This is a genomic window from Streptomyces sp. NPDC048295 (assembly GCF_040652135.1).
Lineage (GTDB): Bacteria > Actinomycetota > Actinomycetes > Streptomycetales > Streptomycetaceae > Streptomyces.
In genome coordinates, this window is sequence record NZ_JBEZLL010000005.1 from 1 (window position 1) to 57,105 (window position 57,105).

51 protein-coding genes and 1 pseudogene (1 of these 52 only partly in view) are annotated in these 57,105 nt (G+C 71.1%); 7 read left to right on the top strand and 45 right to left on the bottom strand.

Translation table 11 applies throughout. From position 1 onward, the window contains the following. Positions 1-124: 124 nt before the first annotated feature. The 4 genes from AB0D53_RS08550 to fmt all read right to left on the bottom strand — a co-directional run bounded on the left by AB0D53_RS08550 (position 125) and on the right by fmt (position 4,621). Positions 125-1,141, bottom strand: coding sequence for a sugar-binding domain-containing protein (locus AB0D53_RS08550; RefSeq protein WP_362442946.1), 1,017 nt, complete (start codon positions 1,139-1,141; stop codon positions 125-127). A gap of 152 nt (positions 1,142-1,293) precedes the next feature. Continuing rightward, on the bottom strand, positions 1,294-1,977 hold the full coding sequence (gene rpe / locus AB0D53_RS08555; protein WP_362442055.1) for a ribulose-phosphate 3-epimerase: 684 nt from the start codon (positions 1,975-1,977) through the stop codon (positions 1,294-1,296). Between the two features lie 204 nt (positions 1,978-2,181). Further along, on the bottom strand, positions 2,182-3,615 hold the full coding sequence (locus AB0D53_RS08560) for a transcription antitermination factor NusB (RefSeq protein ID WP_362442058.1): 1,434 nt from the start codon (positions 3,613-3,615) through the stop codon (positions 2,182-2,184). A gap of 73 nt (positions 3,616-3,688) precedes the next feature. Continuing rightward, positions 3,689-4,621 (bottom strand): methionyl-tRNA formyltransferase, encoded by a 933-nt coding sequence (fmt, locus tag AB0D53_RS08565; protein ID WP_362442061.1) that lies wholly within the window; start codon positions 4,619-4,621, stop codon positions 3,689-3,691. Positions 4,622-4,850: 229 nt separating this feature from the next. On the opposite strand from fmt, the gene AB0D53_RS08570 reads away from it, so the two are divergent. Next, positions 4,851-5,399, top strand: a complete 549-nt coding sequence (locus tag AB0D53_RS08570; RefSeq protein WP_362442064.1) for a hypothetical protein — start codon at positions 4,851-4,853, stop codon at positions 5,397-5,399. A gap of 64 nt (positions 5,400-5,463) precedes the next feature. Here the strand turns inward: AB0D53_RS08570 and AB0D53_RS08575 are convergent, their stop codons facing one another. From AB0D53_RS08575 to pyrR, 14 genes are all read right to left on the bottom strand, one after another. After that, on the bottom strand, positions 5,464-7,608 hold the full coding sequence (locus AB0D53_RS08575) for a primosomal protein N' (RefSeq protein ID WP_362442066.1): 2,145 nt from the start codon (positions 7,606-7,608) through the stop codon (positions 5,464-5,466). A 124-nt stretch (positions 7,609-7,732) separates the two neighbouring features. Then, positions 7,733-8,941 (bottom strand): methionine adenosyltransferase, encoded by a 1,209-nt coding sequence (gene metK / locus AB0D53_RS08580; RefSeq protein ID WP_362442069.1) that lies wholly within the window; start codon positions 8,939-8,941, stop codon positions 7,733-7,735. A gap of 242 nt (positions 8,942-9,183) precedes the next feature. Then, a complete protein-coding gene (coaBC, locus tag AB0D53_RS08585) occupies positions 9,184-10,386 on the bottom strand; it encodes a bifunctional phosphopantothenoylcysteine decarboxylase/phosphopantothenate--cysteine ligase CoaBC (protein WP_362442072.1) in 1,203 nt (400 codons plus the stop codon). A gap of 132 nt (positions 10,387-10,518) precedes the next feature. After that, the gene (gene rpoZ, locus AB0D53_RS08590) at positions 10,519-10,791 is read right to left on the bottom strand and encodes a DNA-directed RNA polymerase subunit omega (protein WP_003970369.1); all 273 of its coding nucleotides are present in this window, start codon (positions 10,789-10,791) and stop codon (positions 10,519-10,521) included. 80 nt (positions 10,792-10,871) lie between these two features. After that, complete coding sequence (gmk, locus tag AB0D53_RS08595) at positions 10,872-11,489, bottom strand: guanylate kinase (RefSeq protein WP_362442075.1); 618 nt, start codon at positions 11,487-11,489, stop codon at positions 10,872-10,874. Between the two features lie 38 nt (positions 11,490-11,527). After that, positions 11,528-11,851 (bottom strand): integration host factor, encoded by a 324-nt coding sequence (locus tag AB0D53_RS08600; protein WP_014157387.1) that lies wholly within the window; start codon positions 11,849-11,851, stop codon positions 11,528-11,530. Positions 11,852-12,095: 244 nt separating this feature from the next. Continuing rightward, positions 12,096-12,935, bottom strand: coding sequence for an orotidine-5'-phosphate decarboxylase (gene pyrF, locus AB0D53_RS08605; protein WP_362442078.1), 840 nt, complete (start codon positions 12,933-12,935; stop codon positions 12,096-12,098). Beyond that, a complete protein-coding gene (locus tag AB0D53_RS08610; protein WP_362442081.1) occupies positions 12,932-14,041 on the bottom strand; it encodes a quinone-dependent dihydroorotate dehydrogenase in 1,110 nt (369 codons plus the stop codon). Before AB0D53_RS08610 ends, pyrF begins: the two co-directional genes overlap by 4 nt. A gap of 58 nt (positions 14,042-14,099) precedes the next feature. Further along, the gene (gene carB, locus AB0D53_RS08615) at positions 14,100-17,408 is read right to left on the bottom strand and encodes a carbamoyl-phosphate synthase large subunit (RefSeq protein ID WP_362442084.1); all 3,309 of its coding nucleotides are present in this window, start codon (positions 17,406-17,408) and stop codon (positions 14,100-14,102) included. Then, entirely contained in the window at positions 17,401-18,543 is a 1,143-nt protein-coding gene (carA, locus tag AB0D53_RS08620; protein WP_072484543.1) for a glutamine-hydrolyzing carbamoyl-phosphate synthase small subunit, read from the bottom strand. The genes carB and carA overlap by 8 nt, the downstream gene beginning before the upstream one ends. Beyond that, entirely contained in the window at positions 18,540-19,118 is a 579-nt protein-coding gene (locus AB0D53_RS08625; RefSeq protein ID WP_362442088.1) for a hypothetical protein, read from the bottom strand. The genes carA and AB0D53_RS08625 overlap by 4 nt, the downstream gene beginning before the upstream one ends. After that, complete coding sequence (locus tag AB0D53_RS08630) at positions 19,115-20,401, bottom strand: dihydroorotase (RefSeq protein ID WP_362442091.1); 1,287 nt, start codon at positions 20,399-20,401, stop codon at positions 19,115-19,117. Before AB0D53_RS08630 ends, AB0D53_RS08625 begins: the two co-directional genes overlap by 4 nt. 2 nt (positions 20,402-20,403) lie before the next feature. Then, complete coding sequence (locus AB0D53_RS08635) at positions 20,404-21,381, bottom strand: aspartate carbamoyltransferase catalytic subunit (protein ID WP_362442949.1); 978 nt, start codon at positions 21,379-21,381, stop codon at positions 20,404-20,406. A gap of 93 nt (positions 21,382-21,474) precedes the next feature. Beyond that, positions 21,475-22,059: a bifunctional pyr operon transcriptional regulator/uracil phosphoribosyltransferase PyrR gene (gene pyrR / locus AB0D53_RS08640; protein ID WP_362442094.1), complete on the bottom strand. Its 585-nt coding sequence runs from the start codon at positions 22,057-22,059 to the stop codon at positions 21,475-21,477. A gap of 221 nt (positions 22,060-22,280) precedes the next feature. Here pyrR and bldD point away from each other — a divergent pair, with 221 nt between their 5' ends. Continuing rightward, positions 22,281-22,781, top strand: a complete 501-nt coding sequence (gene bldD / locus AB0D53_RS08645; protein ID WP_014044812.1) for a transcriptional regulator BldD — start codon at positions 22,281-22,283, stop codon at positions 22,779-22,781. A 185-nt stretch (positions 22,782-22,966) separates the two neighbouring features. Here bldD and nusB read toward each other — a convergent pair whose 3' ends face one another. The 14 genes from nusB to AB0D53_RS08715 all read right to left on the bottom strand — a co-directional run bounded on the left by nusB (position 22,967) and on the right by AB0D53_RS08715 (position 36,216). Next, positions 22,967-23,398 (bottom strand): transcription antitermination factor NusB, encoded by a 432-nt coding sequence (nusB, locus tag AB0D53_RS08650; protein ID WP_072484538.1) that lies wholly within the window; start codon positions 23,396-23,398, stop codon positions 22,967-22,969. 2 nt (positions 23,399-23,400) lie between these two features. Further along, positions 23,401-23,967 carry an elongation factor P gene (gene efp, locus AB0D53_RS08655; protein ID WP_329817706.1) on the bottom strand — a complete coding sequence of 189 codons (567 nt, stop codon included), beginning with the start codon at positions 23,965-23,967 and terminating at the stop codon, positions 23,401-23,403. Between the two features lie 50 nt (positions 23,968-24,017). Further along, on the bottom strand, positions 24,018-25,124 hold the full coding sequence (locus tag AB0D53_RS08660; protein ID WP_362442097.1) for an aminopeptidase P family protein: 1,107 nt from the start codon (positions 25,122-25,124) through the stop codon (positions 24,018-24,020). Between the two features lie 104 nt (positions 25,125-25,228). Beyond that, on the bottom strand, positions 25,229-26,050 hold the full coding sequence (locus AB0D53_RS08665) for a Pro-rich N-terminal domain-containing protein (RefSeq protein WP_329817709.1): 822 nt from the start codon (positions 26,048-26,050) through the stop codon (positions 25,229-25,231). A gap of 128 nt (positions 26,051-26,178) precedes the next feature. Next, positions 26,179-26,619, bottom strand: a complete 441-nt coding sequence (aroQ, locus tag AB0D53_RS08670; RefSeq protein WP_114243499.1) for a type II 3-dehydroquinate dehydratase — start codon at positions 26,617-26,619, stop codon at positions 26,179-26,181. Then, the gene (gene aroB, locus AB0D53_RS08675) at positions 26,616-27,710 is read right to left on the bottom strand and encodes a 3-dehydroquinate synthase (RefSeq protein WP_362442101.1); all 1,095 of its coding nucleotides are present in this window, start codon (positions 27,708-27,710) and stop codon (positions 26,616-26,618) included. The genes aroQ and aroB overlap by 4 nt, the downstream gene beginning before the upstream one ends. Then, a complete protein-coding gene (locus tag AB0D53_RS08680) occupies positions 27,707-28,255 on the bottom strand; it encodes a shikimate kinase (protein ID WP_362442104.1) in 549 nt (182 codons plus the stop codon). Before AB0D53_RS08680 ends, aroB begins: the two co-directional genes overlap by 4 nt. Further along, positions 28,252-29,436 carry a chorismate synthase gene (aroC, locus tag AB0D53_RS08685; protein WP_362442107.1) on the bottom strand — a complete coding sequence of 395 codons (1,185 nt, stop codon included), beginning with the start codon at positions 29,434-29,436 and terminating at the stop codon, positions 28,252-28,254. The genes AB0D53_RS08680 and aroC overlap by 4 nt, the downstream gene beginning before the upstream one ends. Positions 29,437-29,584: 148 nt before the next feature. Further along, positions 29,585-30,421 (bottom strand): shikimate dehydrogenase, encoded by an 837-nt coding sequence (locus AB0D53_RS08690; RefSeq protein ID WP_362442110.1) that lies wholly within the window; start codon positions 30,419-30,421, stop codon positions 29,585-29,587. Then, on the bottom strand, positions 30,408-32,162 hold the full coding sequence (gene mltG, locus AB0D53_RS08695; protein ID WP_362442113.1) for an endolytic transglycosylase MltG: 1,755 nt from the start codon (positions 32,160-32,162) through the stop codon (positions 30,408-30,410). Before mltG ends, AB0D53_RS08690 begins: the two co-directional genes overlap by 14 nt. A gap of 95 nt (positions 32,163-32,257) precedes the next feature. Beyond that, complete coding sequence (gene ruvX, locus AB0D53_RS08700) at positions 32,258-32,731, bottom strand: Holliday junction resolvase RuvX (protein ID WP_189543785.1); 474 nt, start codon at positions 32,729-32,731, stop codon at positions 32,258-32,260. Between the two features lie 8 nt (positions 32,732-32,739). After that, the gene (alaS, locus tag AB0D53_RS08705; RefSeq protein ID WP_362442116.1) at positions 32,740-35,409 is read right to left on the bottom strand and encodes an alanine--tRNA ligase; all 2,670 of its coding nucleotides are present in this window, start codon (positions 35,407-35,409) and stop codon (positions 32,740-32,742) included. Continuing rightward, positions 35,409-35,771, bottom strand: a complete 363-nt coding sequence (locus tag AB0D53_RS08710; protein ID WP_072484527.1) for a DUF6167 family protein — start codon at positions 35,769-35,771, stop codon at positions 35,409-35,411. The genes alaS and AB0D53_RS08710 overlap by 1 nt, the downstream gene beginning before the upstream one ends. Positions 35,772-35,778: 7 nt before the next feature. Then, complete coding sequence (locus AB0D53_RS08715) at positions 35,779-36,216, bottom strand: DUF948 domain-containing protein (protein ID WP_362442119.1); 438 nt, start codon at positions 36,214-36,216, stop codon at positions 35,779-35,781. 224 nt (positions 36,217-36,440) lie between these two features. Between AB0D53_RS08715 and AB0D53_RS08720 the strand changes: the two are divergent. Next, positions 36,441-38,643: pseudogene (locus AB0D53_RS08720) on the top strand (regulator). Between the two features lie 17 nt (positions 38,644-38,660). On the opposite strand, the gene rpsD reads toward AB0D53_RS08720, so the two are convergent. Beyond that, the gene (gene rpsD / locus AB0D53_RS08725; protein WP_072484525.1) at positions 38,661-39,275 is read right to left on the bottom strand and encodes a 30S ribosomal protein S4; all 615 of its coding nucleotides are present in this window, start codon (positions 39,273-39,275) and stop codon (positions 38,661-38,663) included. A 188-nt stretch (positions 39,276-39,463) separates the two neighbouring features. Between rpsD and AB0D53_RS08730 the strand changes: the two genes are divergently transcribed. Continuing rightward, on the top strand, positions 39,464-40,165 hold the full coding sequence (locus tag AB0D53_RS08730; RefSeq protein WP_362442124.1) for a DUF2470 domain-containing protein: 702 nt from the start codon (positions 39,464-39,466) through the stop codon (positions 40,163-40,165). 25 nt (positions 40,166-40,190) lie between these two features. Here the strand turns inward: AB0D53_RS08730 and AB0D53_RS08735 are convergent, their stop codons facing one another. From AB0D53_RS08735 to AB0D53_RS08750, 4 genes are all read right to left on the bottom strand, one after another. After that, complete coding sequence (locus tag AB0D53_RS08735; RefSeq protein ID WP_362442127.1) at positions 40,191-41,573, bottom strand: replication-associated recombination protein A; 1,383 nt, start codon at positions 41,571-41,573, stop codon at positions 40,191-40,193. A gap of 69 nt (positions 41,574-41,642) precedes the next feature. After that, entirely contained in the window at positions 41,643-42,278 is a 636-nt protein-coding gene (locus AB0D53_RS08740) for a vitamin K epoxide reductase family protein (protein ID WP_362442130.1), read from the bottom strand. Positions 42,279-42,925: 647 nt separating this feature from the next. Beyond that, positions 42,926-44,209: a histidine--tRNA ligase gene (gene hisS, locus AB0D53_RS08745; RefSeq protein ID WP_362442133.1), complete on the bottom strand. Its 1,284-nt coding sequence runs from the start codon at positions 44,207-44,209 to the stop codon at positions 42,926-42,928. 13 nt (positions 44,210-44,222) lie between these two features. After that, positions 44,223-44,909, bottom strand: coding sequence for an MBL fold metallo-hydrolase (locus AB0D53_RS08750; protein ID WP_362442136.1), 687 nt, complete (start codon positions 44,907-44,909; stop codon positions 44,223-44,225). Positions 44,910-45,058: 149 nt separating this feature from the next. Here AB0D53_RS08750 and AB0D53_RS08755 point away from each other — a divergent pair, with 149 nt between their 5' ends. The 3 genes from AB0D53_RS08755 (at position 45,059) to AB0D53_RS08765 (ending at position 48,170) form a co-directional block, all read left to right on the top strand. Continuing rightward, on the top strand, positions 45,059-45,847 hold the full coding sequence (locus AB0D53_RS08755; RefSeq protein ID WP_362442139.1) for a peptidylprolyl isomerase: 789 nt from the start codon (positions 45,059-45,061) through the stop codon (positions 45,845-45,847). A 199-nt stretch (positions 45,848-46,046) separates the two neighbouring features. Then, positions 46,047-47,276, top strand: a complete 1,230-nt coding sequence (locus AB0D53_RS08760) for a DUF349 domain-containing protein (RefSeq protein ID WP_362442142.1) — start codon at positions 46,047-46,049, stop codon at positions 47,274-47,276. 291 nt (positions 47,277-47,567) lie between these two features. Further along, entirely contained in the window at positions 47,568-48,170 is a 603-nt protein-coding gene (locus tag AB0D53_RS08765) for an ALF repeat-containing protein (RefSeq protein WP_362442145.1), read from the top strand. Between the two features lie 63 nt (positions 48,171-48,233). On the opposite strand, the gene AB0D53_RS08770 is transcribed toward AB0D53_RS08765, so the two are convergent. The 8 genes from AB0D53_RS08770 to ruvC form a co-directional block, all read right to left on the bottom strand. Next, a complete protein-coding gene (locus AB0D53_RS08770) occupies positions 48,234-50,813 on the bottom strand; it encodes a bifunctional (p)ppGpp synthetase/guanosine-3',5'-bis(diphosphate) 3'-pyrophosphohydrolase (protein WP_362442148.1) in 2,580 nt (859 codons plus the stop codon). A gap of 169 nt (positions 50,814-50,982) precedes the next feature. Next, entirely contained in the window at positions 50,983-51,534 is a 552-nt protein-coding gene (locus AB0D53_RS08775; RefSeq protein WP_362442151.1) for an adenine phosphoribosyltransferase, read from the bottom strand. Then, on the bottom strand, positions 51,531-52,634 hold the full coding sequence (gene secF / locus AB0D53_RS08780) for a protein translocase subunit SecF (protein WP_362442154.1): 1,104 nt from the start codon (positions 52,632-52,634) through the stop codon (positions 51,531-51,533). The genes AB0D53_RS08775 and secF overlap by 4 nt, the downstream gene beginning before the upstream one ends. A 1-nt stretch (position 52,635) precedes the next feature. Continuing rightward, positions 52,636-54,375: a protein translocase subunit SecD gene (gene secD, locus AB0D53_RS08785; protein WP_362442157.1), complete on the bottom strand. Its 1,740-nt coding sequence runs from the start codon at positions 54,373-54,375 to the stop codon at positions 52,636-52,638. A 146-nt stretch (positions 54,376-54,521) separates the two neighbouring features. After that, entirely contained in the window at positions 54,522-55,001 is a 480-nt protein-coding gene (gene yajC / locus AB0D53_RS08790; protein WP_362442160.1) for a preprotein translocase subunit YajC, read from the bottom strand. Between the two features lie 166 nt (positions 55,002-55,167). Beyond that, entirely contained in the window at positions 55,168-56,241 is a 1,074-nt protein-coding gene (gene ruvB / locus AB0D53_RS08795; RefSeq protein WP_362442163.1) for a Holliday junction branch migration DNA helicase RuvB, read from the bottom strand. Positions 56,242-56,330: 89 nt separating this feature from the next. Beyond that, a complete protein-coding gene (gene ruvA, locus AB0D53_RS08800; RefSeq protein WP_362442165.1) occupies positions 56,331-56,957 on the bottom strand; it encodes a Holliday junction branch migration protein RuvA in 627 nt (208 codons plus the stop codon). After that, a protein-coding gene (gene ruvC / locus AB0D53_RS08805; protein WP_362442168.1) for a crossover junction endodeoxyribonuclease RuvC crosses the window boundary here: on the bottom strand, positions 56,954-57,105 show its end. It continues 421 nt past the right edge of the window; the window shows 152 of its 573 coding nt (coding positions 422-573); its start codon lies off the right edge, out of view — the gene reads right to left on this strand; its stop codon occupies positions 56,954-56,956. Before ruvC ends, ruvA begins: the two co-directional genes overlap by 4 nt.

Sequence of the window (57,105 nt, forward strand, 5' to 3'; positions counted from 1 at the left end):
CAACCCCCCCCCGACTCTTTTTCGCGGGTGGGGGGGGCCGGTGCCTGCGCCCCCCCCCACCCCCCCCCCGGGCGTCCAGCGCACGCTGTCCGGGCGGTTCCGTGTACGGCGGCCGTGGGGCCGCTCAGTCGCCGTCCGGGTCGGCCCGCTCCAGTGCCGGCCGCTGCGGCGCCGCCGACTCCGTCAGCAGATAGTCGGCCGCCGCGGTGTCCGTCACCAGGCTGGTGACGAGTCCGGACCTCAGCACCGCCCCGATGGCCGCGGCCTTGCGCTGACCGCCCGCGATCGCCACCACCTCGGGAATCCGGCGCAGCCGGTCGGCCTCGACCGTGATGCACCGCTCCCCCAGGTCCCGGCCGACCCGCCGGCCCTCCCTGTCGAAGAGGTGCGCCGACATCTCCGCCGCGGCGCCGAGCGAGGCGTAGTGCGCCCGCTCCTCGTCGCTCAGCATGTCGTGGACGGTCGAGATGCCCGGCTCCCAGGAGCCGATGGAGACCGCCGCTACCGTCACCTTGTCGAAGTACTCGAAGGCGCGGGCGATACCGGTCTGGTGGCGCAGCGCGGCGGCCGTGGCCGGGTCGGGCAGCAGCATCGGGGCATAGATGGGGTGGGCCTCGCCGCCCGACACCTGGGCGGCCCGCCGGACCGCCTCGACGGAGCCGCGCTCGGCCGTCCCCGCGTCGTACACCCCGGTGAGCTGGACGACCGTGCACGGCGGCAGCCGGTCGAGCGCCGCGGCCATGTGGATGGTGGACCGGCCCCAGGCCAGCCCGAGCACATCGCCCTCGTTCACCAGTTCGCCGAGAAGATCGGCCGCGACCTCGCCCAGGTTCTCCGGGTCCGGTGCGTCGTCCTGCTCCTCGGCCGGGGACTCGACGACCACCGCGTGACGCAGCCCGTAGCGGGCGCGGAGCGCGTCCGAGCGCTCGGCGTCCAGCTCGGCGGGGACGCGGATCTCGATCCGTACGAGATCGCGCTCAAGAGCCGTCTCCAGGACCCGGGCCACCTTGAAGCGGCTGACGCCGAACTCCTCGGCGATCTGGATCTTCGACTTTCCCTCGAGGTAGAAGCGGCGGGCCATGGCCGCCGCCTGCACCAGCTCCGCGGGCCCCATCCGCAGGGCGGACCGGCCCGCCGACATTGCAGACACCGCGCTCTCCTCACTGCTGTTCACACTCTCGATACGCCGTTCATCCTGTCAGATCCGGCGTTCCCTGACCGGTCCCGTCGGACCGCGTTCATCTGCCCTTGGCCCGGCCGACCCGCGATCGGTGACGGGCGCCGGTTCCGGTGTCAGTGGCCGCACGCCCAGGCCGCCGAGGCGGTGGCCCCGTCCGCCTGGGCACGCAGGGCCCGCACCGCCTCGGCCGGGTCCGCCGCCCCGTACACCGCCGAACCCGCGACGAAGACATCCGCACCGGCCTCGGCGCACCGCTCGATGGTGGAGGCGGAGACGCCGCCGTCGACCTGGAGCCACAGTTCGAGGCCGTGCTTGGAGATCAGCTCACGGGTGCGGCGGATCTTCGGCAGCATGATGTCCAGGAAGGCCTGGCCGCCGAAGCCCGGCTCCACCGTCATGATCAGCAGCATGTCGAGCTCGGGGAGCAGGTCCTCGTACGGCTCGATGGGCGTCGCGGGCTTGAGCGCCATGGAGGCACGGGCCCCCTTGGCCCGGATCTCCCGCGCCAGCCGTACGGGGGCCGCCGCGGCCTCCACGTGGAAGGTGACGGAACCGGCGCCCGCCTCGACGTACCGGGGCGCCCAGCGGTCGGGGTCCTCGATCATCAGATGGCAGTCCAGCGGTGTCTTCGTGGCCCGGCTGAGCGATTCGACGATCGGCACGCCGAGGGTCAGATTGGGCACGAAGTGGTTGTCCATCACATCGACGTGGAGCCAGTCGGCGCCTTCGACCGCCTTCGCCTCCTCGGCGAGACGGGCGAAGTCGGCGGACAGGATGCTGGGGTTGATCTGGGCCATGTCCCAAGCCTGCCATGTTCCGCGCCGCTTCCCCGCCCTGGTACGGGCCAAAGCCTCACGGGATCATTACAGTTCGCGCGATCGAAGCGCTCCGACCACGCGATACGGGCTTTTCGGGCCCTCGGCGGGCGCTTCGCGAGGCCGCGGGCCGCATCGGCCGGTCCCGGTCCGGCCGGCCGGACGCGGCCCCCGTCCGGCCGGCTCTCAGGCGGTACGCCGCAGCAGGGCCAGGTACATCGCGTCCGTGCCGTGCAGATGCGGCCAGAGCTGGACGTCGGGGCCGTCGCCCAGCGCGGGCACGTCCGGCATCAGCGGGCGGGCGTCCACCCACTCGGCCTCGACGGGCTGACCGCCCCGCCCCTTGAGCACGTCGTCGACGACGACCCGGGTCTCCGCGAGATGCGGCGAGCAGGTCGCGTAGCCGACGACGCCGCCGACCCGTACGGCATTCAACGCCTCGCGCAGCAGGGCGCGTTGGAGCGGGGCGAAGTTCTCCAGGTCCTCCTTGCGGCGCCGCCAGCGGGCCTCGGGGCGGCGGCGCAGGGCACCGAGGCCCGAGCACGGCACGTCCATCAGGACCCGGTCGAAGCTGCCGGGCCGCCACGGCGGGCGGGTGCCGTCGGCGGTGATCACCTGGTACGGGCCGGGATTGCCGGCCAGTGCGCGCCCGACGAGCCGGGCGCGATGCGGCTGCTTCTCGGCGGCGAGCAGGGCGGCGCCCCGTTCGGCGGCGAGCGCGGCGAGCAGGGCGGCCTTGCCGCCGGGGCCCGCGCAGCCGTCGAGCCAGCGGCTGTCGCTGCCCTCCACCGGTGCGTTGGCGAGAGCGGCGGCCACCAGCTGGCTGCCCTCGTCCTGGACCCCGGCCCGGCCCTCCTGGACGGCGGTCAGCGCGCCGGGCTCGCCGCCCTCCGCCATCCGCACGGCATAGGGCGACCAGCGGCCCGGCAGGCCGTTCTCGTCGCCGAGGGCGGTGAGCAGCTCTTCGGTGGTGGAGCGGCCGGGGCGGGCGACCAGGGTGACCTCCGGCCGTTCGTTGTCCGCTTCGAGGAGGTCCTCGATGCCGGCCCGGCCGCCGCCCAGCGCGTCCCACAGGGCCGAGACGACCCAGCGCGGATGCGAGTGCACGACCGCGAGGTGGTCCTCGGGGTCCTCCTCGTACGACGGCGCCACCCGGGCCACCCAGCCGTCGAGATCGTCCGCGGAGACCTTGCGCAGCACGGCGTTGACGAACTTGGCCCGTCCCTCACCGAGCACCACCCGGGCCAGCTCCACGCTGGCGGAGACCGCGGCGTGGGTCGGGATGCGGGTGCCGAGCAGCTGGTGCACGCCCATGTCGATCACGTCCAGGACGGGCGGGTCGACCTCGCGCAGCGGCCGGTCGATGCAGGCCGCGACGATCGCGTCGTACGTCCCCTGGCGGCGCAGCGTGCCGTAGACCAGCTCGGTCGCCAGCGCCGCGTCCCGGCTGTCGAAGTCGCCCTTGGCACGTGCCTTCTTCAAGAGCGGGGGCAGGACCAGGTTGGCGTACGCGTCCCGTTCGTCGACGGCTCTGAGGGCTTCGAAGGCGAGGAACCGGACCGGGTCCTTCTTGGGGCGGCGATGCGGCTTGGCGGGACGGCGACGCTGCTGGTCGTTCACGTGAAAGGTGCTCCGCTGACGGTGAGAGGGCGAACCCACCCAGCCTACGTCGCCGCCCCGGCCCCCGAGGGACTCAGCTCCCCAGCAGCTCGCCGTGGGCGATCCGCACCCCGCGGGCCCAGTCCGCGGCCCGCATCGGCTTCTTGCCCTGCGGCTGGACCCAGAGCAGCTCGACGGCGTGCGATCCGGTGCCGACACAGACGTTGTTCTTGGCCGCGGACAGCTCGCCGGGCGCCAGATCGGTGCGGTCCAGGACGGGCACCACCTGGATCAGCTTCAGCCGCTCCCCCCGGAAGAGCGTCCAGGCGCCGGGGGCGGGGGTGCAGCCGCGCACCACGCGGTCGACCCGCAGCGCGGGCGCCGACCACTGGACCTGGGCGTCCTCGACGGTGATCTTCGGGGCGAGGGTGATGCCCTCGGCCGGCTGCGGCACGGCGTGCAGCGTGCCGTCCTCGATGCCGTCCATCGTCGCGACGAGCAGCCCCGCGCCGGCGAACGCCAGCCGGGTGAGCAGGTCGCCGCTGGTGTCGGTGGGGCGCACCTCCTCGGTGAGGACGCCGTACACCGGGCCGGAGTCGAGCCCCTCCTCGATCAGGAAGGTCGACGCGCCGGTCACCTCGTCCCCGGCCATGACCGAGTGCTGCACGGGGGCCGCGCCGCGCCAGGCGGGCAGCAGCGAGAAGTGGAGGTTGACCCAGCCGCGGGCGGGCACGGCGAGCGCCTCCTTGGGGAGCAGCGCCCCGTAGGCGACGACCGGACAGCAGTCGGGGGCGATCTCCCGCAGCCGGGCGAGGAAGTCCTCGTCGCGCGGCCGGGCGGGCTTGAGCACCTCGATGCCGGCCTCCTCGGCGCGCTCGGCGACCGGGCTGGCGACCAGCCGGCGGCCCCGCCCGGCAGGGGCGTCGGGCCGGGTCACGACGGCGGCCACCTCGTGCCGGTCGGAGGCGATCAGGGCGTCCAGGGCGGGTACGGCTACCTCGGGGGTGCCTGCGAAGACAAGCTTCATGGGTGGCTGACTGCCTCTCGGGCCGGAACGTGCGGTGACGAGCAACGCACAAGTCTATGGGCCGGGCCGCCGGGGGGCGTACGCATGGCCGTGCGCCCCTTTGAAAGGCGCACGCGCCCCTGAAGCGTGACCAGATCCACAGCTGAGGCGTTGGTCAAGAGAGATTGACCGAAGCGAGCCGCCACGATGCGGCCCGATCCCTTTCAACGCCGGTTCGAGAGGCTTCTTCATGGCCGACCACGCAACCCACGACGCCCAAGCGAGGGCAAGTCTGCATCTGTTGGTGCGGGACATCGAGCGGGTCCGGCGGCAGGTGGACGCGCTGCGCACGCTCACCGCCCAACTGGGCAACGTCTACCGTCCGCGCCGCTCCGGCCCGTCCACGGGCTTCGTCGTCTACGGCAGGGCCCCGGCCCCCACCGTCAGGCTGGCCCAGGAACTGCGCGACAGCGTCGAGACCCTGGTCACCGCCGCGGTCGACTTCGACCGCTCACTGGGCTTCTCCTGGGACGCGGTGGGCTCCGCGCTCGGGGTCACCAAGCAGGCGGTGCACCGCCGCTACGGCGCACGCCGCAACGCCCGGCAGCCCGGGCCGGCCGAAGCCACCGGGGAGAGTGCGGTGCCGCGCACCCTGCCCGTCGTGCCCGGCCCCGGCAGTACACCCGCGCTGCCCGCCGTACCCGCCGCCCGCTCCATGCCGCCGCAGCCGTCGGTGGACCGCCCGACTCGGCGCGAGGACCTGCGCCCCGGCGTCTTCCCCGGCCCGCGCAACGGCTGACCGACCCGTCCACCACTGCCCCGCCGCGCCCGACGCACGGCGGGGCAGCCTCATGTCCCCGCCGTCACCCGATGTCCGGCGGATCCACCCTGATCCGGACCTGCTCGCCGCTTCCCCGGGACATCCGCGCCGCCTGCGCGGCCTTCAGCGCGGCCGCCAGCGCCGCCCCGCTGCCCGGCGGCACCCTGAGCAGCGCCCGCTCCCAGGACTCCCCGGGCGGCGCGTCCCCGGGCCTGCGGGGCCTGCCCGGTCCACCGGCCGGCACCGGGACCGGGCCCAGCACCTCGGCCTCCGGCGGCAGCTCGGCCGCCGCGAGGAAGGCGGCCAGCACCTGAGGCGCACCGGTCACCGAGGCCATCCGGGACACCGGGGGGAAGCCGAGCTCGGCCCGCTCCGCCAGCTCACGGCGGGCGTGTCCGACCGGGTCCCAGCGCACCAGGGCCTGTACCGGCCGCAGTGTCGGCTCGGCGACGACCACCACCGTGCCGCCCTCCGGCTGCCCCCGCACCAGCGAGGCCGCGGCCGTCCACCGGCGCAGCGCCTCCTCGCCCGCCCGCAGATCGGGGCGGCCGACCATCGCCCAGCCGTCCAGCAGCAGCGCGGCCGCGTAGCCGCCCTCGGCCACAGGCTCCGCGCCGGGCGTACTGACGACCAGTGCGGGCACGTCCGGCACCGAGTCGAGGATGTGGTCGCGGCCGGAGGTCCGCACCGGCACGGCGGGGAACGCCCGGCCGAGCTCCTCGGCCGTCCGGCGGGCGCCGACGATCCGGGCCCGCAGCCGGGGGGAACCGCAGGCCACGCAGTGCCAGGCGGTCTCGGCCCGCCCGCACCAGGCGCAGTCGAGCCCGCGTTGGTCCGGTGCCTGGAGCGGTCCGGCGCAGTGCCGGCAGCGGGCGGGCTCGCGGCAGCGCTCGCAGGCCAGCCGCGGCGCGTAGCCCCGGCGGGGCACCTGGACCAGGACGGGGCCGCTGCGCAGCCCGTCCCGTACGGTCTGCCAGGCCAGACTGGGCAGCCGTGCGGTCCTCGCGGCACCGTCCCGTGCCAGCTCCCCGTCGCCGACCGTGCGCACCAGGGGCGCCGCGATCCGCAGCTGCTCCCGGTCCGCGCGCAGCGGCAGTGCCCAGCCGCTCTCCACCAGCTGGGCGGCCTCCACCGTGCAGTTCGTGCCACCGAGCAGGAACGCGCACCGGCCGTGCGCGGCCCGTAGTTCGAGCACCTCGCGGACGTGCGGGAAGGGGGCGTTGTCGTCGCTGTGGCTGGCGTCCCCGTCGTCCCAGACGGCGACCAGGCCGAGATCGGCGACCGGTGCGAACATGGCCGCTCTCGTCCCGACGACCGCGCGCACCGAGCCGCGCCGCACGGCGAGCCACTCCCGGTACCGCTTCTCCGGCCCGGAGTCGGCGGTCAGCAGCGCGTGGCGTCCCGGGCCGAGCAGGCCGGTGAGCGCGGCGTCCACCCGCGCCGCGGCCCGGCCGTCGGGGACGACGACGAGGGCGCCGCGCCCGGACGCGAGGGTCGCGGCCATGGCCCTGGCGATCTCCTCGGGCCAGTGGGGTCCGGGCAGCGCGGTCCAGACGGCCCGGGGCGCCCCGCCCTCGGCCAGCGCCCGCAGGAACGCCGGCCCCTGCGCGTACCGCTCCCAGCTCCCCGCCGACGGCGCGGGCGGCGGTGGCAGCGGCTCGGGCGAGGGCCTGGACTCGGCCCTGCCGTTCCGGGGCGGGACGGCGAGCTGGAGCACATCGGCGAGGGTGCCGGCGTAGCGGTCGGCGACGGCGCGGGAGAGCGCGAGCAGGTCGGGCCCCAGCACCGGCTCGGGCGACACGACGTAGGCGAGCGCCGCGAGGGCGCCCGGGTAGTCCGATTCGGCGCGCCGCTCGATGAGGAAGCCGTCGATCAGCCCGCCGCCCTCACGCCGGCCGCCGCGCACATTGCGTCCCCCGGCCCCGAAGCGCACCCGCACCCGCACCCCGGGCCGCGCCTCGGCGTCGAGCTCCTCGGGCACCGCGTAGTCGAAGTACTGGTCGAGGTGGAGCAGGCCCTTGTTGACCAGCACCCGGGCGACCGGCAGCTCCTTGGCGAGTGCGGCGCCGCGCCAGGTCCGCGGCTTGGCCCGCGGCACCTTGGCCCTGCGCACCGTCTCCCTGATCAGCGCAAGCTGCTCCGGGGCCCCGTCCCCGGGGTCCGCGGATCGCTCGTTGTCGCTGCTCACAGCCAACTTCCTACCAGACAGCACTGACAGCGGCCCCGGTGCGGGAGTACGGGGCCGGACACACCGGGGCCCGGACACCGCGTGCGGTCTCCGGGCCCCGGCGTACGGACGAAAGGCGGCGGTCCTACAGACCGGCCGCCTCGCGCAGCGCGTCCACGCGGTCGGTGCGCTCCCAGGTGAAGTCGGGAAGCTCCCGGCCGAAGTGGCCGTAGGCCGCGGTCTGGGCGTAGATCGGGCGCAGCAGGTCGAGGTCGCGGATGATCGCGGCCGGACGGAGGTCGAAGACCTCGCCGATGGCGTGCTCGATCTTCTCGGTGTCGATGGCGGCGGTGCCGAATGTCTCGACGAACAGGCCGACCGGCTCCGCCTTGCCGATCGCGTACGCGACCTGCACCTCGCAACGGGCGGCGAGGCCCGCGGCGACGACGTTCTTGGCGACCCAGCGCATGGCGTACGCGGCCGAGCGGTCCACCTTCGACGGGTCCTTGCCCGAGAAGGCACCGCCGCCGTGGCGGGCCATGCCGCCGTAGGTGTCGATGATGATCTTGCGGCCGGTCAGGCCGGCGTCGCCCATCGGGCCGCCGATCTCGAAGCGCCCGGTCGGGTTGACCAGCAGCCGGTAGCCGTCGGTGTCCAGCTTGATGCCGTCCTCGACCAGCTGCCCGAGCACGTGCTCGACGACGAACTCGCGGATGTCGGGCGCGAGCAGCGAGTCGAGGTCGATGTCGCTGGCGTGCTGCGAGGAGACGACGACCGTGTCGAGACGGACGGCCTTGTCGCCGTCGTACTCGATGGTGACCTGGGTCTTGCCGTCGGGGCGCAGGTACGGGATGGTCCCGTTCTTGCGGACCTCGGAGAGCCGGCGGGAGAGCCGGTGCGCGAGGTGGATCGGGAGCGGCATGAGCTCGGGCGTCTCGTCGCAGGCGTAGCCGAACATCAGGCCCTGGTCACCGGCGCCCTGCTTGTCGAGCTCGTCCTCATCGCCCTCGACCCGCTTCTCGTACGCGGTGTCGACACCCTGCGCGATGTCGGGAGACTGCGCCCCGATGGACACCGAGACGCCGCAGGAGGCGCCGTCGAAGCCCTTCTTCGAGGAGTCGTAGCCGATCTCCAGGACCTTGTTGCGTACGAGGGTCGGAATGTCGGCGTAGGCCTTGGTCGTGACCTCACCCGCAACATGCACCAGACCGGTCGTGATCAGGGTCTCGACGGCGACGCGGGACCGGGGGTCCTCGCGCAGCAGCGCGTCGAGAATGGTGTCGCTGATCTGGTCAGCGATCTTGTCGGGGTGACCCTCGGTGACGGATTCCGAGGTGAAGAGACGGCGGGACACATCGCTCCCTGGGGTTGCAGCGGCTGCTGGCTGATCATTTGGCGGACCGCCGGGAGCTGCGCCCGGCATGGTCCGGCCCCAGTTTATCGGTCGCTTTCGTTCGGCGGACAACATGTCTCGCCCTTTGGGAGTTCTGTGACCTGCGGCACGGCCCGCCGTCGGGGGCCGCGCCGCCCCGGACCATGCCATTTATGCCCATATTCCAAGGGTTTCGGACCGGGTGCGGGCGTGACACAAGAATTTCATCCGAGACGTGACGACACGAGATCCCAGACCGTGTCGGCGAGCGCCTCCTTGGGCCCGTACGGCACCTGGGTCTCACCGCCGTCGGCCGCGAGCACGACCGCTTCGTTCTCTTCGGAGCCGAAGGTCCGGCGCTCCCCCACCTCGTTGACCACGAGGAGATCGCAGCCCTTGCGGCGGAGCTTCTCCCGGCCGTTGGCGAGGACGTTGTCGGTCTCGGCGGCGAATCCGACGACGATCTGCTCCGGCCGGGCGCGTCGGCCGGCCACCTCGGCGAGGATGTCGGGGTTGCGGACGAGCGTGATGGGGGCGGGTTCCTGGCCGTCCTTCTTCTTGATCTTCCCCGTGGCGTACTCGGCGGGACGGAAATCGGCGACCGCCGCCGCCATCACGACCACGTCGGCGTCCGCGGCGGCCTTCAGCACGGCCTCGCGGAGCTGCACGGCGGTCCCCGCGTGCAGCACGTCGGCGCCGGCCGGGTCGGGCAGGCCGGTGTTGGCCTCGACGAGGGTGACCCGGGCGCCGCGGGCGACCGCGGTGCGGGCCAGGGCGTAGCCCTGCTTGCCGGAGGAGCGGTTGCCGAGGTAGCGCACCGGGTCGAGCGGCTCACGCGTACCGCCGGCGCTGATGACCACGTGGCGGCCGGCCAGATCGGGTTCGACCGGCCCGCGGGCCAGCACCCGGCGGCAGACCTCGAAGATCTCCCCGGGATCGGGCAGCCGGCCCTTGCCGGTGTCGACGCCGGTGAGCCGGCCGACGGCGGGCTCGATGACGACGGCGCCCCGGCGGCGCAGGGTCGCGACGTTCTCCCGGGTGGCGGGGTGCTCCCACATCTCGGTGTGCATGGCGGGCGCGAAGACGACCGGACAGCGGGCGGTGAGGAGCGTGTTGGTGAGCAGGTCGTCGGCGAGGCCGTGGGCCGCCCTCGCGAGCATGTCGGCGGTGGCGGGGGCGACGACCACCAGATCGGCGTCCTGCCCGATCCGGACGTGCGGCACCTCGTGGACGTCGTTCCAGACCTCGGTGGAGACCGGGTGGCCGGAGAGCGCCGACCAGGTGGCCGCCCCCACGAAGTGCAGCGACGACTCGGTCGGTACGACGCGCACGTCGTGACCGGACTCGGTCAGCCGGCGCAGCAGTTCGCACGCCTTGTACGCGGCGATGCCCCCGCTGACCCCCAGAACGACCTTCGGCTTGTCCACTGCGTCTCCCCGCACTCGGATACGAACACCCCCATGCTGCCTCACCGCGGCGGGTCCGATGCCGTCGCCCCGGACACACCTCAGGCCCGGCAGCCGTGGCCGCCGGGCCTGAGGTGAAGGTGCAATTCCTGCTTACTGCGCGGGGCCCTCGATGGCCTCGGAGGTGAGCAGGCCCGCGTTGATCTCGCGGAGCGCGATCGAGAGCGGCTTCTCGTGCACGTGGGTGTCGACGAGCGGACCGACGTACTCCAGGAGACCCTCGCCGAGCTGCGAGTAGTACGCGTTGATCTGGCGCGCGCGCTTGGCGGCGTAGATCACGAGGCTGTACTTCGAGTCGGTGGCCTCGAGGAGCTCATCAATCGGCGGGTTGATGATGCCCTCGGGCGTGGTGATGGAAGAGGACACTCTCTGCCTTCCGAAGGGGGTAAAGATCAAAGAAATCTTTGACGGTGCGGAGATCCGCGGTGGCCTGTGCGCCGACTTCGTCAGTCGCTGTCGGCACGTTGGCCGGAAACCTCCAGCATCAAGGCTAGCAGCTCACGGGCCACATCCTCGACGGAGGTGTTGACGAGCGTCGTGTCGAACTCGGCCTCGGCGGCCAGTTCCACCTTGGCGGCGCCGAGCCTGCGCTCGATCACCTCGGGCGCCTCGGTCCCGCGGCCGGTGAGCCGGCGGACCAGCTCCTCCCAGCTCGGCGGGGCCAGGAAGACCAGCTGTGCGTCCGGCATCGACTGCCGGACCAGCCGGGCGCCCTGGAGATCGATCTCCAGCAGCACCGGCTCGCCCGCCTCCAGGCGGTCGAGCACGGCGCGGCGGGGCGTGCCGTAGCGGTTGCCCGCGAATTCGGCCCACTCGAGCAGTTCGCCGTTGGCGATCAGCTTGTCGAACTCCTCGTTGTCCACGAAGAAGTAGTGGACACCGTTGCGCTCACCGGGGCGCGGCCTGCGGGTCGTCGCCGACACCGAGAGCCAGACCTCGGGGTGAACCTTGCGCATATGAGCGACGACCGTGCTCTTGCCGACCCCGGAGGGGCCGGAGAGCACGGTCAGCCGCGGACGTACGTCCGGGGGTACGGGGGACGTCCCCCGGGATGTTGCAGCCATGGAGCGATTATCCAGGTTCTCAGGAGTGCCTGAGAACGTCAGGCGGCGCTGCCGCCGAACTCGCGCTCCAGGGATGCGATCTGGTTGGAGCCGAGACCCCGGACCCTGCGGCTCTCGGAGATGCCGAGCCGCTCCATGATCTGCTTGGCGCGGACCTTGCCCACGCCCGGCAGGGACTCCAGGAGGGCGGAGACCTTCATCTTGCCGATGACGTCGTTCTCCTGGCCCTGCTTGATGACCTCGTGGAGGGAGGCGCCGGAGTGCTTGAGTCGATTCTTGACCTCGGCCCGCTCCCGGCGAGCCGCGGCGGCCTTTTCGAGCGCGGCTGCGCGCTGTTCAGGGGTAAGGGGCGGAAGAGCCACGCCTACGTCACCTCGGATGTCGATCTGTCGGATACGGACCGGTGAGGAAGCTGAGCGCTCCACACCAGGTGAGCGACGGACAACTTGTGTACGTCGGCTCTCGACGGAGACTAGCGGCCAAGGCCGCCGGAGTCAGCGAGAACCAACGAAAAGTCCTGGTCAGCCTTGGCCGACCAGGACATTTCAGGCATAACAACCGAGTTTTTTGGTCAGGAAAGAGTCAACACCCTGTTACGTGGCATGGTCACCTACCCGCCACGGCCGCCCGGATCTCGTCCGTGAGCCGTTCGGCGGCCTCCCGCAGCCCCGCCGCGTCCGGTCCCTGACTCAGCACACCGCGGCTCACACTGGGCACCACATTGCCCACCGAGGCGCCGAACACACCGGGCAGATCCGCGGGCGTCGCGCCCTGTGCCCCGATCCCGGGAGCGAGCAGGGGGCCGTTGATCGCCAGGTTCGCCCCCGCGTCCCCGAGCGTGGCACCGACCACCGCGCCGACGGAGCCGAGCGGGGTCATCCCCTCGTTCTCGGCGGCCATGTGGTCGAGCATGAGCTGGGCCAGCGAACGGCCGTCGGCGGCGGTGGCGCGCTGCACCTCGGCACCCTCCGGGTTGGAGGTGAGTGCGAGCACGAAGACGCCCGCGCCGGAGAGGACCGCGGCGTCGAGCGCCGGGCGCAGCGAGCCGAAGCCGAGGTACGGCGAGACGGTGACCGCGTCCGAGAACAGCGGCGAGTCCTTCTCCAGGTAGGTCGCCGCGTAGGCGCCCATGGTGGAGCCGATGTCGCCGCGCTTGGCGTCCATCAGCACGAGCGCGCCGGCCGCCCGCGCCTCCTCGACCGCCTTCTCCAGGACGGCGATGCCGCGCGAGCCGAAGCGCTCGAAGAAGGCCGACTGCGGCTTGAGTACGGCGACCCGGTCGGCCAGCGCCTCCACGACCGTACGTGTGAAGCGTTCGAGCCCGGCGATGTCGTCGTTCAGACCCCAGGCGGTGAGCAGCGAGGCGTGCGGGTCGATGCCGACGCACAGCGGTCCGCGGGTGTCCATGGCGCGGCGCAGGCGCGCGCCGAACGGTTCGGGGCTCATGCGGTGGCCTTCCTGGTCTCTGCGCCGACGGCTTCGGCGAGGGTGGCGTACGGGGAGGCGGCCAGGCGCGCGGCCAGGCCCTTGTGGATGGCGCGGGCGTAGAACGGCCCCTCGTAGATGAAGGCGCTGTAGCCCTGGACGAGCGTGGCGCCGGCCAGGATCCGCTGCCAGGCGTCCTCGGCGTTCTCGATGCCTCCGACACCGACCAGGGTGATCCGGTCGCCGACGCGCGCGTAGAGGCGGGCCAGCACCTCCAGGGAGCGTGCCTTGAGGGGTGCTCCGGAGAGCCCGCCGGTCTCCCCGGTCAGGGACGCCGGGGACTTCAGGCCGAGGCCGTCGCGGGCGATGGTGGTGTTGGTCGCGATGATGCCGTCCAGGCCCAGCTCGACCGCGAGGTCGGCGACCGCGTCGACGTCCTCGTCCGCGAGGTCCGGGGCGATCTTGACGAGCAGCGGGACCCGCCTTGCGGTGACGGTGCGGTCGGCGGCCTCGCGCACGGCACTGAGCAGGGGCCGCAGTGCCTCGGTGGCCTGGAGGTTGCGCAGCCCGGGGGTGTTGGGCGAGGAGACGTTCACGACCAGGTAGTCGGCGTGGGCGGCGAGCCGCTCGGTGGACTTCACGTAGTCGCCGGCCGCATCGGCCTCCGGCACGACCTTCGTCTTGCCGATGTTGACGCCCACCGTGGTCCGGAAGACCGGCCTGCGGGCGGCCAGCCGGGCGGCGACGGCGGCCGAGCCCTCGTTGTTGAAGCCCATGCGGTTGATCAGCGCGCGGTCCGCGACGAGGCGGAAGAGGCGCTTCCTGGGGTTGCCGGGCTGCGGCTCGCCGGTGACCGTGCCGATCTCGATGTGGTCGAAGCCGAGCATCGACATGCCGTCGATCGCGACGGCGTTCTTGTCGAAACCGGCGGCGAGGCCGAAGGGGCCGTGCATCCGCAGGCCGAGGGCCTCGGTGCGCAGCTCCTTGTACCGGGGCGCGAGCACGGCGGCGACGAAGGTGCGCAGCACGGGGATGCCGACGGCGAGGCGGATCCACCGGAAGGCCAGGTAGTGGGCCTGCTCCGGGTCCATCCGCTTGAAGACCAGCCGGAAGAAGAACTTGTACATCGGGAGTGTCCTCACAGAGAGGGGGGACACCGTTTCCGGTGTCCCCCCTGCCGGTCTGCTAGTCGCGGGCCGCGGTCAGATGTTCCGCGTGTTCCTGGAGGGAACTGACGCCGACGCCTCCGTGGGTGAGCGCGTCGATGCCCTGGACGGCGGCGGCGAGCGCCTGGACCGTCGTCAGGCACGGCACGGACCGGGCCACGGCCGCGGTACGGATCTCGTAGCCGTCGAGGCGGCCGCCCGTCCCGTACGGCGTGTTGACGATGAGGTCGACCTCGCCGTCGTGGATCAGCTGGACGATGGTCCGCTCGCCCTGCGGGCCCACGCCCTCGGACTGCTTGCGCACGATCGTGGCGTTGATGCCGTTGCGCTTGAGGACCTCGGCGGTGCCGGAGGTGGCGAGCAGCTCGAAGCCGTGGGCGACGAGTTCGCGCGCCGGGAAGATCATCGAGCGCTTGTCGCGGTTGGCGACCGAGATGAAGGCGCGGCCCTTGGTGGGCAGCGGGCCGTAGGCGCCGGCCTGCGACTTGGCGTACGCCGTGCCGAAGACCGAGTCGATGCCCATGACCTCGCCGGTGGAGCGCATCTCCGGGCCGAGGACGGTGTCGACGCCGCGGCCGTGGATGTCGCGGAAGCGCGACCACGGCATGACGGCCTCCTTGACCGAGATCGGCGCGTCCATCGGGAGGGTGCCGCCGTCGCCGTTGGCCGGGAGCAGGCCCTCCGCGCGCAGCTCGGCGATGGTCGCGCCCAGAGAGATGCGGGCGGCGGCCTTGGCGAGCGGGACCGCGGTCGCCTTCGAGGTGAAGGGGACGGTGCGCGAGGCGCGCGGGTTGGCCTCCAGGACGTAGAGGATGTCGCCGGAGAGCGCGAACTGGATGTTGATCAGCCCGCGTACGCCGACGCCCTTGGCGATGCCCTCGGTGGAGGCCCGCAGCCGCTTGATGTCGTGGCCGCCGAGCGTGATCGGGGGCAGCGCGCAGGCGGAGTCGCCGGAGTGGATGCCGGCTTCCTCGATGTGCTCCATGACGCCGCCGAGGTAGAGCTCGGTGCCGTCGTAGAGAGCGTCGACGTCGATCTCGATCGCGTCGTCGAGGAAGCGGTCGACCAGGACCGGCCGGGTGGGGCTGATCTCGGTGGACTCGGCGATGTAGGAGGAGAGCCGGGTCTCGTCGTACACGATCTCCATGCCGCGGCCGCCGAGCACGTAGCTGGGGCGGACGAGGACGGGGTAGCCGATCTCGTCGGCGATGGCCTTGGCCTCGTCGAAGGTGGTGGCCGTGCCGTGCTTGGGGGCGGGGAGCCCGGCCTCGGCCAGGACGCGGCCGAAGGCGCCGCGGTCCTCGGCGGCGTGGATGGCCTCCGGGGAGGTGCCGACGACCGGCACGCCGTTGTCCTTGAGCGCCTGCGACAGGCCCAGCGGGGTCTGGCCGCCGAGCTGGACGACGACACCGGCGACCGGGCCGGCGAGCGTCTCCGCGTGCACGATCTCCAGCACGTCCTCCAGCGTCAGCGGCTCGAAGTACAGGCGGTCGGAGGTGTCGTAGTCGGTGGAGACGGTCTCCGGGTTGCAGTTGACCATCACGGTCTCGTAGCCCGCGTCGCTCAGCGCGAAGGAGGCGTGGACGCAGGAGTAGTCGAACTCGATGCCCTGGCCGATGCGGTTGGGGCCGGAGCCGAGGATGATCACCGCGGGCTTGGTGCGGGGCGCGACCTCGCTCTCCTCGTCGTAACTGGAGTAGAAGTACGGCGTCTTCGCGGCGAACTCGGCGGCGCAGGTGTCGACCGTCTTGTAGACCGGGCGGATACCCAGGGCGTGCCGCACCTCGCGCACGACGTCCTCGCGCAGGCTGCGGATGTCGGCGATCTGCGCGTCGGAGAAGCCGTGCCGCTTGGCCTCGGCGAGCAGCTCGGGGCCGAGCTTGTCGGCGGCGGCGAGCTCGTCGGCGATCTCCTTGATCAGGAAGAGCTGGTCGACGAACCAGGGGTCGATCTTCGTGGCGTCGAAGACCTCTTCCTGGGTGGCGCCGGCCCGGATCGCCTGCATCACGGTGTTGATCCGGCCGTCGGTCGGACGGACCGCCTCGGCCAGCAGCTCGGCCTTGTCGCCGGGCTCACCGGTGAAGGAGAACTGCGAGCCCTTCTTCTCCAGGGAGCGCAGCGCCTTCTGGAGCGCCTCGGTGAAGTTCCGGCCGATCGCCATGGCCTCGCCCACCGACTTCATGGTGGTGGTGAGGCTGGAGTCGGCGGAGGGGAACTTCTCGAAGGCGAACCGGGGCGCCTTGACGACGACGTAGTCGAGGGTCGGCTCGAAGGACGCCGGGGTCTTCTCGGTGATGTCGTTCGGGATCTCGTCGAGCGTGTAGCCGACGGCCAGCTTGGCGGCGATCTTGGCGATCGGGAAACCGGTGGCCTTCGAGGCGAGCGCCGAGGATCGGGAGACGCGCGGGTTCATCTCGATCACGATGACCCGGCCGTCGACGGGGTCGATGGCGAACTGGATGTTGCAGCCGCCGGTGTCGACGCCGACCTCGCGGATGATCGCGATGCCGATGTCGCGCAGCCGCTGGTACTCGCGGTCGGTGAGCGTCATCGCCGGGGCGACGGTGATCGAGTCACCGGTGTGGACGCCCATCGGGTCGAAGTTCTCGATGGAGCAGACGACCACGACGTTGTCGTTCTTGTCGCGCATCAGCTCCAGCTCGTACTCCTTCCAGCCGAGGATGGACTCCTCCAGGAGCACCTCGGTGGTCGGCGAGAGCGTCAGGCCCTGTCCGGCGATGCGGCGCAGCTCGTCCTCGTCGTGCGCGAAGCCGGAGCCGGCGCCGCCCATGGTGAAGGACGGGCGGACGACGACGGGGTAGCCGCCGAGCGTCTCGACGCCCCCGAGGACGTCGTCCATGGAGTGGCAGATGACCGAACGGGCGGACTCGCCGTGGCCGATCTTGGCGTTGACGGCCTCGACGACGCCCTTGAAGAGGTCGCGGTCCTCGCCCTTGTTGATGGCCTCGACATTGGCGCCGATGAGTTCGACGCCGTACTTCTCCAGGACACCGTTCTCGTGCATGGAGATCGCGGTGTTGAGCGCGGTCTGGCCGCCCAGGGTCGGGAGCAGCGCGTCGGGGCGCTCCTTGGCGATGATCTTCTCGACGAACTCGGGGGTGATCGGCTCGACGTAGGTGGCGTCGGCGATCTCCGGGTCGGTCATGATCGTCGCCGGGTTGGAGTTCACCAGGATGACGCGCAGGCCCTCGGCCTTGAGGACGCGGCAGGCCTGGGTCCCGGAGTAGTCGAACTCGGCGGCCTGGCCGATGACGATCGGGCCGGAGCCGATGACCAGGACGGACTGGATATCGGAGCGCTTAGGCACGCTGGCCCTCCATCAGGGATACGAAGCGGTCGAAGAGGTACGCGGCGTCGTGCGGGCCGGCGGCTGCTTCGGGGTGGTACTGGACGCTGAAGGCCGGCTGGTCCAGGAGCTGGAGCCCCTCGACGACCTGGTCGTTCAGGCAGACGTGGGAGACCTCGGCGCGGCCGAACTTCGTCTCGGACACCTTGTCGAGCGGGGCGTCGACGGCGAAGCCGTGGTTGTGCGCGGTGACCTCGACCTTGCCGGTCGTGCGGTCCTGCACGGGCTGGTTGATGCCGCGGTGGCCGTACTTCAGCTTGTAGGTGCCGAAGCCGAGGGCGCGGCCCAGGATCTGGTTGCCGAAGCAGATGCCGAAGAGCGGGGTCCTCCGCTCCAGGACGCCCTGCATGACGGAGACCGGGTGGTCGGCGGTGGCCGGGTCGCCGGGGCCGTTGGAGAAGAACACGCCGTCGGGCTCGACCGCGTACACCTCCTCCAGGGTGGCAGTGGCGGGCAGCACGTGCACCTCGATGCCGCGCTCGGCCATCCGGTGCGGGGTCATGCCCTTGATGCCGAGGTCGATCGCGGCGACGGTGAACTTCTTGGTGCCGATCGCGGGGACGACGTAGGTCTCCTTGGTGGCGACCTCGGCGGAGAGGTCGGCGCCCACCATCTCGGGGGCCTGCTGGACCCGGGCCAGCAGTGTGGCCTCGTCGGCGACCGCGTCGCCGGAGAAGATGCCGACACGCATGGCGCCGCGCTCGCGCAGGTGGCGGGTGAGGGCGCGGGTGTCGATGCCGCTGATGCCGACGACGCCCTGGCGCTCCAGCTCCTCGTCCAGCGAGCGCCGCGAGCGCCAGTTGGAGGGCACCCGGGCGGGGTCGCGGACGACGTAGCCGGAGACCCAGATCCGTCCGGACTCGGGGTCCTCGTCGTTCACCCCGGTGTTCCCGACGTGCGGGGCGGTCATCACGACGACCTGGCGGTGGTACGAGGGGTCGGTCAGCGTCTCCTGGTAGCCGGTCATGCCGGTGGAGAAAACCGCCTCGCCGAAGGTCTCCCCCACGGCCCCGTAGGCGCGGCCGCGGAAGGCGCGGCCGTCCTCCAGGACGAGTACGGCGGGAGCTTTGGCGGCTCCCCGGGTGGAGATCGTCATCGTGCGGTGCCTTCCGTAGTTCTGGTGAGTTGGTCGATGGCCTCGACCCAGGCCGGGTGCTCGGCCGAGCGGTCGGAGCGGAAGCCGGAGTCGATCAGCTTGTCGCCGTGGGCCCAGGTGATGATCAGCAGGCCGCCCTCGGGGAGGACCTTGCCCGCGATGCCCTTGTCGAGCCGGGCCGCGCGCAGTGCGGCGGCCGGCACGAAGAAGTCGGCCGCCCCCGGGCGTACGACGTCGAGGCCCTGACCGGTCAGGGTCAGCTCGACGCGGCTGCGGGTGCCGAGGCCGTGGGCCACGATCCGGTCGAGCCACTGCCCGGCGGTGGTCGAGGCGTGGTACCGGCCGGTCAGCGTGAGCAGCTTCTCGCCGTCCGCGAACCCTTCGGGGGTGGAGTGGAGTTCCGGCAGGTCGGACTGGAGGCTGCCCCGCCACTTCCATCCCTGGCGCATCAGCCAGTAGACGAACGCGATCAGGACGAGCAGTCCGACGACCCAGCTGATCCGGGCGGACCAGTCGGTCACCTCGGCCGACTTCTGCTCGGCGGCGAGGTGGTACAGAGGGATGAGTGATGTCACGCGAGCTTCCCGTCGACGACCGTGGCACGGCCCCGCAGGAAGGTGTGGGTGACTCGGCCCGGCAGCTCGCGCCCCTCGTACGGAGTGTTGCGGCTGCGGGAGGCGAAGCCCGCGGGGTCCACGACACCACGGTATGCCGGATCGACGAGGGTGAGGTTGGCGGGTTCGCCCGCCGAGACGGGCCGGCCGTGTCCGTCGAGCCGTCCGATGGCGGCCGGGCGGAACGACATCCGGTCGGCGACACCCGCCCAGTCGATGAGCCCGGTGTCGACCATCGTCTGCTGGACCACGGACAGTGCGGTCTCCAGGCCCACCATTCCCATGGCGGCGGCGGCCCACTCGCAGTCCTTGTCCTCGTGCGGGTGCGGGGCGTGGTCGGTGGCGACGCAGTCGATGGTGCCGTCGGCGAGCGCCTCGCGCAGGGCCATGACGTCGGCCTCGGTGCGCAGCGGCGGGTTCACCTTGTAGACCGGGTCGTAGGAGCGTACGAGCTCGTCGGTGAGGAGCAGGTGGTGCGGGGTGACCTCGGCGGTGACGCTCCAGCCCTTGGACTTGGCCCAGCGGACGATCTCGACGGATCCGGCGGTCGACAGGTGGCAGATGTGCACCCGGGAGCCGACGTGGGCGGCGAGCAGGACGTCGCGGGCGATGATCGACTCCTCGGCGACGGCGGGCCAGCCGCCGAGACCGAGTTCCGCGGAGACGACGCCCTCGTTCATCTGGGCACCCTCGGTGAGGCGGGGCTCCTGGGCGTGCTGGGCGACGACACCGTCGAAGGCCTTCACGTACTCCAGCGCACGGCGCATGATCACCGCGTCGTCGACGCACTTGCCGTCGTCGGAGAAGACCTTCACCCCGGCGGCCGAGTCGTGCATGGCGCCGAGCTCGGCGAGCTTCTTGCCCTCCAGGCCGACCGTGACGGCGCCGATCGGCTGCACGTCGCAGTAGCCGGACTCCTTGCCGAGCCGCCAGACCTGCTCCACTACACCGGCGGTGTCGGCGACCGGGAAGGTGTTGGCCATGGCGTGCACGGCGGTGAAGCCGCCGACCGCGGCCGCCCTGGTGCCGGTGAGGACGGTCTCGGAGTCCTCGCGGCCGGGCTCGCGCAGGTGGGTGTGGAGGTCGACCAGGCCGGGCAGCAGGATCTGTCCCGCTGCCTCGACGACGCGTGCGTCACCGGCCTCGATGTCCGTGCCGACCTCGGCGATGGTCTCGCCGTCGATGAGGACGTCCTGGGGTTCGCCGCCGAGGATCTTCGCGCCGCGGATAAGGATCTTGCTCATGGTTACTTGTTCTCCTCGGTACGGGACGGGGCGGCGGATTCGTACCCGCCCAGCAGCAGATACAGGACGGCCATGCGGATCGAGACGCCGTTGGCGACCTGCTCGACGGCGGTGCACCGGTCGGAGTCGGCGACCTCGGCGGTGATCTCCATGCCACGCACCATCGGGCCGGGGTGCATGACGACGGCGTGCCCGGGCATCTTCGCCATCCGGTCGCCGTCCAGGCCGTACCGGCGGGAGTACTCGCGCTCGGTCGGGAAGTACGCGGCGTTCATCCGTTCACGCTGCACACGCAGCATCATCACCGCGTCGGACTTCGGCAGCACCTCGTCGAGGCCGTAGCTGACCTCGCAGGGCCACTGCTCGACGCCGACGGGGACGAGGGTCGGCGGGGCCACCAGGGTGACGTGGGCGCCGAGCGTGTTCAGCAGGTGGACGTTGGAACGGGCCACCCGGCTGTGCAGGATGTCGCCGACGATGGTGATCCGGCGGCCTTCGAGGTCCCGGCCGAGGCCGCTGTCGGCACCGACCAGGCGGCGGCGCATCGTGAAGGCGTCCAGGAGGGCCTGGGTGGGGTGCTCGTGGGTGCCGTCACCGGCGTTGACGACGGCGCCGTCGATCCAGCCGGAGGTGGCGAGGCGGTACGGGGCCCCGGAGGCGCCGTGCCGGATGACGACGGCGTCGGCGCCCATCGCCTCCAGGGTCAGCGCGGTGTCCTTGAGCGACTCGCCCTTGGAGACGGACGAGCCCTTCGCGGAGAAGTTGATGACGTCGGCGGACAGGCGCTTGGCGGCCGCCTCGAACGAGATGCGGGTACGGGTCGAGTCCTCGAAGAAGAGGTTGACGACGGTACGGCCGCGCAGGGTGGGGAGCTTCTTGATCGGCCGGTCCGCGACCCTGGCCATCTCCTCGGCGGTGTCGAGGATCAGGACGGCGTCGTCGCGGGTGAGATCGGCGGCCGAGATGAGGTGGCGCTTCATCTGGGTGTTCTCCGGGGGGTGGAGGGGTTCAGGCATGCGGGCGTGCGGAAGCGGCCGTACGGCTCGTGGCCGGGCCGTACGGGTGCGGTGCGGCTACTGCTCGCCCGTCGGGGCGGTCCGCTCGACACCGAGCAGCACGGCGTCCCGGCCGTCCTCCTCGGCGAGCTGGACCTTGACCGTCTCCCGCAGCGACGTGGGGAGGTTCTTGCCGACGTAGTCGGCACGGATCGGGAGTTCGCGGTGACCGCGGTCGACGAGGACCGCGAGCTGCACCGCGCGGGGCCGGCCGATGTCGCCCAGGGCGTCGAGCGCGGCGCGGATCGTGCGTCCCGAGAAGAGGACGTCGTCGACGAGGACGACCAGGCGGTCTTCGATGCCCTCGCCCGGGATGTCGGTGCGGGCCAGGGCGCGCGCCGGGCGCAGCCGGAGGTCGTCGCGGTACATGGTGATGTCGAGGGAGCCGACCGGCATCTTCCCGCCGGTGATCTCTTCGAGTTTTTCGGCGAGCCGGCGGGCGAGGAAGACGCCCCGCGTCGGAATGCCGAGGAGCACCACGTCGTCGGCGCCCTTGGCGCGTTCGACGATCTCGTGGGCGATCCGGGTCAGTACCCGGGCGATGTCGGGAGCCTCCAGAACGGGGCGTGCCGCATTGCCGGTGGCTTCGTGCTGTGCGTCCATAAGAAACGGACCTCCTTCTCCGCCTCACGGGACGGACCTTAAAGGACGTCGAAATTGCGTCAACCACGTTACCAGGGCTTGCGCCGGCATTTGATCCCACCCCTGGGAAGGGCCGGTCCGGACCATTCGGCTTGACGCATCCAAGTAACGCTGCGTAACCTCACAGTGAGTTACCAGCAACGCGGCGGAGCCGCGAAATGTCCCAGCGTCCGGGGAGCCTTATGTCCAGCGAATACGCAAAACAGCTCGGGGCCAAACTCCGTGCCATCCGCACCCAGCAGGGCCTCTCCCTCCATGGCGTGGAGGAGAAGTCCCAGGGCCGCTGGAAGGCCGTCGTCGTCGGTTCGTACGAGCGCGGCGACCGTGCCGTGACCGTGCAGCGCCTGGCCGAGCTCGCGGACTTCTACGGGGTCCCGGTGCAGGAGCTCCTGCCCGGCACGACGCCCGGAGGGGCCGCCGAGCCGCCGCCGAAGCTGGTCCTGGACCTGGAGCGCCTCGCCCACGTCCCGCCGGAGAAGGCCGGTCCGCTGCAGCGCTACGCGGCGACCATCCAGAGCCAGCGCGGTGACTACAACGGCAAGGTGCTCTCGATCCGCCAGGACGACCTGCGCACACTGGCCGTGATCTACGACCAGTCGCCCTCGGTGCTCACCGAGCAGCTGATCAGCTGGGGCGTGCTGGATGCCGACGCGCGTCGCGCCGTGGCCCACGAAGAGGGCTGAGGCCCCACTGAAGAAACGTACCGCCGTGTTCGGCGCGGATTCACTCCTTCGGGTGACCGCGCCGGCACGGCTTTTTCGTGTGCGCCGGTTGATGCGCAAGGGTCCGCGCATGCCGGTCCGCCGCATGCCGAAGGGCCCACGGTCCGCAGACCATGGGCCCTTCGTCGGCTGAACGCCACCGTCGGCTACTGCTCGCGGCGGAGGTTCGGCTTGAGGTCCTTGAAGCGGGCCAGCAGCCCGTTCACGAAGGACGGGGAGTCGTCGGTGGAGAACTCCTTGGCGAGCTGGACCGCCTCGTCGATCACCACCGCGTCCGGGGTGCCGTCCACCCAGATCAGCTCGTACGCACCGAGCCGCAGGATGTTCCGGTCGACGACCGGCATGCGGTCGATCTCCCAGTCCACCGCGTAGGTCACGATGAGGTCGTCGATCCGGTCCGCGTACTGCGCGTACCCCTCGACGAGCTCCATCGTGTACTCGGTGACCGGCGGCTGACGGTTGTCGGCCCGCGAGTGCCGCACCCAGTCCGCGAGCACCGTCTGCACGGACTCGCCGCGCTGGTCGGCCTCGAAGAGGATCTGGAAGGCACGCTTGCGGGCCTTGTTCCGGGCAGCCACGGTTAGCTGTTCACCCGGCCGAGGTAGTCGCTGGTGCGGGTGTCGACCTTGACCTTCTCACCGGTGGTGATGAAGAGCGGCACCTGGATCTGGTAGCCGGTCTCCAGGGTGGCGGGCTTGGTGCCACCGGTGGAGCGGTCGCCCTGGACGCCCGGCTCGGTCTCCTGGATGACGAGCTCGACGGCGGCCGGGAGCTCGACGTAGAGCACCTCGCCCTCGTGCTGCGCCACGGAGGCGGTGAAGCCCTCGATCAGGAAGTTGGCGGCGTCGCCGACGGACTTGCGGTCGACCATGAGCTGGTCGTAGGTGTCCATGTCCATGAAGACGAAGTACTCGCCGTCCATGTACGAGAACTGCATGTCGCGACGGTCGATGGTGGCCGTTTCGACCTTCACACCGGCGTTGAACGTCTTGTCGACGACCTTGCCGGAGAGCACGTTCTTGAGCTTGGTGCGCACGAAGGCCGGGCCCTTGCCGGGCTTGACGTGCTGGAACTCGACGACGGACCAGAGCTGGCCTCCGTCGAGCTTGAGCACCATGCCGTTCTTGAGGTCGTTCGTGGAAGCCACGGTTGCGGAATCTCCTGGACTGAAGCTGGTGGAACGACCGAGGATGCGCGCTAGAGCGCGAGCAGCTCCTTGGTCGTAATGGTGAGTAGCTCGGGTCCGCCGTCCGCCTCGGGGCGCACGACGAGCGTGTCATCGATCCGGACCCCGCCCCGGCCCGGGAGGTGGACCCCCGGTTCGACGGTGACCGGCACACAAGCGTCCAGTTTACCCATGGCCGCAGGTGCCAACTGCGGGTCCTCGTCGATTTCGAGTCCCACCCCGTGCCCGGTCCAGGGCGCCAGGCCCCCGCCGTGCCCCGCGGAGTCCAGGAGATACCGGGCCGCGCGGTCCACGTCGCGGTAGGCGGCGCCCGGCACGAGAGCCTCGCGCCCAGCCCGCTGAGCGGCGAAAACCAGGTCGTAGAGCTCGATCTGCCAGTCGGCGGGCGTCGTCCCGATGACGAAGGTGCGGCCGATCTCGCAGCGGTAGCCGCGGTAGTTCGCGCCCAGGCAGACGGAGAGGAAATCTCCCTCCTCGACCCGGCGGTCCGAGGGCCGGTGGCGGCCCTGGCCGGAGTTGGGGCCGGTGGCGACAGAGGTGGCGAAGGCGGGGCCGTCCGCGCCGTGGTCCACCAGACGGCGCTCCAGCTCCAGGGCGAGATGCCGTTCGGTGCGGCCCACCAGGATGGATTCCAGGAGTTCACCCAGAGCCTGGTCGGTGATCTCGGCGGCGATCCGCAGACAGGCGATCTCCTCCTCGTCCTTGACCACCCGCAGCTGCTCGACGGTGGCACCGAGATCGGCCAGCCTCAGGCGCGGGGCGACCGAGCCCATCGCCCGGTGGCGGGCGACCGTCAGATGGTGTTCCTCGACGGCGAGGGTCTCCGCGCCCGAGGAAGCGGCCAGATCGGCGGCCGCGACGACCGGATCGCCGTCGGAGCCGGGCAGCAGTGACAGCCGCAGCTGTTCGTCGGTGCGGCCGTCGGCGGGATCGCCGCTCGGGGCGCGGGGGGAGAGCAGGACGTCCCCGCCGGGTCCGAGCAGCAGCACGGCCCCCGGTGGCGCCCCGCCCGCGAGATAGCGGACGTTGGCGGGGCGGGAGACCAGGGCGGCCGCGGATCCGACGGCGGCGCACTGGTCGCGGAGCAGCCCGCGGCGGACGGCGTACACCTCTGACATGTCACGAGCCTACGAGCGGTGGCGCGGGCCTGCTCGGTCAGCGCACCCGACCGGGGGGCGGCCGCCGGTCCGGTCGCCGGCCGGAAGCACCGCCCGGCGGTGGTTCACCAGGCCGGGGGGCTGGCTATGGAGCGGGCGAGTATGTCGTCCAGGACGCGGGCGGTGGTCTCCACGTCGTACGTCGAGTTGTCGATGATCGGCAGGCCGGAACCGTACCAGCCGGCCATCCTGCCGTGGATCCTGGCGACCTCCTCGTCCGAGAGGCGGCGGTTGCCGCTGCGGGCGGCGTTGCGCTCCAGCACGATCTCCAGGCCGGGCAGCAGGACGACGGGCAGGAGCCCGGGGCCGACATGGCGCTTCCAGCCGCCGAGGCCGACGACCGGCCGGTCGGGGAAGACGGCGTCGTCGAGGATGCAGGAGATGCCGTTGGCGAGGAAGTTGCGGGCGGCGAAGCCGCAGGTGCGGCGGGCCAGGCGGTACTGCGCCTCGGAGTGGTCGTTCCACCCGGACTGCGGGTCGGCGAAGCCGGAGCAGACCCATTCACGGACGTCGTCGAGGCTGACATGGGCGGTGGGCACCCGGCGGCGGCTGGCCCAGAGCTTGGCCACGGTGGTCTTGCCGGCGCCCGCGGGACCGATCAGGAGGACGGCGAGGGTCGCGCTGCCGGTGCCGGGCTCGGCGGGCGGTGCGGGCAGCGGGACGGGGCCGCCGGGCGGCAGCTGGACGTGTCCTGTGGTGTCCCTGAGGGGAGGCCCCGGGGCATGGTGCGGGGCCGGCCCGCTCCACCCGCCCGGCGTGGGCGGGGTGGTGGGCGGCGGCCCCGGCGGACCGGGGTGGCCGGGGTGCTGGGCCTGGTGCGACCAGCCGACAGGTCCGTTTCCGGGGCCTTGGGGCGGCGGCAGCGGGGCCCCCACTGCGTGCTGCATCCGGTGCCACTCCGTCTCGTACAGGCAACTGGCGCTGGTGGAACGGCAACCGTACCGTCCCCGGCCGCCGCTGGAACAACGGTCGGGGACGCGCCACGGTGCCCGGTCGGCCGGGAAGAACCGCTCCGTCAGTCGGTCAGCTCGTCCGCCAGGGCGCGCAGCGCCAGTCGGTAGGAGCCGATGCCGAATCCGGCCACGGTTCCCGTGGCGACCGGCGCGACCACGGAGTTGTGGCGGAATTCCTCCCGTGCGTAGGGGTTCGAGATGTGCACCTCGATCAGTGGGGCGGTGCGCTGGGCCGCCGCGTCCCGCATCCCGTACGAGTAGTGGGTGAAGGCACCCGGGTTGAGAACGACCGGAATTGAACCGTCCGCGGCTTCGTGGAGCCAGCGGATCAGTTCGCCCTCGTCGTTGGTCTCGCGGACGTCGACGTCGAAGCCGAGCTCCTTGCCGAGCGCCTGACAGGTCTCGACGAGTCCGGCGTAGGACGTGGCACCGTACACGTCCGGCTCGCGGGAGCCGAGCCGGCCGAGGTTCGGGCCGTTGAGGACGAGCACCCGGCGGGTCACGCCGACACCTCCCCGTAGGCGGCGAGCAGCACGGCCGGGTCGGGGCCCTCCAGGACGGTGGGCCTGCCCAGGCCGTCGAGGACGATGAAGCGCAGCAGGTCGCCGCGGGACTTCTTGTCGACCTTCATGTTCTCCAGCAGCCTGGGCCACTGGTCGCCCCGGTAGGTGAGCGGCAGTCCGACGGACTCCAGGACGGCGCGGTGCCGGTCGGCGGTGGCGTCGTCGAGCCGTCCGGCCAGCCGGCCCAGCTCGGCGGCGAAGACCATGCCGACCGAGACGGCCGCGCCGTGCCGCCACTTGTAGCGCTCGTTCTTCTCGATGGCGTGAGCCAGGGTGTGGCCGTAGTTGAGGATCTCCCGCAGTCCGGATTCCTTCAGGTCGCTGGAGACGACCTCGGCCTTGACCCTGATGGCCCGTTCGATCAGCTCGGCGGTGTGCGGTCCGGTCGGCGTACGGGCGCCCTCCGGGTCCGCTTCGACGAGGTCGAGGATGGCCGGGTCGGCGATGAAGCCGGCCTTGATGACCTCGGCCATGCCGCTGACGTAGTCGTGCACGGGCAGCGAGTCCAGCGCCGCGAGGTCGCAGAGGACCCCGGCCGGCGGGTGGAAGGCGCCGACGAGGTTCTTGCCCTCGGCGGTGTTGATTCCGGTCTTGCCGCCGACGGCCGCGTCGACCATGCCGAGCACGGTCGTCGGCACGGCGATCCAGCGGACCCCGCGCAGCCAGCTCGCAGCGACGAATCCGGCCACGTCGGTGGTGGCTCCGCCGCCGACACCGACGATCACGTCGGTGCGGGTGAAACCGGTCTGGCCGAGCGCCTTCCAGCAGTACGCCGCGACCTCGACGGTCTTGGCCTCCTCGGCGTTCGGCAGCTGGATCGCGATGGCCTCGTACCCCTGCCCGGCGAGGTCCTGGCGGACCGCCTCACCGGTCTCGGCGAGCGCCTCGGGGTGCAGCACCGCGACGCGCTTGGCACGGTCGCCGATGAGCGCGGGCAGCTCGCCCAGCAGCTGACGGCCGACCAGCACCTCGTACGGGTCGGTGCCCGCGCTGCCTGCGATCGGGATGCGGGTGGGGACCTGCTCGGTCATGGTGTGTTCTCCCGGCCGGGGGCGACGGGGCCGCCCTCCGGCAGTTCCAGTGCGTCGAGGACCGCCTGGGCGACCTCTTCGGGGGTGCGCTCGTCGGTGGCGACGGTCACCCGGGCCACCTCGGTGTACAGGTGGCGGCGGGCGTCCATCAGCTCGCGCCACTGCCGGCGCGGGTTGACCGCCAGCAGCGGGCGGGCGGTGTTCAGGCCGACCCGCCTGACCGCCTCCTCCACGTCCATCGAGAGATAGACGACGGGGCGGCCGGCGAGCAGGGCGCGGGTCGTGCCGTCGAGCACCGCGCCGCCGCCGAGGGAGAGGACACCGGTGTGCTCGGCGACGGCGGTGTGCACCGCCCGCCGCTCCAGCTCCCGGAAGTGCTCCTCGCCCTCGTCGTAGAAGATCTCCGCGATCGGCTTGCCGGCCGTGTCCACGACGTCCGCGTCGGTGTCCCGGTAGGTGGTGCCGAGCCGGCCGGCGAGCAGCTCACCGACCGTGGACTTGCCGACGCCCATCGGGCCGACGAGGACGATCAGCGGGCCGCTCATCGGATCTGGAGGTGGTCGAGGTACGACTGCACGTTGCGGTGGGTCTCGGCGACGCTGTCGCCGCCGAACTTCTCCGCGACCGCGTCGGCCAGGACCAGCGCGACCATCGCCTCGGCGACGATGCCCGCGGCCGGAACGGCGCAGACATCGGAGCGCTGGTGGTGGGCCTTGGCGGGTTCCCCGGTGACGACGTCGACGGTGGCGAGCGCGCGCGGCACGGTGGCGATGGGCTTCATCGCGGCACGGACCCGCAGCAGCTCGCCGGTGGTCAGGCCGCCCTCGGTGCCGCCGGAGCGGCCGGAGGCGCGCTTGATGCCGTCCTCGGTGACCAGGATCTCGTCGTGCGCCTTGGAGCCGGGGACCCGGGCCAGGTCGAAGCCGTCGCCGACCTCGACCCCCTTGATGGCCTGGATGCCCATCAGGGCGGCGGCGAGCCGGGCGTCGAGGCGGCGGTCCCAGTGGACGTGCGAGCCGAGGCCGACGGGCACGCCGTAGGCCAGCACCTCGACGACGCCGCCGAGGGTGTCGCCGTCCTTGTGGGCCTGGTCGATCTCCGCGACCATCTCCTTGCTCGCGTCGGCGTCCAGGCAGCGCACCGGGTCGGCGTCGAGCCGCTCGACGTCGGCGGGCGTCGGGTAGACGCCGTAGGGCGCCTTGGCCGCGGCCAGCTCGACGACATGGCTGACGATCTCGATGCCGGCGGTCTCCTTGAGGTAGGACCGCGCGACGGCGCCGAGCGCGACGCGGGCCGCCGTCTCCCGGGCGCTGGCGCGCTCCAGGATCGGCCGGGCCTCGTCGAAGCCGTACTTCTGCATGCCTGCGAGGTCGGCGTGGCCGGGCCTCGGGCGGGTCAGCGGGGCGTTGCGGGCCAGCGCGGCCAGTTCCTCGGGGTCGACCGGGTCGGCCGCCATGACCTGCTCCCACTTGGGCCACTCGGTGTTGCCCACCATCACGGCGACCGGCGAGCCCATGGTCAGGCCGTGGCGCACCCCGCCGAGGAAGGTGACCTCGTCCTTCTCGAACTTCATCCGCGCACCGCGGCCATAACCGAGCCGCCGCCGGGCGAGTGCGTCCGCCACCATCTCCGTGGTGATCGGGACGCCGGCGGGAAGACCCTCCAGCGTCGCCACGAGTGCGGGGCCGTGCGACTCCCCCGCGGTCAGCCAGCGCAACCTGCTCAACGGTGCTCCTCATGCTCGCGCCTGGAACTGCGACGGCGCGACCGGGTGCGCGGCCCTGGCCCGCCGCCTTTGATCCTCCCACGACCGGGGGCCCGAACCGGTCGCCGGTCCAGCAGACGGACGGATCACGCGGCCGGGCCCAAGGGATTCAGCGGGCGGCGAGCGCCTCTTCGCCGGCCCGCCGCATGGCCGCGAGCGGCGCGGGGGCGCGGCCGGTCATCTGCTCGACCTGGAGGACGGCCTGGTGCACCAGGAGGTCGAGACCTCCGACCACTGCGCCGTTCCGGGTCGTCCAAGCGGCGGCCAGGCGGGTGGGCCAGGGCTCGTACAGCACATCGAAGAGCGTGCCGGGCCGTTCCGGTACGGCGGCGGCCAGGGCGTCCGTGGCACCGGCCGGAGTGGTGGCGACGACCAGCGGGGCGCGCAGCGCCTGCTCGGCCTCCGCCCAGTCGGCGATCCGGACGTCCACGCCGAGGCGTTCGCCCCAGCCGCGCATCTCCTGGCCCCGCTCCCGGCTGCGGACGTAGGCCGTGACCGGTCCCGTACAGATCTCGGACAGCGCGGCGAGCGCCGACGAGGCGGTCGCACCGGCGCCGAGGACTGCGGCGGACTCGGTCTTCTCCACCCCGCGTTCGCGCAGGGCGGCGATCATCCCGGGGATGTCGGTGTTGTCTCCCCTGCGCCCGCCGTCCTCGGTGAGGACGACGGTGTTGACGGCCTCCACCGACGCCGCGGTCTCGCTGACGGAGTCCAGCAGCGGAATGATCGCCCGCTTGAGCGGCATGGTCAGCGAGAGCCCGGCCCAGCTGGAGTCGAGCTCCTGGACGAAGCCGGGGAGCGCGGCCTCGTCGACCTCGAACCGGTCGTACGTCCAGTGGGTGAGGCCGAGCTCGGCGTACGCGGCGCGGTGCAGCACCGGGGAGAGCGAGTGCGCGATGGGCGAACCGAGGACGGCCGCCCGGTGGCGCCGGTCAGCCGAGGCCATGCTGTTCCTTGAATTTCTTGTTGAGCTTCTCGTGCTCGGCGGCCGTCTTGGTGAACTGGGTCTTCTTGCCGTCGAGCGAGATGAAGTACATCCACCCGTCGCTGGTGGGATTGAGCGTGGCCCGCAGGGCTTCGTCTCCCGGATTGCTGATCGGGCCCGGCGGAAGGCCCGGGTGGTAGTAGGTGTTGTACGGGTCCGGGTTGGTCAGGATCTCGTTCGACCCGATCTTGATCTTGCTCTGGTTCTTGAGGTAATTGAACGCGGAGTCGAATTGGAGCTTGCGGTTGGTCGCGATGTTGTCGGGCTTCAGACGGTTGTAGGCGACTTCGGCCATCTTGCGGAAGTCGTCGTGCGTGAGCCCTTCCGCCTGGACCAGGCTGGCGACCGTGAGGACCTGCCAGGGACCGTCCAGCTTGTACTTCTTGGCCGCTCCTTCGAGGTCGAGCTTGTCGTACTCCTCGTTGGCGCGGGAGACCATCTTCTTCAGCAGGGTCTCCGGCTTGGTCTCCTTGGTGACCGGATAGGCCGCCGGGTACAGGAACCCTTCCAGCGGGTCCTTGACGTCCTTGCCGTTGACCGCCCAGTCGGGCAGGCCGAGTTCGGACGCGTCGGACTTGGCGATGCCCTTGGTCGTGCCCTTCTTGAGGCTCAGCTTCTTGTCGACCAGCTCGTAGATGGCGACATTGCGGTAACCCTCGGGAATCACCAGAAGGTTCTGGCTGTTCGGGTCGACCATCATCTTCACGGCCTCGGCCGCCGACATCTTCTCGTGGAGGAGATAGACGCCCGCCTGGATCGACTTCCCCTTGGGGTTCTCGTTCTGCGCGGAGACGAACGCGTCGACGCTCTTGACGACGCCCTTCTTCTTCAGGATGTTGGCGATGTCGTAGCCGAAAGCGCCCTTCGGGATCTCCACCTCGACCGACCCGGAGCCGCTGCCCGCGTAGTCGGGCGCCGCACCGAACTTGTCCTGCCAGTACGAGTAGCCGAAGTAGCTCGCCCCGCCGAGGCCACCGACCAGGACCAGTGAGACGACCAGACAGGCACAGCCGTTGCGGCTCTTCTTCTTGCCCTTGCCACGGCGCTCGTTGCCGCCCCGGCTGCCGCGGCGTGACTCACGCGGGTCGTCGTCCTGCTCGTCGTCCTTGCCGTCGCCGTTGTCGTCGGCGCCCGTGAAGAACGGGTGGGTCTCCTCCGGCTCGGCCTCCGGGTCCCAGTCCGGGCTCTGCGCCGGGGTCTGCTGGGGAGCGGCCTCACGACGGCCCGGGGGCTGCGGGGGCGGGTAGGCCTCCGGCGTGCCGTAGTGGTCGTGCGTCTCGCCGTAGCCGCCCTGCCCGTTGTTGTACGGGTCGGCGGCCGACTGGGGGTCGTACGGCATCGCGGCCGGCTGCTGCCCGGTGTCCCAGGCGCCGTTGTCGTACTGCGGCTGCTGGGGTTGCTGGGGCTGCTGCGCATACGGGTCCTGCGGGACCGCGTAGCCGGGCTGCTGCTGGTACTGCTGCTGGGCGTACGGGTCGTGCGGCTGCGGCGGCTGCTGCTGGGCGTACGGATCGTGCGCCTGCTGCTGCGGCTGCGCGTACGGGTCGTGCGACTGCTGCTGAGCGTACGGATCGTAGGGCTGCTGGCCGCCGTACTGGCTCTGGCCGTGGGCGGACTGCTGTCCTCCCCGTCCCTGGTCCCCGTACAAGGGGTCCTCGGGATGCCACGGTTCGGAGCCGGGGCCCCGGCCATACTCAGTCATCGATCCCCTAGAGCCGCGAGACGGCCTTCCGTCTCTTGCTGTGCGGTGCTTGTTCGAAGCACCGCCGCATCGCGCGGAACGTTACCGTATCGCGATCAGACAACCACTTCGACGCCTTCGCCGGGGGCCCTGCCCGACGCCCGTTCAGACTCCAGAGCGTTCTGAAGGATCACCACAGCGGCAGCTTGGTCGATGACGGATCGGCCTTTCTTGGACTTCACGCCCGAAGCGCGCAGCCCTTGACTGGCCGTCACTGTGGTCATCCTCTCGTCCACCAACCGCACCGGAACGGGTGCGACCGAGCGGGCGACCTCCTGTGCGAAGAGCCGGATCTTGGCGGCGGCGGGTCCTTCACCGCCGCCGAGGGACCGCGGCAGGCCGATGATGATCTCGATCGGCTCGTACTCCTCGACGATCTGCCCGAGCCGCCGGTGGGCCGCCGGGACATCACGTCCCGGAACGGTCTCCACCGGCGTGGCGAGGATCCCGTCGGGGTCGCACGAGGCGACCCCGATCCGGGCGTCCCCGACATCGATCGCGAGACGACGACCGCGGCGCATCTGCGTCATTCCCGTCGTCACGCCGTCTCGGTGACGAGGCGTTCGACGGCCGACACGGCGGCGCCGATGGCCTCCGGGTCCTGGCCGCCGCCCTGGGCGACGTCCGGCTTGCCGCCGCCACCGCCGCCGAGGGTCTTGGCGGCGGTGCGGACCAGGTCACCGGCCTTGAGACCGCGCTCGCGGGCGGCCTCGTTGGTGGCGATGACGGTCAGCGGGCGGCCGTTGGCCGTGGTGAACAGGGCCACGACGGCCGGACGGCCGCCCTGGATGCGGCCACGGACGTCGAGAACCAGCTTGCGCAGGTCGTCGGCGGACGTGCCGTCGGGGACCTGGCCGGTGACCAGGGCGACGCCGCGTACGTCCTTGGCGGACTCGGCCAGTCCGGCGGCGGCCTGGAGGACCTTCTCCGCGCGGAACTTCTCGATCTCCTTCTCGGCGTCCTTCAGCTTGCCGAGCATTCCGGCGATCTTCTCCGGGAGCTCCTCGGGACGCCCCTTGACCAGCTCCTGGAGCTGGGCGACGACCGTGTGCTCCTTGGCGAGGAAGTTGTACGCGTCGACGCCGACGAGGGCCTCGATACGCCGCACACCGGAACCGATGGACGACTCGCCGAGCAGCTTCACCAGGCCCAGCTGGGCGGTGTTGTGGACGTGCGTACCGCCGCAGAGCTCCTTGGAGAAGTCCCCGATGGTGACGACCCGGACCCGCTCCCCGTACTTCTCGCCGAACTCGGCGATGGCGCCCTGCTTCTTGGCCTCGTCGATCGACATGACCTCGGCCTGGACGTCGAGTTCGCGCGAGAGCACGTCGTTGATCTTCTGCTCGACATCGGTCATGACCGAGCCGGGAACGGCGTTCGGCGAGCCGAAGTCGAAGCGGAAGCGGCCGGGCTGGTTCTCGGAACCGGCCTGGGCGGCCGTCGGGCCGAGCGCGTCGCGCAGGGCCTGGTGCGTGAGGTGGGTGGCGGAGTGGGCGCGGGCGATGGCGCGGCGGCGCTTGACATCGATCGAGGCGAGGACCGGAGCGCCGACGGTGACCTCACCGACCTGGACGACGCCCTTGTGGACGTGGACGCCGGGGACCGGCTTCTGGACGTCGCGGACCTCGATGACGGCGCCGGTGTCGAGCCTGATCCGGCCCTGGTCGGCGATCTGGCCGCCGCCCTCGGCGTAGAACGGGGTGCGGTCGAGGACGACCTCGACCTCGTCGCCCTCGGACGCGGCCGGGGAGGACACGCCGTCGACGAGGAGGCCGACGATGGTCGACTCCCCCTCGGTGGCGGTGTAGCCGGTGAAGTCGGTGGCGCCGGAGTTGTCGGCGACCTCGCGGTAGGCGGACAGGTCGGCGTGACCGGTCTTCTTGGCGCGGGCATCCGCCTTGGCGCGGTCCCGCTGCTCCTTCATCAGGCGGCGGAAGCCCTCCTCGTCCACCGAGAGGCCCTGTTCGCCGGCCATCTCCAGGGTGAGGTCGATCGGGAAGCCCCAGGTGTCGTGGAGCAGGAACGCCTTGTCGCCGGCGAGGACCTTGCCGCCTGCGGCCTTGGTCTCGGTGACGGCGGTGTCGAGGATGTTGGTGCCGCCCTTGAGAGCCTTGAGGAAGGCGGCCTCCTCGGCGAGGGCGACGGTCTCGATGCGCTTGCGGTCGGTGATCAGCTCCGGGTACTGCTGCCCCATCGTCTCGATCACGACGTCGACCAGAGCCTTGACGACCGGCCCCTCGGCACCCATCAGGCGCATGTTGCGGACGGCGCGACGCATGATGCGGCGCAGCACGTACCCGCGGCCCTCGTTGCCCGGCGTCACGCCGTCACCGATGAGCATCACGGAGGTGCGGATGTGGTCGGCGACCACGCGCATCGAGACGTCGGAGTCGTGCTTGTCGCCGTAGCGGACACCGGTCAGCTCGGTGGCCTTGTCCATGACGACGCGCAGGGTGTCGGTCTCGTACATGTTCTGTACGCCCTGCAGGATCATGGCGAGGCGCTCCAGGCCCAGACCCGTGTCGATGTTCTTCGACGGCAGGTCGCCGAGGATCGGGAAGTCCTCCTTGCCGTCACCGGCGCCCCGCTCGAACTGCATGAAGACCAGGTTCCAGATCTCCACGTACCGCTCGTCGTTGACGGCCGGGCCGCCCTCGACACCGAACTCCGGACCACGGTCGTAGTTGATCTCGGAGCAGGGGCCGCAGGGGCCGGGGACGCCCATGGACCAGAAGTTGTCCTTCTTGCCCAGGCGCTGGATGCGCTCGGCGGGAACGCCGATCTTCTCGCGCCAGATCTGCTCGGCCTCGTCGTCGTCGAGATAGACCGTGATCCACAGCCGCTCGGGGTCGAGGCCGTAGCCGCCGTCCGCCACGGAGTTGGTGAGCAGCTCCCAGGCGTAGCCGATGGCCCCTTCCTTGAAGTAGTCGCCGAAGGAGAAGTTGCCGCACATCTGGAAGAACGTGCCGTGCCGGGTGGTCTTGCCGACCTCTTCGATGTCCGGCGTACGCACACACTTCTGCACGCTGGTGGCGCGCGGGGCGGGCGGCTTCGTCTCACCGAGGAAGTACGGCTTGAAGGGGACCATGCCCGCGTTGACCAGCAGCAGAGTCGGGTCGTCCGCGATGAGCGACGCCGAAGGGACGACGGTGTGACCGCGCTCCTCGAAGAAGCTCAGCCAGCGGCGACGAATTTCAGCCGACTCCATCAGTGGTCCTCATTCCGGTTGTACGACGTGTAGGGGAGCTTGCGGTACTTGGTGGCCTCGAGGGACCGGTCGGGTCCGACGGGCCCGGACGCCTCGACGACGAAGTGCGGGCGGACCGGGAGGTCCTGGTCGACCGGTGCCGCCAGGCCCAGTGCCTCGCCCAGTTCGGCTTCGCGGCGGGCCATGGACTCGCGGACGTCCAGGGCGAAGTCCTTGAGCTTGTGCCCTGTCTCGATCGCCTTGTCGGCGGCCTGCGCCGCGAGGCTCTCGGGGGTCAGCTGCTTGAGCTTCCGGTTGACCTTCGTGGTGGCCCAGACACCGGCGGCGGCGCCGGCGGTGAACCAGAACGTACGGCGGAACATGGCTGCGTCAGTCCTTCGGTCCGCGGGAGCTTCTGCCGTTGCGCTTCCTGCCGCGTGCGGACGGCACGGTGCGGCCGACGAGCACCGAACGGCGGGCGGGTTCCGGTTCGGGGGCGGCCTTGCGGCCGATGGCCCGCCGCACCCCGTAGCCGAACGCGGCGACCTTGACGAGCGGGCCGCCGAAGGTCGAGGCGACGGTGGTGGAGAGCGCGGAGGCGTTCGAGGTGACTTCCTGGACGTCCGAGGCGATCGCGTCGACCTTGTCGAGCTGGGTCTGCGCGGACCGCACGGTGGCGGAGGCGTCGGCGAGCAGCGGGACGGCCTGTTCGGTCACGTCCGCCACGAGCTTGGTGGTCGCCCTGAGCGTCTGGGCCAGCCTCACCAGCACGACGGCGAGGAACGAAACCAGGATCGCCCAGAAGACGGCCACCAGGATCCCGGCCACCTCTCCACCGGACACAGTGCACCGCTCTCTAGCTTGTCGCTGTCTCTGTAGTGTCTCTGTCAGTCTCTGCTCGGTCCGGCGACGGCCGTCGCGACAGCCGAGCGTCGTCCCTTGAGCCTATCGCGCCGCCGGTCGCACCCCGTACCGCATTACGGGTGGGAAGGACGGGCGTTCCCATAAGGAGATTGTACGGAGAGCTTCCGTGCCAGTACTCTGCGTGTTTCATGCGACGCCCCCAGCGCACCCTTCCGTCCCCCCACGGTCCGAGCGACTCCACCACCCTCGGAAACCTCCCGGCGGAACTGAACAGATTCGTGGGACGCGAGAACGAACTCGTCCGTCTCGCTCAACTACTGGACGATTCCAGGCTCGTCACCATGATCGGCGTGGGCGGTGTGGGCAAGACCCGCTGCGCCGCCCGGGTCGCCGCACTTCTGGAGAAACGGTACTGCGACGGTGTCCGGATGGCCGAGCTCTCCGACATCCACGACCACGAACTGCTGGAACACGCCCTGGTCGACGCACTGGGGCTGACCGATCACACCAGCAGACCGCCCCGCACGACCCTCGTCGAGCATCTGGCCGGGCGCCGGCTCCTGCTGGTGGTCGACGGCTTCGAACACCTGGTGGACGCCTGCGCCGGACTGGTACGGGAACTGCTGCGCCGGGCCCCGGGGCTGCGGGTGCTCGCCGTCGGACGACTGCCGCTGGAACTGGACGGGGAACTCGTCTTCCCGCTCGCGCCGATGACGGACGAGGACGCGATGCTGCTCTTCACGGAGCGGGCCGTCGCCGTACGGCCGGACTTCCGGCTGACCGACGACAACCGCGTGACCATCCGGGAGCTGTGCCGCCGTCTGGACGGCATCCCGCTCGCCCTGGAACTGGCCGCCGGGCGGCTGCGCGCCCTGTCCACCGAACAGGTGCTGCAACGTCTGGACGACCGCTTCCGGCTGCTGACCGGTTCGAGCCGCAGCGCGCCGGCGCGCCACCAGACCCTGCGCACGGCCATCGGCTGGAGCCATGAACTCTGCGCCCCGGAGCAGCGGCTGCTCTGGGCGCGGCTCTCGGTGTTCGCTGGGCAGTTCGACCTGGAGGCCGTCGAGTACATCTGCAGCGGCACCGATCTGCCGGCCGAGTCGGTGCTCGATGTACTCTCCGGCCTGCTGGCGCAGTCCGTCGTGCTGCGCGAGGACTCGGCGCAGGGCACCCGCTACCGGATGCTGGACACGGTCCGGGAGTACGGCGCGGAGTGGCTGGCGGCCACCGACGACACCGACCGGCTGAGACGCCGCCACCGGGACTGGTACCTGGGGCTCGCGACCTGGTGCGAACTCGACTGGTTCAGCCCGCGGCAGGCCGAGGTGGCGGCCCGGGCCGAGAGCGAGCTGCCGAACCTGCGGCGGGCGATGGAGTATTCGCTGGAGATCCCGGGCGAGGCCCATCTCGCGCAGTATCTGGCGGGCACCCTGTGGTTCCTCTGGGTGGGCTGCGGGCGGCTCTCGGAGGGTCGGCACTGGCTGGACCACGTACTGGAGGAGGAGACCCCGTACGACTCCTCGCGGCTCAAGGCGCTGTGGGTGCTCGGGTACGTGGCCGTGCTCCAGGGCGACCCGGTCGGTGCGGTCTGCGCACTGCAGGAGTGCCGGGACGAGGCGGAACGGGCCGACGACCCCACGGCGCTCGCGTACGCGGTGCACCGGATGGGGTGTCTGGCGCTGGTCACCGACGACATGGCACGCGCACAGGAGCTGCTGGGCGACGCGCTGCGCCGCTACCGGGAGCTCGGCGAGCTGAACAGCAACGTCCTGATGGCCCAGATCGAGCTCTCGATGGCGGTCGGATTCCACGGGGATCCGGACGGGGCGGCCGCCATCTGCGAAGAGGTCAGGGAGATCTGCGAGGACCGCGGGGAGCGGTGGGCACTGTCGTACGCGCTGTACGTGCTGGCCTTCGCGGCGTTGCAGCGCGACCGTCCGGACCGGGCCCGGGATCTGCTCCGCCAGTCGCTGGCGATCAGCCACACCTTCCACGATCTGCTCGGATCGGCGCTCGCGCTGGAGCTGCTGGCGCTGGTCACGGCCATCGAGGGCGATGCGGCGGAGGCGGCCGTGCTCCAGGGGGCCGCCGGCCGGATCTGGCCGTCGGTGGGGCTGCCGCTCTTCGGATCGGCGCACTACGGGCAGCCCCGGGCCCGCTGCGAGGAGCTGGCCCGCAAGGAACTGGGCGACGCCCGCTACGAGTCGGGGCTGCGCACGGGCGGCCTGCTGGATCCGGACGCGGCGGTGGCCAGGGCCCTGGCGAGCGGCCCGGCGGACCATCGGGAGACTCCGGAGCGACGGCCGGGAACACCGCCGGGCCCCCGGGAGAACGCGGAGGCCCGCCGCCTCCCGTACATCCGGGAGGGGCGGGCCTGAGCGCTGGTGAGAGCGGCTACGCCTGGATCAGCGGGCGTAGTACTCGACGACGAGCTGCTCGTCGCAGATGACGGGGATTTCCTTGCGGTTCGGGTCCCGGTCAAGGCGGAAGGCCAGGGCCTTCAGGTTCACCTGCAGGTAGCGCGGGGTCTCGCCGTCGGGGGCGTAGCCACCCTCGCGGGCCACCTGGAAGGGGTGCTTGTCGCGGCTGCGCTCGCGGACCATCACGATGTCGTCGGGACGGACACGGAACGACGGCTTGTCGACCTTGCCACCGTTGACCTCGATGTGACCGTGCACGACCATCTGACGGGCCTGGTAGATGGTGCGGGCGATGCCCGAACGCAGGACCAGCGCGTCGAGACGGCGCTCGAGCTCGACGACCAGCGCCTCGCCCGTCTTGCCCTCGGCCTTCTTGGCGCGGTCGTACGCGCGCGCCATCTGGCGCTCGCTGATGTCGTACTGGGCACGCAGACGCTGCTTCTCCAGCAGACGGACCTTGTAGTCCGAGTTCTGCTTGCGGCCACGGCCGTGCTCGCCCGGCGGGTAGGGGCGGGCCTCGAAGTACTTGACGGCCTTCGGCGTCAGTGCGATGCCGAGCGCGCGGCTCTTCTTGACCTTGGGACGCGACTGGTTAGGCACGTTCTCCAGACCTCCGTTGCAGGTTAGGTTAGGCTCACCTTACTTGAGGAGATCGCATGTCTCGCCCGGGGAACACCAGTCACATCACGGACAGCACTGACAGCGTCGACACCCCTCGGGGTGCCGATACGACGGAGGACCGATCAGATCGTGGTCAGCCGCGTCCCAGCGGGCTTGAAAACACTCGGATGCCGTCAGCAGCCGAGCGCACACGAACTCTCGTACAGAGTACCTGCTCGTCGGTACTGCTCGTCCCCGGGCTGGACCTGGCCGACTCGGACCGGCTGATGCCGGTGTCCCGAAGCGTGGGTCCGGACGGGGACCTGTTCCTGGAACTCCCCGCCGACTCCCCGGTCGTACGGGCCACGACGGACGCCGAGGACGAGGGGCCGACCGCGGTGCTGGAGATCACGGACGTCGCCCCGGTCTCCGTCCCGCACCGGATCCGCGGCCGCGCGTGGGTCTCGGGCCGGCTCACCACCGTACCCGGCATGTCCGGGCCCGGCCGGATGATGCTCCGGCTGGAGACGGGCGAGGCGTACGTCGACGATCTGTGGGGCGCGCAGGAGGTCGGGCCGGAGGAATTCCGGGACGCGGAACCCGATCCGCTGGCCGGGTACGAGACGGAGCTCCTGCAGCATCTGCACGCGGGCCACGGCGAGCAGCTGGCTTCGCTGTGCGGGCTGCTGGGCGAACGGGCGGCCGGTCGCTGCCCGGCCCATCTGCCGTCCGTGGTGCCGCTCGCGCTGGACCGGTACGGGCTGCGGCTGCGGCTGTACGAGGCCGGAGGGCGGTGCTACGACGCGCGCTTCGAGTTCCCCGCTCCGGTGCGGGACGTCGTCGAACTGCGCCAGGCCATGTACACCCTCTTCGAGGCGGCGGAACTCTGAACGGCGCCCCGGCCGACGCCCGCCCTCAGCCCTCGGACGGTCCGGAGCCGCCGTCGCCGGCCGTGTGGCCGAGCCGTTCGCGGACCCGCTCCACCACATCGGCGTAGCGCGCCTCCGCGCCGTACCGGGTGGGCCGGTAGTAGTGCTTGTCGCGGACCGCGTCCGGTGCGTACTGCTGGGCGGCAATCCCGCCGGGGACGTCGTGCGGATACACATAGCCCTGGGCGTGGCCCAGTTTGGCCGCGCCCTTGTAATGGCCGTCGCGCAGATGGGCCGGGACCGGGCCCGCGAGCCCCTTCCGTACGTCCTCCTGGGCGGCGAAGATCGCGAGCGTGGCCGCGTTGGACTTGGGGGCGAGGGCCAGCGCGATGGTGGCGTGGCTCAGGGTCAGCGCCGCCTCGGGAAAACCGATCATGGCGACCGCCTGGGCGGCCGCGACGGCGGTGGGCAGTGCCGTGGGGTCGGCGAGCCCGATGTCCTCGCTGGCCGAGATCATCAGCCGCCGGGCGATGAACCGGGGGTCCTCCCCCGCCTCGATCATCCGGGCCAGATAGTGCAGTGCGGCATCCACGTCGGAACCGCGGATGGACTTGATGAGCGCGCTCGCCACGTCGTAGTGCTGGTCGCCGTCCCGGTCGTACGCGACGGCCGCGCGGTCGACGGTCTCCTCCAGGGTCAGGAGGCTGATCTCCTTCTCCTGCTTGGACAGCGCGGCACCTGCCGCGGCCTCCAGGGCCGTCAGCGCCCGGCGGGCGTCGCCGCCCGCGATCCGCAGCAGATGCGCCTCGGCCTCCTCCGGCAGCGTCACCGCGCCGCCGAGTCCGCGCTCGTCGGTCAGCGCGCGCCCGAGCAGTCCGCGCAGATCGTCGTCGGTGAGCGGTTCCAGGGTGAGCAGCAGCGAGCGGGAGTGCAGGGGCGAGATGATCGAGAAATGCGGATTCTCGGTGGTCGCCGCGATCAGCGTCACCCAGCGGTTCTCCACCGCCGGGAGCAGGGAGTCCTGCTGCGCCTTGGAGAAGCGGTGGATCTCGTCGAGGAAGAGGACGGTCTCCTTGCCGTAGCCACCGGTGGCGCGGCGGGCGCCCTCGATGACGGCGCGGACCTCCTTGACACCGGCGGTGATGGCGGAGAGCTCGACGAAGCGCTTGTTGGTGGCCTTGCTGACCACGTAGGCCAGGGTCGTCTTCCCGGTGCCGGGCGGGCCCCAGAGGATGACCGAGGACGGGCCCGCCGGCCCGCCGTTCCCCTCGCCGACGAGGCGGCGCAGCGGCGAGCCCGGCTTGAGCAGATGCTGCTGGCCGACGACCTCGTCAAGGGTGCGCGGGCGCATCCGGACAGCCAGTGGGCTGCTGGACGGGTCCTTCTCCTGGCGGTCTTCGGCGGCTGCGGTAAAGAGGTCGGGCTCCACGTTTCGAAGCCTATGCCACCGCACTGACATCCCTCCGGGGCCGGTCGCCCGGAGGGACGGGCGATCCGGTCAGCTGGTCCAGAAGTCCCACCAGCGGGTCAGGATCAGCATGCCGATGATGCCGACCCACAGGACGGGGGGCACCCAGTGGAACTCCATCAGCCCGTTGCGCAGCCACTTCGGCGCGGGAATGATCCGGTGCTCGATGTTGTGCGTGGTGATGTAGCAGAACATGAAGATCGTGGCGACCCAGGCCAGGCAGCACCAGAGGCAGAGCGAGTTGATGTTGTAGAGCGACTGGTACTGGAGCCAGGTGCAGAAGCCGACGCCGAACAGTGTGCCGGCGTTCATGCCGAGCCAGTACCAGCTGCGGAAGCGGGCGCCCGCGAGCAGGGCCAGCCCGATCCCGATGATCACGGGGTAGGTGGCCATGCCGAGCATCGGGTTCGGGAAGCCGAAGGCGGCCGCCTGCTCGCTCTTCATGATGTTGCCGCACGCGACAACGGGGTTGAGGCTGCACCCCGGTGTGAAGCTGGGGTCCTCCAGCAGCTTGAACTTGTCGATCGTGATGACCCAGGCGGCGAGGAGTCCGGCGGCGCCGGTGATCACCAGCAGCAGTGCGAGCGCCCGGCTTCCGCCGATGGTCTTCTTGCCGCCGTCCTCGTCCTGTGCGGAGGAGGGATGGTCAACCGCTGCAGTCGTCATATCGCCGTTCCATCAGTGAGTGGCCTGCTGGGCACGGTCATTGTGCCGCACCTGGGCGCCGGTCCTCTGTTCGATGGACATAAAGGTGTGCTTGAGGCCTGCGCACGGCAGGCACGGAACTCAGGGGTCCGGAAGAGCCCCTGTGCGACGGCCGGGCCCGCGGCGGAGGTACGCGGCCCGGGGAAGTGCCGGGGCCGGCCGATCGCCGTCGACGGTCCGGACCTGGGATCCGGCAGGGCGAAGGCGTCAGTGTCCGGGCGCCGGTCGGGGCGGGTGGAGCACGACCGCGGCGGCCGTGTCGAGGGGACCGTGCCGGTGCCCGGCGTCGATCCGGTCCGCGACGGCCGCCACCGGCGTCCCCGGCCGACATCGTCCGGCAGGATGAATCCGCAGCCGCCGAGTTGACGCGACGGCCGTCCAGGTGGCCGGCGGAGCGGGAATCCGCCCGTCGGCCACCTGGACCGGCCCCGGGGTCTTCCGTCCGGCTCAGGCCGGCTCAGGAAGTGGGGCCCGGTGCGTGCGATCGCGAGGCCGAGGCGGGAGCCGATGGGCTCTCCCCGTGCTCGCGCGGAGCCGAGAGCCCGGGGAAGGAGCCCCGGCGACCGACGGGAACGCGGCGGGCGGGCGTGCCGGACCCCGCGAGCCCGTCATGATCCGGACGAGGGCCCCTGGGCCAGACGCTCGCGGATCGTCCCGGCCACGTCGGCCAGGGACACGGGCGCCTGCTCGCCGGACTCCATGTCCTTGAGCTGGACGACGCCCTCGGCAAGGTCCCGCTCGCCCGCGACGATCGTGAAGCGGGCTCCCGAACGGTTCGCGCTCTTCATCGCGCCCTTGAGGCCGCGGTTCCCGTACGCGAAGTCCGCCGCCACACCCTCGCGGCGCAGCTGCGTGACGACGCCGAAGAGCACCCGGCGGGCCTCCTCGCCGAGCGGCACGGCGAAGACGCTGGTGGCGGCGGGCAGTTCGAGTTCGATCCCCTCCGCCTCCAGCGCGAGCACCGTACGGTCCACACCGAGCGCCCAGCCGACCGACGGGAGCGCCGGTCCGCCGATCATCTCGGACAGACCGTCGTATCGGCCGCCGCCGCCCACCGCGGACTGCGAGCCGAGCCCGTCGTGGACGAACTCGAAGGTGGTGCGGGTGTAGTAGTCGAGGCCGCGGACGAGCTTCTCGTCGTCCTCGTACACCACGCCTGCCGCGGAGAGCAGGTCGCGCACCTCCTCGTGGTACGCCTTGCAGGCGTCGCAGAGGTAGTCGCGCAGCACCGGGGCGCCGGTCAGCTGCTTCTGCACCTCGGGCCGCTTGTCGTCGAGGACCCGGAGCGGGTTGATCTCGATGCGGCGGCGGGTCTCCTCGTCCAGATCGAGCTCGCGCAGGAAGCCCTGGAGCGCGTCCCGGTAGACGGGGCGGCACTCCTTGTCGCCCAGCGAGTTGAGCAGGATGCGGAAGTTCCGCAGACCCAGCGCGCGGTACGCCTGGTCGGCCAGGATGATCAGCTCGGCGTCCAGCGCCGGGTCCTCGGCGCCGATCGCCTCGGCACCGACCTGCGAGAAGTGCCGGTAACGGCCCTTCTGCGGGCGCTCGTAGCGGTAGTACGAGCCGGAGTACCAGAGCTTCACCGGAAGGTTGCCGAGCTTGTGGAGGTTGGCCTCCAGTGCGGCCCGGAGCACGGAGGCGGTGCCCTCGGGGCGCAGTGCCAGCTGGGAGCCGCCCTTGGTGGTGAGGGTGTACATCTCCTTGGTCACGATGTCGGTGGACTCACCGACACCGCGCGAGAAGAGCGCGACGTCCTCGAAGCCGGGGGTCTCGATGTAGCCGTAGCCGGAGTTCTTCAGGGGTGCCGCGATGGCCTCGCGCACCGCGAGGTACTTGGCGGAGTCGGGCGGGGTCAGGTCGTACGTGCCCTTGGGGGCCTTGAAAGTGCTCACGGGATGTCTCTCGTCACATTCCTCGTCGGGGCGCGTCCATACCGTGCAGATACGGATTCGAGGCGCGCTCGCGGCCGATGGTCGTCTGGGGGCCGTGGCCGGACAGCACCACGGTCGAGTCGTCGAGCGGCAGGCACACGCGGGCCAGCGACTCGAGCAGCTCGGCGTGGTCGCCGCCGGGCAGGTCGGTGCGTCCGACGGAGCCGGCGAAGAGCAGGTCGCCCGAGAAGAGGATCTGCGGAACATCCGCGGCCTCGGGCATCCTGAACGTCACCGACCCCTTGGTATGGCCGGGCGCATGCGCGACACCGAACTCCAGACCTGCAAGCTTCAGCCGGGCGCCGTCGCTCAGCTCCTTGACGTCGTCCGGCTCCCCGATCGTCAGCTCGCCCATGAGCGGCATCCCGATGGAGCGGCCGAGGGCCTTCTCCGGGTCGCTCATCATGTACCGGTCCTCGGGGTGGATCCAGGCAGGGACATCGTGCGCGCCGCACACCGGGACGACCGAGGCGACATGGTCGATGTGGCCGTGGGTCAGTACGACGGCGACGGGCTTCAGCCGATGCTTCTTCAGCGCTTCCTCGACTCCGGCCGCGGCCTGGTGGCCCGGGTCGATGATCACGCACTCCTCGCCTGCGGCCGGGGCGACCAGATAACAGTTGGTCCCCCAGGCCCCTGCGGGGAACCCGGCAATGAGCACGATCGTCCTTATTGGTCGTCCGACGGTGGATTGCGACTGAGGAGGTCGCGGCAGTTCAGAGCCTACCGGCGCTCCTCATTCCACAGCTAACCCATATACGGTACGGGGCAGCCAAGGCCTCATCACACGACCTACAAGGAGATCACCCGGTGGTCAGCAGCGATCAGCGGCGGCGGCAGCTCGCCAGGGAGAAGTTCGAGCGGCAGCAGCAGCGCCGGGAGGAGGCCCGCCGCAGGACGAGGCGGCTGACGGTCGTCATCGCGTCCGCGGTGGCCGTGGTGGCGGTCATCGGTGTGGGCTCGTATCTCGCACTCGACGACGACGGCAAGAAGGACAAGGCGGACGCCGCCGCGAGTGCGAGCCCTTCGGACAGCCCGTCGCCGAAGGAGAGCGAGGCGCCCGAGCCGGCGATGAAGATCGACAAGAAGGCCGAGTACGCGATGTCGCTCAAGACGAGCCAGGGCGACATCAGGTTCACGATGGACGCGGCGAAGACCCCGCACACCACGAACTCCTTCAAGTCGCTGGCCGACAAGGGCTTCTTCGACGGCACCAAGTGTCACCGGCTGACCACGCAGAACATCTACGTCCTGCAGTGCGGCGACCCCAAGGGCGACGGCACGGGCGGCCCCGGCTACACGATCCCGGACGAGAACCTGACCGCGCTGGGCAAGGCCGGCAAGGACGGCACGGTCACCTACCCGGCGGGCACGGTGGCGATGGCGAACACCGGCCAGGCGCACACCGGTGGCAGCCAGTTCTTCCTGGTGTACAAGGACAGCAAACTGCCGCCCACCTACACCCCGTTCGGCACGATGGACGACGCCTCGCTGAAGGCCGTCAAGGACATCGGTGCGGCGGGCGCGGAGGGCGGCGCCCCCGACGGTGCGCCGAAGAAGGCCGTGAACATCTCGAAGGCCGCCGTCGACAAGTCGTGACCGGCTCGGGGCGGCCGGACCGGGCCGAGCGGTGACGACGGGCGCGGGCCGGATTTTTTTCGGCGGCGCCGAGTGCGGACAGCCGGGCGGCCGGTCGCCTAGATTGGCGTTGTGCAGGGCGGGCGCTGCCCGCCCCAGGAAACTGTGGACGATGCCAGGGGGGCGAACCCTCTCGCGGGCATCAGGTGGAGGAGGCGCTGTGAGCAGCGACCCGTGGGGCCGTGTCGATGAGACCGGCACCGTGTACGTGCGGACAGCCGACGGCGAGCAGGTCGTCGGATCGTGGCAGGCGGGTTCCCCCGAGGAGGCTCTGGCCTACTTCGAGCGCAAGTACGAGGGCATTGTGGTCGAGATCGGCCTCCTCGAACGGCGGGTGAAGACCACCGACCTGTCGGCGAAGGACGCGACGACCGCCATCGAGCATCTGCGTCTGCAGGTGGACGAGCATCACGCCGTGGGCGACCTCGACGCGCTGCGCAAGCGGCTCGACGCGCTCGTCGCGACGGTCGACTCGCGGCGCGAGGAGCGCAAGGCCCAGAAGGCGAAGCAGACCGACGAGGCGAAGCACGCCAAGGAGGCCCTGGTCGCCGAGGCCGAGGAGCTGGCGCAGAGCGAGCAGTGGCGCTCCGCGGGCGAGCGGCTCCGTGCGCTCGTCGACACGTGGAAGGGCCTGCCGCGGCTCGACCGCAAGTCCGACGACGAGCTGTGGCACCGCTTCTCGCATGCCCGCTCGGCGTTCTCCAAGCGCCGCAAGGCCCACTTCGCATCGCTGGACGCCCAGCGCGAGGAGGCCCGCAAGGCCAAGGAGAAGCTGGTCGTCGAGGCGGAGTCGCTCTCCGGTTCCACGGACTGGGGTGCCACGGCCGCCCGTTACCGCGACCTGATGACGGAGTGGAAGGCGGCGGGCCGCGCCCAGCGCGAGGCCGAGGACGATCTGTGGAACCGCTTCCGCGGTGCCCAGGACGTCTTCTTCGCCGCCCGCAGCGAGGTCTTCGCCGAGCGGGACGCGGAGCAGGGCGAGAACCTCAAGCTCAAGGAGGAGCTCGCCGTCGAGGCCGAGCGACTGGTGCCGGTGAAGGACCTGAAGGCGGCCAGGGCCGCGTTCCGGGCCCTCAATGAGCGCTGGGAGGCCATCGGCCACGTACCGCGTGACGCCCGCCCGAAGGTCGAGGGGCGGATGCAGGCGGTGGAGCGGGCGCTCCAGGAGGCCGAGGAGTCGGAGTGGCGGCGGACGAACCCCGAGGCGCGGGCACGCGCCGCGGGTCTGACCGGTCAGCTCCAGGCGGCCGTGGACAAGCTGCGCGCGCAGATCGACACGGCCCGCGCCTCGGGCAACAACGCCCGTGCCGACAAGCTGGCCAGGGAGCTGGAAGGCCGGCAGGCACTGCTGGACCAGGCTCTGAAGGGTCTTGAGGAGTTCGGCGGCTGACACCTCCTTGCTTCGCCCGAGGAGCTTCTCCGCGTTCGCGCGGGGAAGCCCCTCTCGCGTGTCCGGCCGCACGGGCGCCCACCGGTCTCGCCGTGTCGCGTCCGGTGCGGCTCCCGCATCGCATGGCCGCGGCTGCGGCGGCTGCACGCGGTCGGCAGCGAAGAGTTCGTGACGACTGCCGGAACCGGACAGTGATCCGCGGCCGGACGGACGAGACGATCCCCGCACCGGCGCGCTCCGTGCGGCTGCCGGATCCGCCGAGATCACTACGTCCTTGAGGCAGGTCCACAGATGAGACTGACCCGCGCCGCCCTGACCGTCGCGGCCACCGCTCTGGCCCCGGCGCTCGTGCTGACCGGCCCGGCCTTCGCCGCCGGGAACGCTTCCCCCGCCGCCGTGTCCGCCGCGGCGGCGGCCGACGGCTCCGGCACACCGGTGGATGAGATGTCCGACGACGAGCTCAGGATCGCGATCCTGCGCATCCTGGCGGACGAGGACAGCGGCAGGAGGGTCGTCCGGGAAGCCAACGAAGCCCTGGACAACGGCACCACGGAGGCCATGCGGTACTTCCTGGAGACCGGCTACCCCCTCGCCCAGGCCGAGGACGACAAGGTCGCCCTCGTCCGCATCCTCGGCAATCCGGACTCGGGCAAGCGGGTCATCAAGGAAGTCAACCAGCTCCTCGACAACGGCACCGCGCAGGACATACGGCAGTGGCTGGAGACCGGCTACCGCCTCGCCCAGGCCGAGGACGACCGCGTCGCCCTCTTCCGCATCCTGGCCCGCCCGGACATCAGCGAGGCGATGCGTGCGGCGGTCGGCGAGGCGATCGACGGCACGCCGGAGGAGATGCGGTACTTCCTGGAGCACGGCCAGTACGAGGTCGACGCGTAGCCCGGTGCCGTACGCCGGCGGCGGAGGGCCGGAGCCTCGCCGCCGGCGGGTGCCGGGCCCGTTCTACGGCCTGCGGGCCGAGGTCACCCGGTAGACGTCGTAGACGCCCTCCACACCCCGTACCGCCTTCAGTACGTGGCCGAGGTGCTTCGGGTCACCCATCTCGAAGGTGAAGCGCGAGGTGGCCACCCGGTCCCGGGAGGTCTGGACGGCCGCTGACAGGATGTTGACATGCTGGTCGGACAGGACACGGGTGACGTCCGAGAGCAGCCGGGACCGGTCGAGGGCCTCGACCTGGATGGCGACCAGGAAGACCGAGGACTGGGTCGGCGCCCACTCGACGTCCAGGATCCGCTCCGGCTGCTGGGACAGCGAGTCGACGTTGACGCAGTCGGCGCGGTGCACGGAAACGCCGCTGCCCCGGGTGACGAATCCGATGATCGGGTCGCCGGGGACGGGCGTGCAGCAGCGGGCCAGTTTGACCCAGACGTCCTCGACGCCCTTGACGACCACGCCCGGATCGGCGTTGGAACGGCGCTTGCTGCGGCTGCGCGAGGGCGGCGAGCTCTCCGCGATGTCCTCGTTGGCCTCGTCCTCGCCGCCGAGCGCCTGGACCAGCTTCTGCACGACTCCGGCGGCCGCGACATGCCCCTCGCCGATCGCCGCGTAGAGGGACGAGATGTCGGGGTAGCGCATCTCGTGGGCGAGGGTCACCAGGGAGTCGCCGGTCAGGATGCGCTGGATCGGCAGGTTCTGCTTGCGCATGGCGCGCGCGATGGCGTCCTTGCCCTGCTCGATCGCCTCGTCGCGGCGCTCCTTGGAGAACCAGGCACGGATCTTGTTGCGGGCGCGGGGGGACTTGACGAAGCCCAGCCAGTCACGGGAGGGTCCGGCACCGGCCGCCTTGGAGGTGAAGACCTCGACCAGATCGCCGTTGTCGAGCGTCGATTCGAGCGGTACGAGCCGCCCGTTGACCCGTGCTCCTATCGTCCGGTGGCCGACCTCCGTGTGCACCGCGTACGCGAAGTCGACCGGGGTCGCACCCGCGGGCAGCGCTATGACGTCGCCCTTGGGCGTGAAGACGAAGACCTCGTTGCGGGAGAGGTCGAAGCGCAGCGACTCCAGGAACTCGCTGGGGTCCTCGGTCTCCTTCTGCCAGTCCAGGAGCTGGCGCAGCCACGCCATGTCGTTGACGGTGTCCTGGCTCCGGCCGCCGCCCGTGTTCTTGGGGACGTCGGTGCGGACCTTGGAGGCGCCGGCGACGGCCTCCTGCTTGTACTTCCAGTGCGCGGCGATGCCGTACTCGGCGCGGCGGTGCATGTCGAAGGTGCGGATCTGCAGCTCGACGGGCTTGCCGCTGGGACCGATCACCGTGGTGTGCAGCGACTGGTACATGTTGAACTTGGGCATCGCGATGTAGTCCTTGAACCGGCCGGGTACCGGGTTCCATCGCGCGTGGACGGTACCGAGCGCCGCGTAGCAGTCCCGGACGGTGTCGACGAGCACCCTGATGCCCACCAGGTCGTAGATCTCGGCGAAGTCCCGGCCGCGCACGATCATCTTCTGGTAGACGCTGTAGTAGTGCTTCGGCCGTCCCGTGACGGTGGCCTTGATCCGTGCGGCGCGCAGGTCGGCCTGGACCTCGTCGGTCACTATGGCGAGGTACTCGTCGCGCTTGGGGGCCCGCTCGGCGACCAGACGCACGATCTCGTCGTACATCTTGGGGTAGAGGATCGCGAAGGCGAGGTCCTCCAGCTCCCACTTGATGGTGTTCATGCCCAGGCGGTGCGCCAGCGGGGCATAGATCTCAAGCGTCTCGCGGGCCTTCTTCTCCTGCTTCTCCCGCTTGAGGTAGCGCATGGTGCGCATGTTGTGCAGCCGGTCGGCGAGCTTGATGACGAGGACCCGGGGGTCCTTGGCCATGGCGACGACCATCTTGCGTACGGTCTCGGCCTGGGCGGCCTCGCCGAACTTGACCTTGTCCAGTTTGGTGACGCCGTCGACGAGCAGGGCGACCTGGTCGCCGAAGTCGCGGCGCAGGGTGTCCAGGCCGTACTCGGTGTCCTCGACCGTGTCGTGCAGCAGCCCGGCCATCAGCGTGGCCGGGTCCATGCCCAGCTCGGCGAGGATGGTCGTGACGGCGAGGGGGTGCGTGATGTAGGGGTCGCCGCTCTTGCGCTTCTGGCCGCGGTGCCAGCGCTCGGCGACCTGGTAGGCGCGCTCGATCTGGCGCAGCGTGGCGGTCTCGATCTTGGGGTCGTTGCTGCGGACGATGCGGAGCAACGGTTCGAGCACCGGGTTGTACGGGCTGGAGCGCTGTACGCCGAGACGGGCCAGCCTGGCCCTCACCCGGTTGGACGAGCCGCCGGACCGGGAGGTGGGGGTGCTCGACGGCACCGGCCTGGCCGCGGGCTTCGCGGGAGGCTTCGGGGCGGAGGCGGCCGGGGAGGCGGGTGCGGCGGGCTGTGCGGGGGAAGCGGAGGCTCCCCCGGCCGCCGGGGCGCCCGCCCGCTCAGGGCCGTTGGCGGGCTCGGGGGCCGGGGGCTTCGGCTTGTCCGCGGGCTGCTTCTTCCCAGGCGTGGCTGGGGCCGCCGCGGGCTTGTCGGGCTGCGGGGCGGCGACTGGCTGGGCCTCGTCTGGCAAGAGCGCTCCTCGTGCGGATCCGGATACCCGGAGAGGCCATCGTATCGACCCTGCGGCCCGTCCTCCCCCGGGGACCGATGAGACTCCTGTCAACGCAGGACGGGCACCCGGTTGTTCCCGGGTGCCCGTCCTGTTCGCACGATCCGCTGCCGCGTACGGCCGGTGCTGCTCAGACCGTGATCAGAACCTCCAGCGGCGCGCCGCGCAGGCCCTGCTCCAGCCGGGCCCGTCCGGGCAGGAAACCGAGCTCCATGAGGACCGCGACGCCCGCTACCTCGGCACCGGCCCGCCGGATCAGCTCCAGCGAGGCCTCGGCGGTGCCGCCGGTGGCGAGGATGTCGTCGATGACCATGATCCGGTCGCCGGCGGCCAGGTCCTCCGCGTGGATCTCGATCTCGGCCGTGCCGTACTCCAGCTCGTACGCCTGGCTGAGCGTGGCTCCGGGCAGCTTGCCCGCCTTGCGGACGGGTACGAAGCCGAGCCCGGCCCGTACCGCGACCGGGGCGGCCAGGATGAAGCCGCGCGCCTCCAGACCGACGACCTTAGTGGCGCCGTGCCGTACGCACAGCTCCGCGAGGGTGTCGGTGAGGGCCGCGAACGCCGTCGGGTCCGCGAGCAGCGGGGTGATGTCCTTGAACAGCACACCCGGCTTCGGGTAGTCCGGCACGTCGCGGATCCGGCTGAGCAGGAGCTCGCGGGTGCTGTCGGTGGTGCTGGTCATCGACGCTTCCCCGGGGTCCGGCCGTGGCCCCTGGGGGGCTGTGAGCGCTGGCCGACGACCGCGGCGGCGGGGGCGGCGTCCTGGGGGAAGCCGTCGTCCGACGGGTCGTCCTCGGCGGACTCGCCCTTGGCGGCGGCTGCCGCGCGCTTGGCGAGGATCCGCTTCTTCAGGGCCTTCATCTGCGGGTCGCGTTCCTTGAGGTCGGCGACGAGCGGCGTGGCGATGAAGATCGAGGAGTACGCGCCGGCGGCGAGGCCGACGAAGAGCGCCAGGGAGATGTCGTTCAGCATGCCGGCGCCCAGGACGCCACCACCGATGAACAGCAGACCGGCGACCGGCAGCAGGGCCACCACGGTGGTGTTGATGGAGCGGACCAGTGTGCCGTTGATGGACCGGTTGGCGATCTCGCTGTACGTCCACCGGGTCTGCTTGGTGATCCCCTTCGTGCCCTCCTTGAGGCTGTCGAAGACGACGACCGTGTCGTAGAGGGAGTAACCGAGGATGGTCAGCAGACCGATCACGGTGCCCGGGGTGACCTCGAAGCCGACCAGGGCGTAGACCCCGACGGTGATGGTGATGTCGTGGATCAGCGCGACCAGGGCCGCGATGGCCATGCGCCACTCGAAGGCGATGGCCAGGTAGATCACCACGAGGACCATGAAGATGCCGAGGCCGGTCCAGGCCTTGTTGGCGATCTGCTCACCCCAGCTGGGGCCGACGAGGTCGGCGGCGATCTTCTCCGCCGGGACGTCGAGGTCCTTGGAGAGCTTGTTCTTGATGTCGTCGGACTTCGCGGTGTCGACCTCGGTGATCTGGATGCGCAGACCGCCGTTGCCGAGCTTCTGGACGATCGCCTGGTGACCGGAGGCCTCCGTGGCCAGGTCCTCCGCCTTGGCGACGGTGACGCTGGTCTTCGGGGTGGTGAAGACCGCGCCGCCCTTGAACTCGATGCCCATGTTCAGGCCGCTGACCGCCAGGCCGACGATGGCCGTGATGGTGATCAGGATCGAGATCCCGTACCAGATCTTGCGCTTGCCGATGAAGTCGTAGCCGACCTCGCCTCGGTAGAGACGGGCGCCGAGAGTGCCGAGTCGCGACATCTCACGCCTCCTTCGGGTCAGTGGGGGCGTTGACACGGCGCGAGCGGCGCAGCGGCGGCTTGGCGCCGAGCCGCTTCGGGTCCAGGCCGGACCACGGGTGGCCACTCGCGAAGAACTTCGTACGGGCCATCAGCGTCATGACGGGCTTGGTGAAGAGGAACACCACGACCACGTCGAGCAGGGTGGTGAGACCCAGCGTGAACGCGAAGCCCTGGACCTTGCCGACGGTGACGACGAAGAGCACGGCGGCGGCGAGGAACGACACGAAGTCGGAGACCAGGATGGTGCGCCGGGCGCGCGGCCAGGCCCTCTCGACGGCCGGGCGGAGCGTGCGGCCCTCGCGGATCTCGTCACGGACCCGTTCGAAGTACACGATGAAGGAGTCCGCGGTGATACCGATGGCCACGATGGCGCCGCAGACCGCCGGGAGGTTCAGCGCGAAGCCGATGGCCGGGCCGAGCAGCGACATGATCGTGTAGGTCAGGATGCCGGAGACCAGCAGGCTCAGGAGCGCGATGAGCGCGAGCCCGCGGTAGTAGGCCACCAGGTAGATGACCACCAGGGCCAGACCGATGGCACCGGCGATCAGACCGGCCTGGAGCTGCTCGCCACCGAGCGCGGCGGTGACCGTGGTGACGCTCTGTTCCTTGAACGAGAGCGGGAGCGCACCGTAGGAGAGCACGTTGGCCAGGTCCTCGGCGGACTGCTGGGTGAAGCTGCCGGAGATCTCGGCGCTGCCGCTGAGCGTGGTGTTCACCTGGGGCGCGGAGACGACCTCGCCGTCCAGCGCGATGGCGAACTGGTTCTGCGGGGACTGCTGGGCGGAGAGCTTCTTGGTGATCGTCTGGAACTGCTTGGAGCCCTGCTTGGTGAACTCCATGTTGACGATCCACATGCCGCGCTGCTGATCGAAGCCGGCCTTGGCGTTGTCGACCTCGGTGCCGGACACCTCGGACGGGCCGAGGACGTACTTCGCGTCACCCTCGGAGCTGCATGCGACGACCGTGTCCGTGGGCTTGGCGCCCCGTGCGGCCTCGGCGCGGGACGCCTTGCTGGAGCAGTCGAGCGCGGCGAACTTCTTCTGCAGCTCGGCGGCGGCGGCCTCGTCGGCGGCGGACGCCGTCGGCGTGGCGTCGGCCTTGGGCGTGGTGCTCGCCTTCGGCGAGGGCGTGGAGTCGGCCTTGAGGGCGCCGGTGACCGCGCGGCCCTGGGTGGTGGCGCTCGCGTCGGGCTTCGGCGAACCACTGCCCTTGTCCGCGGTGGGGGTGCTCGGGCTGCCGGTGGGGGTGGGCTTTCCGGACGACGAGGCACTGGGCGCCGGGGTGGGCGTGCCCTGGGCGACGGTCAGCACCGGCCGGAAGTAGAGCTTGGCCGTGGTGCCGACCTGCTCCCGGGCCTGGGCGGAGTTCGTGCCCTTGGGGATGTTGACGATGATGTTGCGATCGCCCTGTGTCTGGACCTCGGCCTCGGAGACACCAAGACCATTGACACGGCGTTCCATGATCTGGACCGCCGTGTCCATGTTGGTCTTGTTGATCGCCGATTCCTGCCCCGGCTCGCTCTTCGCCTCCAGCGTGATGGACGTGCCGCCCGCCAGGTCGATGCCGAGCCGTGGGGTCGGCTGATGGGCCAGGAACATCCCGCCGGTGAGCGCGACCATGGCGATCAGGATCAGGGCCAGGGAACGCCCCGGCCTGCCCTGACCGCCGGCCGGTCCCCGGCTCTTCTTCGGTGCTGCCACCTTCTCGTTTCTCCCTGTCCAACCGCCCCGCGCCGGGTACGCGCCCGAGCGGCCACGAAGTGTAGTGGGGACCCGCCCCCGCAGAAGATCGCACGGACCGGGGAACGCCGGACGCCGGTGGGCTCACGGCATTCCCCGGGCGTGGCTTACTTCGCGTCGGCCTCGCCGTCGTCCTTGCCCTCGGACTTCTTGCCGGACTCGGCGTCCTTCGGCTCGGCCTCGTCGGCCTTCTTGCCCAGGTCGATCCGGGTGTCGTCCGCATCGTCCGCGTCGGTGCCGGCCTCGGTCAGCGAGGAGGCGTCGTCGGGAACGACCGTGCCGTCGAGGTCGAGGCCGCTCTCGTCGTCGCCGTGGACGATGCGGTTGTACTCCGCGTCGTCCAGGACGGCGCCGATGGCGTTCTTGGCGTAGATGGCGTGGACGCCGGGCGCGATCTCAAGGAGAACCGTGTCGTCGTGCAGCTCCTTGACGGTGGCGTACATGCCCCCGATCGTCCGGACGCCGGTGCCGGGCTGCATCTCGTTGCGCATCTGGGCGGCAGCCGCCTGCTTCTTCTTGGCGGACCGCGTCATCAGGAACATGGCCCCGATGAGCACGATGAAGGGGAGGAGAGTCACGGGATTCACGGGACGAGTTTCCTTCGCACGACCGCGCTGGAAAGGCGGCCTGTATCTACGGGGGTGGGTACACCGACCTGTAAGGGCGGCATCGGCGGAGTCTAAGCGAGTCCGCATCGATGGAACAACGCCCGGAGCCGCCGTGTGGTTCCTGCTCCGGTCAACCTGTGACACATCACGCCCCGAACAGGCCCTGTTGTCCCTTTCCGCCTTGCTGCGGAGGCACGAGACCCAGATGGGCCCAGGCCGCCGGCGTCGCGACCCGGCCCCGCGGTGTCCTGGCCAGCAGTCCTTCCCGGACCAGGAAGGGCTCCGCGACCTCCTCGACGGTTTCGCGCTCCTCCCCCACGGCGACCGCGAGGGTGGACAGCCCGACGGGCCCGCCGCCGAAGAGCTTCAGCAGAGCGCCGAGCACCGCGCGGTCGAGCCGGTCGAGGCCGCGGGCGTCGACCTCGTAGACGCCGAGGGCCGCGGCGGCGACCGGGCGGTCGATCCGCCCGTCGGCCTTGACCTGGGCGTAGTCCCGGACGCGGCGCAGCAGCCGGTTGGCGATGCGGGGGGTGCCGCGGGAACGGCCGGCGATCTCGGCGGCGCCGTCCGCGTCTATCTCCACGTCGAGGAGGCGGGCGGAGCGGTGGACGACACGTTCCAGCTCGGCGGGTGCGTAGAACTCCATGTGGCCGGTGAAACCGAAGCGGTCGCGCAGCGGCGGTGGCAGCAGTCCGGCCCTGGTGGTGGCGCCGACCAGGGTGAAGGGCGGCAGTTCCAGCGGGATGGCGGTGGCGCCGGGGCCCTTGCCGACGATGACGTCGACCCGGAAGTCCTCCATCGCCATGTAGAGCATCTCCTCGGCCGGCCGCGACATGCGGTGGATCTCGTCGAGAAAGAGGACTTCACCCTCCTGGAGGGAGGAGAGGATCGCGGCGAGATCGCCCGCGTGCTGGATGGCGGGGCCGGAGGTGATCCGGATCGGCGCGCCCATCTCGGCCGCGATGATCATGGAGAGGGTGGTCTTGCCGAGGCCGGGGGCACCGGAGAGCAGCACGTGGTCGGCGGTGGCGCCGCGGGCCCGGGCCGCCTTGAGGACCAGGTCGAGCTGTTCGCGGACCTTCTCCTGGCCGACGAATTCATCGAGGTCCTTCGGGCGCAGCGCCGCCTCGACGGCGGTGTCCTCACCGTCAGCGTCGGCCTGGACGAGGCGCTCGTCGAGCCGCTCGTCGATGTCGGGTCCGGTCTCGTCCCAGTTCATTCAGTCTGTCCCGCCTCGGGTGTTTCGGTGCCGTGCCGTGCGGTGCCCGGCCCGGCGTCGGGGTGTTCCCCGGGAGTGTCGCGCTCCGGTCAGCGCGCGCGGTTGAGGGTCTGCAGTGCGGCACGCAGCAGTTGCGGCACGGGGGCCTGCCCGCCCTCGGCGACGGCCGCCTCGGCCTGGGGCGCCACGGCGGTGACCGCTTCGTCGGCCTCGCGGGTGGCGTAGCCGAGGCCGATCAGGGCGGCCTGGAGCTGATCGCGCCAGGAGGAGGTGACCGCGGTGCCGATGCCCTGCCGGCCGATGTGGGCGCCGACGGGCTCGCCGAGTCTGTCCTTCAGTTCGAGGAGGAGTTTCTGCGCGCCCTTCTTGCCGATGCCGGAGACGGCGGTGAGCGCCTTCTCGTCACCGGTGGCGACCGCGGTGCGCAGGGCGTCGGGGCTGTGCGTGGCGAGCATGGCCTGGGCGAGCCGGGGCCCGACCCCGCTGGCGGTCTGGAGCAGCTCGAAGACCTGTCGCTCGTCGTCGTCGGCGAAGCCGTAGAGGGTGAGCGAGTCCTCCCGGACGACGAGGGAGGTGGCGAGCCTGGCCTCCTGGCCGGTCCGGAGGCCGGCGAGGGTGTTCGGCGTGCACTGGACGGCCATGCCGATGCCGCCGACCTCGATCACGGCCGTGGTCGGGGCGAGTGCGGCCACGGGGCCGCTGACGAAGGCGATCATCGGGGGACCTTCCGGACGGGAACTGCGGGGGTACGGGGAACGCGCCGGGTGCCGGCCGCGGCGGCTGCCGCGTGTGCCTGCTGGAGGCGGTTGACGGCGGGGGCACGCCAGATGTGGCAGATGGCGAGGGCCAGGGCGTCGGCCGCGT

What these genes read in the sequence shown, in the direction of transcription:
- AB0D53_RS08550 (WP_362442946.1), bottom strand. Translation starts at nt 1,141, where the DNA reads ATGTCGGCGGGCCGGTCCGCCCTGCGGATGGGGCCCGCGGAGCTGGTG.
- rpe (WP_362442055.1), bottom strand. Translation starts at nt 1,977, where the DNA reads ATGGCCCAGATCAACCCCAGCATCCTGTCCGCCGACTTCGCCCGTCTC.
- fmt (WP_362442061.1), bottom strand. Translation starts at nt 4,621, where the DNA reads ATGAAGCTTGTCTTCGCAGGCACCCCCGAGGTAGCCGTACCCGCCCTG.
- AB0D53_RS08570 (WP_362442064.1), top strand. Translation starts at nt 4,851, where the DNA reads ATGGCCGACCACGCAACCCACGACGCCCAAGCGAGGGCAAGTCTGCAT.
- gmk (WP_362442075.1), bottom strand. Translation starts at nt 11,489, where the DNA reads ATGGCTGCAACATCCCGGGGGACGTCCCCCGTACCCCCGGACGTACGT.
- pyrF (WP_362442078.1), bottom strand. Translation starts at nt 12,935, where the DNA reads ATGAGCCCCGAACCGTTCGGCGCGCGCCTGCGCCGCGCCATGGACACC.
- AB0D53_RS08610 (WP_362442081.1), bottom strand. Translation starts at nt 14,041, where the DNA reads ATGTACAAGTTCTTCTTCCGGCTGGTCTTCAAGCGGATGGACCCGGAG.
- carA (WP_072484543.1), bottom strand. Translation starts at nt 18,543, where the DNA reads ATGACGATCTCCACCCGGGGAGCCGCCAAAGCTCCCGCCGTACTCGTC.
- AB0D53_RS08630 (WP_362442091.1), bottom strand. Translation starts at nt 20,401, where the DNA reads ATGAGCAAGATCCTTATCCGCGGCGCGAAGATCCTCGGCGGCGAACCC.
- AB0D53_RS08635 (WP_362442949.1), bottom strand. Translation starts at nt 21,381, where the DNA reads ATGAAGCGCCACCTCATCTCGGCCGCCGATCTCACCCGCGACGACGCC.
- pyrR (WP_362442094.1), bottom strand. Translation starts at nt 22,059, where the DNA reads ATGGACGCACAGCACGAAGCCACCGGCAATGCGGCACGCCCCGTTCTG.
- bldD (WP_014044812.1), top strand. Translation starts at nt 22,281, where the DNA reads ATGTCCAGCGAATACGCAAAACAGCTCGGGGCCAAACTCCGTGCCATC.
- AB0D53_RS08660 (WP_362442097.1), bottom strand. Translation starts at nt 25,124, where the DNA reads ATGTCAGAGGTGTACGCCGTCCGCCGCGGGCTGCTCCGCGACCAGTGC.
- AB0D53_RS08665 (WP_329817709.1), bottom strand. Translation starts at nt 26,050, where the DNA reads ATGCAGCACGCAGTGGGGGCCCCGCTGCCGCCGCCCCAAGGCCCCGGA.
- aroB (WP_362442101.1), bottom strand. Translation starts at nt 27,710, where the DNA reads ATGACCGAGCAGGTCCCCACCCGCATCCCGATCGCAGGCAGCGCGGGC.
- AB0D53_RS08680 (WP_362442104.1), bottom strand. Translation starts at nt 28,255, where the DNA reads ATGAGCGGCCCGCTGATCGTCCTCGTCGGCCCGATGGGCGTCGGCAAG.
- AB0D53_RS08690 (WP_362442110.1), bottom strand. Translation starts at nt 30,421, where the DNA reads ATGGCCTCGGCTGACCGGCGCCACCGGGCGGCCGTCCTCGGTTCGCCC.
- mltG (WP_362442113.1), bottom strand. Translation starts at nt 32,162, where the DNA reads ATGACTGAGTATGGCCGGGGCCCCGGCTCCGAACCGTGGCATCCCGAG.
- ruvX (WP_189543785.1), bottom strand. Translation starts at nt 32,731, where the DNA reads ATGACGCAGATGCGCCGCGGTCGTCGTCTCGCGATCGATGTCGGGGAC.
- alaS (WP_362442116.1), bottom strand. Translation starts at nt 35,409, where the DNA reads ATGGAGTCGGCTGAAATTCGTCGCCGCTGGCTGAGCTTCTTCGAGGAG.
- AB0D53_RS08710 (WP_072484527.1), bottom strand. Translation starts at nt 35,771, where the DNA reads ATGTTCCGCCGTACGTTCTGGTTCACCGCCGGCGCCGCCGCCGGTGTC.
- AB0D53_RS08730 (WP_362442124.1), top strand. Translation starts at nt 39,464, where the DNA reads ATGCCGTCAGCAGCCGAGCGCACACGAACTCTCGTACAGAGTACCTGC.
- AB0D53_RS08740 (WP_362442130.1), bottom strand. Translation starts at nt 42,278, where the DNA reads ATGACGACTGCAGCGGTTGACCATCCCTCCTCCGCACAGGACGAGGAC.
- AB0D53_RS08765 (WP_362442145.1), top strand. Translation starts at nt 47,568, where the DNA reads ATGAGACTGACCCGCGCCGCCCTGACCGTCGCGGCCACCGCTCTGGCC.
- AB0D53_RS08775 (WP_362442151.1), bottom strand. Translation starts at nt 51,534, where the DNA reads ATGACCAGCACCACCGACAGCACCCGCGAGCTCCTGCTCAGCCGGATC.
- secF (WP_362442154.1), bottom strand. Translation starts at nt 52,634, where the DNA reads ATGTCGCGACTCGGCACTCTCGGCGCCCGTCTCTACCGAGGCGAGGTC.
- ruvB (WP_362442163.1), bottom strand. Translation starts at nt 56,241, where the DNA reads ATGAACTGGGACGAGACCGGACCCGACATCGACGAGCGGCTCGACGAG.
- ruvA (WP_362442165.1), bottom strand. Translation starts at nt 56,957, where the DNA reads ATGATCGCCTTCGTCAGCGGCCCCGTGGCCGCACTCGCCCCGACCACG.